This window comes from Gemmatimonadaceae bacterium, from assembly GCA_036273715.1.
Lineage (GTDB): Bacteria > Gemmatimonadota > Gemmatimonadetes > Gemmatimonadales > Gemmatimonadaceae > JADGGM01.
The window spans coordinates 1-57,671 of the sequence record DASUHB010000033.1; the positions used below are offsets into that span (position 1 = coordinate 1).

Here is a 57,671-nt window from a genome sequence, read left to right on the forward strand (position 1 = left end):
GAAATCACGCCGCACCAGCACTTCACCGAACCGCCACCGCGCTTCAGCGAGGCGAGTTTGGTCAAGGAGCTGGAGCGTCTGGGTATCGGCCGCCCGTCCACATACGCGTCCATCATTTCCGTGCTCGCCGACCGTCACTACGTGACGCTCGAGCAGCGGCGGTTCACGCCCACGCCGTTAGGCGAGACCGTCGCCAAGATCATGGTCCACCAGTTCCCCGACATCTTCAACGTCGCCTTCACGTCGAACATGGAAGGCGAGCTCGACAAGATCGAAGAAGGCGAGATGGGTTGGCGTCGTGTGCTGGAAGAGTTCTATGGCCCGTTCTCCCAGTCGCTCGACAAGGCGAACATCGAGGACCTCATTGCGCGGGCGCACGATCTGTCCGTCATTGAAAAGGAGCGCTGTCCCAAGGACGGCGGACGCCTCGTGCCGAAGGGCGGCATCTTCGGTCCGTACCTGGCGTGCGAAAACAGACCAGACTGCGACTACACCAAGCCTCTCGGCCGTGATCGCAAGCCGGCGGTCCTAACGGATGAGATCTGCCACGAATGCGGTGCGCGAATGGTCATTCGCCACGGCCGGTCCGGTGAGTTTTTGGGTTGTAGCAGATTCCCGAAGTGCCGCGGTACACGCGCCTTGCCAACGGGTGTGAAATGCCCCAAGGACGGCGGCGATATCATCCAACTGCGCTCCAAGCGCGGGGGTCGCGCGTTTTATGGCTGCGTGAACCACCCCAATTGCGATTTCGTCGCCTGGAACAAGCCGACGTTGGAGCAGTGCCCGGACTGCGGTTTCGTGGGCGCTGAAATGAAGTCGACGAAGGCGCGCGGCGAATTCCGGAAGTGCCTCAAGTGCGGCAACGAGTGGGATGTAGCACCCGTTGCGGAGCCGGCCGCCGCCGCGGGCTAGACTGCGGTACCTCGCCGCGCCTGATGGCCAGCGTTAGTTTCTGGCCATGATCACCGTCGTTGGCGGCGGCCTCGCCGGATCCGAAGCAGCCTGGCAGCTTGCAGAGCGCGGACACGAAGTCACGCTGGTCGAAATGCGCCCGGTGGTCCGTACACCGGCCCATAAAACCGATCGCCTCGCTGAGCTCGTGTGTTCGAATACCTTCAAGAGCACCGAAGAGACAAACGCGCACGGGCTCCTCAAGCGTGAGATGCGACTACTCGGCTCGCTCGTCTTATGGGCGGCCGACCAGGCGCGAGTCCCCGGCGGTTCCGCTCTCGCAGTGGATCGCGAGCTCTTCGCGGCTGCCGTCACAGAACGCATTGCGACCCATCCTCGCATTTCCGTGGAACGCCGGGAGGTCACCGACCTTCCGGTGCCAAGCATCGTTGCCACCGGCCCGCTTACTTCGGACGCACTCGCACAAGCGATGCGAGCGCGGCTCGGCGTTGAGGCGCTCGCGTTCTATGATGCAATTGCCCCGGTCGTCGATCGCGATTCGATAGATCTCGGTGTCGCGTTTCGGGCGTCGCGCTACGGCAAGGAAACGATGCCCGATGCCGGCGCAGATGGCGCCTACCTCAATTGTCCGCTCGACCGCCAGCAATACGCAGACTTTATCGACGCGCTCGTGGCAGCGGACTTGTATGCAGCGCACGATTTCGACTCCGTGCCGTACTTCGAAGGCTGCATGCCGGTCGAAGAAATGGCGCGCCGCGGGCGCGACACGCTCCGCTTTGGGCCGCTCAAACCCGTTGGCCTCAAAGATCCGAGAACAGCTCGCGAACCCTTTGCGGTCGTGCAGCTGCGCCGGGAAGATCGAGGCGCGCGAATGTGGAACATCGTCGGATTCCAAACGCGTCTCCGGATTCCGGACCAACAGCGCGTATTCCGACTCATTCCCGGACTCGAGAACGCAGAGTTCCTGCGATTCGGTTCGATTCACCGCAATTCGTATCTCAACACGCCGGCGGCGCTGTCATCGCATCTCGCGTTGCGAGACGAGCCGCGCGTGCTCTTCGCGGGTCAGATCACGGGCGTCGAAGGCTATACCGAAAGCACGGCCACCGGCCTCATCGCTGGTCTCAACATGGCCCGCTTGATGGAAGGCATGGAACCGGTGCTCCCCCCGCCCACCACGATGATCGGCGCTCTGTATCGGTATCTGCGCGAGGCGCGGCCGGAACACTTTCAGCCGATGAACGCCAACTTCGCACTGCTCGACGAACTGGACGAACACATCCGAGACAAGCGGCGCAAGCGCGAACTACTCGCGGAGCGTGCGATCGCAGCAATCGAGACCTGGCGCACCGAGACGAATGCGCACGCATTTGTCCCATGAGCGAAGCGCCGCCTGAGCTCGCGCTCCCGAACGAGATCGCCGACTTTCTCGAGCACCTCGAGAAAGAGCGAAACGATTCGCCTAACACCGTAACGGCGTACCGCCGCGATTTGCACGCGTTGGTTGCGTTCCTGGCGAGCTACTACGGAACGCAGGCCTGGACATGGGAAGGCGTCGACCGTCTCGCGATTCGCGCCTTCATGAGCCATTTGCTCCGGCGCGGCCTCTCGAAGCGTTCCGTGGCGCGGACGTTGTCGGCTGTTCGGAGCTTCTATCGTTTCCTGCACCGCAACGAGCAGGTCACGGCAAACCCTGCGCGAGGTGTCGGCTCGCCCAAGCTCGACAAACGACTCCCCGGATATCTCGATCGTGCGCAAATCGATCTGCTCTTTCAGCAAGCGGAGACGCGGGCATGGAGCGGGAGGTTCGCCGACGTCCGCAACCTCGCCATCCTCGAGGTGTTTTACTCGACCGGAATGCGGCTGTCCGAGCTGGCGGGCATCGACATGCGCGACCTGGATCTCGTTTCGCAGCAAGTCAAGGTGCGCGGCAAGGGGCGCAAGGAACGCATCATCCCGTTAGGCGATCACGCGGTGCTCGCATTGCGCAACTACGAGCTCAAGCGCGACGCGCTGCGGCGCGATCGCGGCAGCGCCGCGGATCGCTCGGCCTTGTTCCTCTCGAAGACCGGCAAGCGGATCGGGGTGCGAATGGTTCAGGCCGTCGTCGGCGCATTGCTGCGTCAGATCGACGAGGACGCCGAGCTGTCCGTTCATTCTCTTCGCCATACGTTCGCGACGCATCTGCTGGATGCCGGCGCCGACCTCCGTGCCGTCCAGGAACTGCTCGGACATGCGTCCATTTCCACCACACAGATTTACACACATACCAGCGTCGAGCGACTGAAAGCGGTATACATCAAAGCGCACCCGCGAGCATAAGCGCTCCGCATTTGCCTGTGTGTGGGACGGCTTCTTTCTTGCACCCGGACCATAGTATGAGCTGGATGGAAGTGCTTCCATTTCTGGGCGGATTGATCGCGGCCGTCGTCGGCGGTGCGTTGGTCGCCGATGCTGCGTTGCACGACGAGCCCTTCGCAGCCGAGCGCCGACGGACGCCACGCCCGGAGCGGAGCCGCGTTGGGCAAGGATGTCTCGGCGGAAGCCTCGTCTGCACAGCTCTGGTTCTGCTGAGCGGCGGCGGTACACCGTTTTCGATCGCCGCCACCTTCGTTGGCATTGCTCTCCTGATAGCAGGCGTCGTGCTCAATTGGCACTACTTGCTCGATCTGATCAACGGGCCCTCCGGTCGCGCGTCCCTGTCGCCTGTCAACAACGATCCACGCCAATCGGACGGAAGCGCCACTCCCGCTTACGGCTGGCCGGTCAGCAGCGACGATTAGCGCTAGAAGCGCCGCCTGAGTTGACGGCGGCCGCCGCCAGGCAGCAGTCGGCATGGCTTCGGACTATCTTTCCGGCCATGCCAGGTCTGCCAACCATACGTGCTACCACCATCCTCGGCGTCCGACGCGACGGGAAAGTCGCGCTTGGCGGCGACGGGCAGGTGACGGTCGGCGAGACCGTGATGAAGGCGAACGCGCAGAAGGTGCGAACGCTGCGTGGCGGCAAAGTGCTGGCTGGTTTCGCCGGAGCGGCCGCCGACGCATTCACACTCTTCGAGAAGTTCGAGGAAAAGCTCGATCGCTTTCCCGAAAATCTGCCTCGCGCGGCTGTCGAGCTAGCCAAAGAATGGCGAAGCGACCGCGTGTTGCGACGCCTCGAGGCATTGCTGGCCGTCGCCGATCGACAGCATGGCTTCATTATCTCGGGGACCGGCGAGCTCATTGAGCCGGAAGATGGTATTCTTGCGATCGGATCGGGCGGCTCGTATGCGCTCGCGTCGGCGCGCGCGCTGCTCGCACATTCGAATCTTGCGCCGGCGGCCATCGTGCGGCACAGCCTGGAAATCGCGGGCGACATCTGCATCTACACGAATAGAAACATCACTGTTCTGGAACTGTGATCCGGGCATCAGGTTCACCGGACACTACGCGACACATGCCTTCCAAGCACACGCAGCAAGCAATCGCACGACTGGCCGATCTCACACCGCGGCAAATCGTCGCCGAGCTCGACCGGTACATCGTTGGGCAGGGCGACGCGAAGAAGGCCGTGGCTATCGCGCTGCGCAACCGGTGGCGCCGACAGCAAGCGCCCGAAGGCATTCGCGACGAGATCTCGCCTAACAACATCATCCTCATCGGTCCGACCGGCGTCGGCAAAACGGAAATCGCCCGCCGTCTCGCTCGGCTGGCCGGCGCTCCGTTCAGCAAGGTGGAAGCATCGAAGTTCACCGAAGTCGGCTACGTGGGACGCGATGTGGAGTCGATGGTGCGCGACCTTGTCGAGAGCGCGATCGACATGGTGCGCACGGAGCGCGAGAACGAAGTCGAAGACCTCGCCTACGAGCGGGTCGACGAGCGGTTGCTGGATCTCCTGTTGCCGCGACCGAGCGAAGCGACCGCCGAAGGGCAGCGCGGCGCGGCGTCGGCCGCTGCGGGCGGCGCGGGAAGCGGTCCGTCATTGTTCGTCGTGTCGTCCGGTGGCGAGGTGGAGCGGGAGGGCGGGACTCCGGAAGCCACGAAGGAGCGCTACAGCCGCACGCGAGACAAGCTGCGCCAGCTGCTGCGTGACGGACAACTCGAGGACCGGGAAGTCGAAGTCGAGGTGACCCAGCAGGGTGCTCCGATGTTCGACATGCTGGTGCCGCAAGGCGCCGGCGAAGGCGTCGAGAACTTCACCGAGATGCTGCAGGACATGATGCCCAAGCGGCGGAAGAAGCGAACGGTGAAAGTCTCGGAGGCGCGGAGGATTCTCCTCGACCAGGAACTCGAGAAGTTGGTCGACATGGAGGATGTCACGTCGGACGCGTTGGAACGCGTCGAGAAGATGGGAATCATTTTCCTCGACGAGATCGACAAGATTGCGGGAGAGCGTTCGCAGATGGGCGGTCCCGACGTGTCTCGCGAGGGAGTACAGCGCGATCTCCTGCCGATCGTCGAGGGTTCGAACGTGCAGACCAAGTACGGCATGGTGAAGACGGACCATGTCCTCTTCATCGCGGCCGGCGCTTTCCACGTGTCGAAGCCGAGCGATCTCATTCCGGAACTGCAGGGCCGGTTCCCGATTCGCGTGGAGCTCAAGCCGCTCACCGAGCAAGACTTCGTCCGCATCATGACGGAGCCGGAGAATGCGCTGACGAAGCAGTACGCGGCGCTGGTCTCGGCGGAGGGTGCGCCGCTCACGTTTACCGATGATGCGATCGCCGAGCTTGCGCGGATCGCCACGGGCGTGAACGAGCGCATGGAGAACATCGGCGCGCGGCGCCTGCACACAGTGATGTCGTCGCTGCTCGAGGACGTCCTGTACGATTTGCCCGACCGCGGCACCAAGCCGATCACGATCGATGGCGCGACGGTGCGCGACCGTCTCAAGGCCATCGTCGACGATGAAGACCTGCGCCGGTACATTCTATGACGGCGCCTAACGATTCGTTCTGCCACGCCTGACCCGCATGCACCGCGACTTTCTGGCCATCCCGGATTTCTCGCCCCAAGAACTGCGCGACCTCTTTCAGTTGGCCGACGACATGCGCCGCGGCCGATATGTTGATCATCCGCTGGCAGGCAAGTCGCTGGCGATGATCTTCATGAAATCATCCACGCGGACGCGCGTGTCGTTCGAGGTCGGCACGTGGCAGCTCGGCGGCCATGCGCTGTTTCTCTCACCGCGCGACATTCAGCTGGGACGCGGCGAACCGATCGCGGATACCGCGCGCGTGCTCTCCCGCTACGTCGACGGGATCATGATTCGCACGTTCGCGCATGCGGAGGTCGAGGAGTTGGCAAAGTACGCCGACGTGCCGGTAATCAACGGCCTGACGGACTTGCTGCACCCATGCCAGGTGCTGGCCGATCTGCTTACAGTTAGGCAGCACCTGAGCGGCTGGGATGGCAAGCGCGTGGCGTGGATCGGCGACGGCAACAACATGGCGAACTCGTGGATCAACGCGGCGTATCGTCTCGGCTTCGAGCTCGTGCTCGCATGTCCCGAGGGCTACGACCCCGATCCCGTCCTGCTGGCGCGCGCACAGACGGCGGCCGATGTGCATGTCGTGCGCGACCCAACGGAAGCGGCCGCCGGGGCCGATGTCGTCAACACCGACGTATGGGCATCCATGGGTCAAGAGGAAGAGCAGGCGAGCCGTGCGCGCGCGTTTGCCGGCTTCACGGTGAACGCTGCGCTGATGGCGAAAGCCAAGCCGACGGCGATTTTCCTGCACTGCCTTCCCGCCCATCGCGGAGAGGAAGTTGCCGCCGAGGTGATCGACGGGCCACAGAGCCGCGTGTGGGATGAAGCCGAAAACCGGCTGCACGTGCAGAAGGCGGTAATGGCGACCCTCATGGGCAACGGGTCCGCCAAAGCCTAACGGGCCTCGCTCGGCGTCGCTCGTGCGCGTTCAGCCTGGTTGGGCGAACGGCCGCAACTTTCTAGCACAATTGCGAGTGTTTGCGTAGGACGAGTCATGCCACTCCGCTCGTAAATCGTTATACCACAATACCATACATGCAGGGCATGGGTCGAGCACTCGACCCGGTCCGCGCGTGGCGCGCCTCTGAGCGGCGCCTGCGCCGCCGGCAGCACCGGCCGACACTCTCGGCCCGGCGACCACAGCCGCTCATCTCTTGCGAGAGGTCATGCGCACGACCACGCGTCACCGTTCAGCTGCCAGCGCGATCGCGGCGTCGCGACATTCGCCGCGTTGGGCGTTCACCGTCATCGAGTTGATGATCGTGCTCGCGATCATCGGCATCATCGCGGCGTTCGCGTATCCCAAGGTGAACTTCACCCAGTTCCGCGTCGACGCTGCTGCGCGGACGGTACGTGTCTCGTTGCAGCATGCGGAGCGGTTAGCCGTCACGCGGCAGTACGATGTGGTCGTGAGCTTCGATACGGCCAACCGCCGCATCCGCATTCTCGAAGACAACAACAACAATGCGACGGTGGATGCGGGCGAGCACGTGATCTACGCGCAGCTCGAAGACTCTGTGCACTTCGCGGTGCCGCCGGCCGGTATTTCCGGCGGTGCGGCGTCATCGATCGATGGCAGCGGCATCAAGACCATCGGCAACATGCCGACGATCATTTTCCACCGCGACGGCGCGGCGAGCAGCGAAGCCGACATCTACCTCACCTCCAAGCGCGCCAGCAACGATGACTTCCGCTGCGTTCGAGTGATTCAATCGACCGGGCGGACGAGTTGGTGGCGCTATCTCAATGGCACGTGGGAGCAGGCGAGCCTATGACCTTCTCGATGCGCGCCCGTCAGGGCCTAACGCTGATCGAAACGCTGATCGCGCTCGCGATTCTCACCGGCGCGATGCTCGGCATGGGGACGTTCGTCTCGCGGCTGTCCCATTCATCGGGAACAGGCTACGAAATGTCCATGGCCGGCGATCTCGCCGTCGCCGGACTCGAGCAGGTCAAAGCATATCCGGTGTACGGATCGCTCGAGGCGAAGTTCGTCGCGACCGAAACGGGCATCGCCGGATACCCGGGCTTCACACGGCAGACTTTCATCACGCACACGTCTACCACCCGTGCGGACTACAAGACCGTGACCGTCGTCGTGACGGCATCGGCGTTGTCGACGCCGATGAAGAAAACGACGGTCATTGCGGCCTTCTGAGGACGACGAGCCATGACGACACCTTTACAACGTCGGCCGCAGCGAGGCGTCACGCTGATCGAAATGCTGATCGCGTTAGCGCTGTTCGTCGCGGTGTTCGGACTCGCCGTGCCGTTCTTCAAGATGCAAGCGCGGTCGCTCGGCGCGAGCGCCGGCCGAATGGATGCCCAGCAGAACGCGCGGTTCGCGCAGAGCACCGTTGATCGCGACCTGCGCCTCGCCGGCACCGGCGTATTGTCGAATCAGCCCATGATCGTGCAGGCGGATCGGTTCGCGCTCACGTTCAACGCGGACATCGTCGCGCGCGAGGCGAACGATCTCAACGCGGCGTACTATGATCCAGACGTCGACTCGATGTCGACCGCGAGCATGCTTACGACTCAGCAGATCACGCTGCCGCACAGCGCGGTGGCGTATCCGCAAATGAATTACTTGCAGAGTGGTGTGCCCGGCGCGGCGGAAACTATCTCGTATTGGGCCTCGCTCGACAGCACGGTGGCGGACAGCAACCAATACGTGCTCTTTCGCCGCGTGAATGATGGAGCGCCGAAGGTGGTTGCGAGCGGCATCGTGTGGAACAGCGGCGATCCGCCGATCTTCACCTATTACAAGCCGGACTCCACCGGAAATCTCATAGCAATTCCGACGGCGAACCTGCCCCTCTACCACAATGCGGCGGCGCACGGCTCGGCCTCCGATACGGGAAAGTTCGCGTGGGTCGACAGCATCCGCATGGTGACGATCCGCGTGGCCGGCACCTACGACGATCCGCAAAAGGGCTTCGTGACACGGGTCGTGCAGACATCGACCCAGCTGCTGAACGCTGGCATGCTGCACAGCACAGTGTGCGGCACCACGCCTATTCCGCCGGCGTCGTTCACCGCCGTCTATGACACGACGACGCCGGCAAAGGTGATTCTGACCTGGAACGAGTCGCTGGACCAGGACGCCGGCGAGAAGGACATCGAGCGCTACCTCATCTATCGTCGGGCAGTCGGCGATGCGAATTGGCAGAACGTCGTGACGAGCGTCGCGGCGTCGTCGGCGACGTACACCTACGACGACATCGATCCGCCGTCCGGAAGTTGGGAATATGGCGTCGTGGCGCAGGATTGTTCGCCGTCGAACTCGCCGATCGTTTCCGCCGGCGCCGTCACCGTTCCGTGAGCAACATGAGGAGAATCCGCATGCCGCGCGCATCCATCTTGTGGAGCGAGCGGACGAATCGGCGCGGGTCGGCGCTGATCCTCGTCCTGCTCCTAACCGTCACTCTGGCGGCGATCGCGTTGTCGGCGATCCTGCTCACCGGAAGCTCGACGATTCTCACGCACTCGTTCGATCGCGAGCGCGATTATCGCTACGCAGCCGAAGCAGGCCTGGCGATGGGCAAGTCCGCTCTGAGCAAGGACACGAGCATCCACCTGCCCGACAGTGGGTACGTGACGGTGATTTCTAACGGAACCATCACGGGCGCCGACGGGAACGTGATCCCGAACCTGCACGTCAACGTCTATGCGGGCTACTCGGGCAACGTGACAGGCGAGTTTGGACAGTATGCGAGCGTCGTGTCGGAGGCGTTCGACTCCAGCGGCGCGCGGTACGTTCGTCGTCTCGAGCTGGCCGCGGAGAACTTCGCGCGCTACGCGATGTTCACCAACACGTTCCCGGCGGGCTTGTGCTATTCGACCGGCGAATTCATTCGCGGCCGAGCGCACAGCAATCAGGGGTGGTACTCGTGCGGGACGCCGACGTACTACGACACAGTGTCGGCGGTGGGGAGCATATCGGGCGGATCGCCGATCTTCGAGAAGGGAAAGATCAGCGGTGCGTCGGTGATTCCAATTCCGCCGGTCTCGAAGCTGGCGATCCTCCAGTCTTACGCAGCAGGGGCGAATCTCGACGTGATCTCCCAGGGGACGAACCTCAGCAACGTTCGCACGCGCATCGAGTTCGTCGGAGTCGATTTGGACAACGACGGGACGATCGATGGCGCTAACGAAGGTTTCGTCCGAGTCTATCAGGCCAACGCCGCGTACGCCGGCCGCGTGCGCGTGAAGGACTCCGTCATCAACGGCCAGAATGTGCCGCCGGACTCGTTGTGTGGAGACTGGCACCTCGAGGATGGTGAACTGAGGTTCTTCCCGACCTTCGTCCACGGCGAGGCGTGGTTCAAGAGCCAGATCAGTTCTGGAGAGCTGTCTAGCTCTCCGATCGACACGGTTCACACTGCGTCAGCGGTGACCACGAGCGAGCGCGACAAGATCATGTCGCACACTGGATTTCGCTGCTATCCGGCTGGCGATCCCCATCTCGTGTCGAGCGAGCGGCGTCACGCGCTGCCCGTGCAGGGACCTGCGTCGTGGCAAAAAGGCGGCGATGATACGACGTTCACGGACAGCACGGTCTACGGCTACTGGCAGGCGTGGGGCGGCAACAATGCGCCGGTCGTTACGGCGTTCAACGCGATCACGGATACGCTCTACATCGGCTACAAGCATCAAGCGGACGATGCGCGGCTGTGGCCGTTGGACCGTTCACTCAACCCGAGCTCGAAGGGTGTGATTCACACGCACGGGCCGGTCGCACTCAACGGTGTGCTTCGAGGCTGGGTGACCCTGTACGCCCAGACCTATGGTTCTGCTCAGGGGACCGTGCTGTTGATCGACGACCTGGTGTATGCACAGGATCCGGCATCGGTTCTGTGCGCGAACCTGTTCGGCGTCATTGCGGACACGAGCATTATGATCGCGGACAACGGGATCAACTCGCCGCTACGGTCGGGCAAGAACGGCTCGACATATCGCTGGACAGACGGCAATGACAATGGGATGCTGACCGCGAACAACTTCGTGTTCCACGGTGTGACGATGAGCCGAACCGGGACTGTCGGTGTCGAGAACTACGATCAGCATCCTGAAGGGTCGGCGACATTCGGCAACTGCAACACGGCGCACACAGGTCGCGGATGCATCCAGCAGGCAGGGGGAGTGATCGAGAACTTCATCAGCGCGACGTACAGCGACAACTATGATGGCTTTGGTGAAAACCGAAGTGTCGACCAGTGCTTGAACACACAATCACCGCCGTACTTTCCGACAACTGGGCGGTATTTGAATAACCGCTTTTCAGAGATCGACCCGGCGCGTTTCGACGTGGCGACGCTATTCAGCAAGCTGCAGTCGGGCAATTGAGTCGCAGTCGTTGGTGCAAGCCAAGCGAGCCCGGGTCCGACTTACGGATGCGGGCTCGTTTGCTAATGTGCGCCGCACTGGCAGTTGGATCGAAACGCAGCCATTTTTGCAGGAGATTCCTCGTGGAGCTCCTCTCCAATGGCTCAGACCGCAGTTCAGCAGACGCTCAAGCGCACGCCGTTCTACGACGTCCACGTGTCGCTGGGTGCCAAGATGGTTCCGTTTGCCGGGTACGAGATGCCCGTACAGTATCCAACCGGGATCACTGCGGAGCACCGGGCAGTTCGTGAGCACTGCGGGTTGTTCGATGTGAGCCATATGGGCGAGTTCGAAGTGTCCGGCGCCGATGCCATCGCGTTCGCGACAAAGGTGACGTCGAATGACGTGGCGGCACTCGCGGTTGGTCAGGTGCAGTACTCGACGATTCTGAACGACCGGGGAACGATCGAGGACGATTGCCTGGTCTATCGGTTTGCCGATCGTCTGATGCTCGTGGTGAACGCGTCGAACAAGGACAAGGATCTGGAGCACATTCGGCGCTCGCTCGGGCAACTGCAATGCACGGTGTCGGATGTGAGCGATCAGACCGCACTCCTGGCGCTCCAGGGGCCTAACGCAGAGAAGCTGCTGCAGCCGCAGGTGTCGGTCGAGCTGGCGTCGATGGCGTATTACCACTTCGCGGTGGGCGAGGTTGCGGGCGCTCCGGCGGTCATCTCTCGGACCGGCTACACCGGCGAGGACGGATTCGAGCTTTACTTCTCGCCCAAGCACGCGGCACACGTGTGGAGCGCACTGGCGGCTCACGGCGTGACGCCGGCCGGTCTCGGATGCCGCGATACCCTGCGTCTCGAGATGGGAATGGCGCTCTACGGCAACGACATCGACGATACGACGACGCCGCTCGAAGCGGGGCTCGGCTGGGTGGTGAAGTTAGGCAAGGGCGATTTCGTCGGGCGGGACGCGCTGGTGGCGCAGAAGGAGTGCGGCGTGCCGCGCCGTCTCGTCGGGTTCACGACCGCCGAGCGGAGCTTCCCGCGGCACGGGTATCCGGTGTTCGTTGGTGGAGCGGCGTCGGGTACCGTGTGCAGCGGCACCATGAGTCCATCGTTGGGCATCCCGATCGGCACCTGCTACGTCCCGACCGCCTCGGCCAAGCCGGGCACTGCGCTCGAGATCGAGATCCGCGGGCAGCGCGTAGCGGCGGAGGTGGTCCGGACGCCGTTCTACACGCACGGCACTCATCACTAGCCGGCCGGACGCGTGGCGCAGCGGTGCGGCGCCACGTTCGCCGTTCGCTCGTTCGCCTAACGTAGGAGTGCCCTCGCATGCGGATCGCGATCCTCACGGTGTCGGACGCCGGATCGAAAGGCGAGCGCGCGGACCTGTCCGGCGACGCCATCGCCCGTTGGGCGAACGATCGCGGCGCCGCGGTCGCCGCGCGCGCAATCGTGCCGGACGACACGTCGCGCATCGTGTCGATCCTGGCGGACTGGTGCGATGGCGACGGAGCTGACCTGGTGGTGACGACGGGTGGGACGGGCCTCGCGCCGCGCGACGTCACTCCGGAGGCGACGCGCGCCGTCGTCGAGCGTGAGGCGCCGGGGATCGCGGAGCGGATCAGAGTCTTGTCGCTCGAGCGATTCCCGCGGGCGGCGCTGTCGCGAGGCATCGCGGGGACGCGCGCGCGGACGTTGATCGTGAATTTGCCCGGGTCGCCAGGTGGCGTGCGCGACGGCCTTGCGGCGCTCGACGCGATCATCGATCACGCGATAGACATTCTGCGTGGAAACGTGACGGAGCATCGGGCCGCGGGCGGAGAGCCGGCTGCATGAAGGTTTTGCTCACGCTGGCCGACGTCGAGCCCGCGGTGCGGCTGAACGCGCTGCTCGAAGGCGCGGGCTATCAGACTACGCTGGTGTCGCCGATGGACGATGTGCCGAGCGCGATTCGTCGTGAGAAGCCCGACGTGATCGTCCTCACGGGCGCGCTCACCGACGTGGCCAACATCCAGTTGGTCAAACGACAGCAGTGGGATGGCGCGGCGGTGGTCGGACTGGCTGATCTCGATGATCCGACGGTGCACGATCGGCTGCGCGCGATCGGATACGTCGAGGTGTACGCGAAGCCCATCGATTTGGACGAGGTCTTTGCCGGTATCCGGCGCATCCTCGATCGAAGGCGGCTGTCGCTCGACACCGGCCTCATTGGCGAGAGTGAGGCGATCCGCGAGGTGATGGTCAAGATCGAGCAGATGGCTCCGGTGTCGAGCACCGTCTTGATCGAGGGCGAGAGTGGAACGGGGAAGGAACTGGTCGCGCGCGCGGTGCACCGGCTCAGTCCTCGTCGGGGGAAGCCGTTCATCGCGGTGAACATTGGCGCGCTGCCCGAAACGCTGATGGACAGCGAGCTGTTCGGGCACGAGAAGGGGTCGTTCACCGGCGCGGCGGAGCGAAGGTTAGGCCGGTTCGAGCTGGCGAACGGAGGTACGCTGTTCCTCGACGAGGTGGGCGAGGCTCCGTTGTCGACGCAGGTCAAGCTGCTGCGAGTGCTCGAGCAACGGGAAGTGACGCGCGTCGGGGGCACGCAGCCGTTTCGGGTTGATGTCCGGGTGTTGGCGGCGACGAACAGGCCGCTGCGCGACCACGTTGAGACGGGCGAGTTCCGGGCCGACCTCTACTACCGGCTGAACGTGCTGAACATCTACTTGCCGCCGCTTCGAGACCGGCAAGAAGACATCCCGTTGCTCGTGCGCCAGTTCGTCCAGGAATTCTCTGCCCAACACGAGCGGCCGTTCCACGGCATTTCGGCCGAGGCGATGCAGCGGTTAGTCGAGTATTCGTGGCCTGGGAACATCCGGCAGCTGCGGAATCTGGTCGAGAGCATGGTGGTGTTGTCGCCGGGGCACGAGATCACGGCGAAGGACATTCCGCGGGAGATCCGAGACGGTGCGGCGCGGTTTCTTCCCGTTCCCGTTGGGCGGTTGGGCAACGCGCCGGGGCGGGCAGAGGAGGCCGCGATGGGCGGCCGTGAGCTCGAATTCATCATCCGGAGTCTGGTCGAGTTGAAGCTGCAGGTGGAGGAGTTGAAGAGACGGATGGGTGACGAGCGGGTGGCATCTTCTGCGCTGTCGACCGGCGTTTCCCGCGACGTGCTGGTTGGAGAAGTCGTGCCGAGCACGCCGCCGGTGGCGGCGATCGAACCGAAGGATCAGCCGGCCGCGCCTAACGTGATCAGCATCCGGCCGGGCATGAGCATGGCGGAGATCGAGCGTGCGGCGATCGAGTCTGCGCTTCGGGAGACGCGGGGCAACCGAAGAAAAGCCGCAGACATGTTGGGCATCGGCGAGCGGACGCTGTACAGAAAGTTAAAGGAGTATAACCTGCCCGAGTATCCGTAGCGCAACTGTCGCTTGCATTTAGGCACTGTTGTAGGAATATTGTCTGACCACATTCCGAAAGTGAAACGCGCCGTAACCTCCCCGCCCGGTCGGAGTGACGGCGGTCGTGTTAGTCTCCGTTCGTACCCGCCGTACCTCGTTCTCCCGCGTTCGCCAAGTCAGGTTCCTCGTGTCTGTGCCGCTCAACGCGCCGACGCCGTCGTCGCAGCCCGTGTCGCCGATCGCCGGCAGCGTCTTGCCGCTGCGGCGAGCGGAAGAGCTGTTGGTTACGCTGCCCGGCGTGTTGGCGGCGCGGATCGTGGCGAGCGAGAGCGGCGCCGTGAGCGAAGTGCATTTGCTGACGAGCGCCGAGGTGAATCCGAAGCAGACGGTGCGCAACGTGGAGAGTGCGTTGTTAGCACACCTCGGCATGCGGGTGGATCACCGGAAGATTTCGGTGGCGACGACGGTGGAACCTCAGAAGACAGCGGAAGCGAAGGCGCTCTCTGAGAGCGCGGCGGCGGAGGCCGCGGCGGCGGCTCGTCGGCGGTTCTATTTCGAGGACGTGGAAGTGCGGCGATCGCGGAGTCGGGGCGTGACGTGTCGAGTGACGCTGCGCAAGGCGGAGCAGTCTTACATCGGGGAATCAGAGGGATCGGAATCCGAACGCTCGCGGGCCGAGTTGGCCGCGCGAGCTGCTGTCGTCGCGATCAGCCAGGCTGAGGGCGACGCGCATGCGTTGACGCTCGATGGTGCGCGGTTGATCGATGCGTTCGAGCGCGAGTTCGTTTTCGTCGGAATCACGGTGCGTGTCGGGCGCGAGAGCATGCTGCTCACGGGCAGTTGCGAGATCCGGGAAAGTCCGGAGACGGCGAGTGTGCTCGCGGTGCTCGACGCAACGAATCGGTGGATCGGACGGTAGCGGTGGTGGCGAGGGGCCGTGGGACCCGGCTGAGGCAGGGTCGCTGCGGCGTGCATCGTCGGTAGAAGGGACGGCTGTCCGGTGGTGCGTCATTCCTGCGGTACGACTCTCAACCGTTCTCACAACACGATCGATACTAACGACTAACAACCCCCGATCCTCGGCTGAGCGAAGCTGAGCGGGCAGGGCCACGTAGTTGAGCGGAGCCGACCTTCAGCACAACTGGCAGGTGCCAGGTGTGACTTCACGAAAGGGAGGTGACGCGAAATGTCGTTCTTGACCCAGCTCGTAACGTCGATGTACGCGGTCGTTGCGTCTGACACCGCACACTGGTGGTAAGACCCGGGGACGGGGGTTCCTCTTTTTCGCAAGCGGTGCGAATGAACCGGGTGCGACTGTACGTGTCGGGTGTGGCGTTGGGCGCCGTGGCTGCTGCCATCTGCGTCTATTGGGTCGCGCCGGTGGTCGATGCCGGTTCGATTCGGGCCGCGCTGTGGATGTCCGGGTTGTCGGTGTTCGCGCTGCTGTTGGTGTACCAGTTGCCGGCCGGCGCCGGCGGGTCGATCGGGTTCATCCCGTTCACGGCCACGGCGCTACTCTCACCCAATTGGATCGCGGTGGTCGCGGTCGCGGTGACGAACATCATCACCGAGATCATCAGCATTCGCGACGGAGTCAAGAAGGTTTTCAACGTGGTGCAGATGTCGCTGGCGACCTCGCTGGCGGTACTGTCGTACTTGTTGTTAGGCGGGAAGCCGTTGTTGCAGTACAGCGGGATGAGCGCGCCGCAGGCGCTGGCGACGGTCGGCGTGCCGTTCTCGGTGATGGTCATCGTGTTCGTGGCCGTGAACACCGTGGCGGTGAGTGGCGCGATCGCGACCAACGACAGCAAGAACCTGTTGAAGGTCTGGCGCCAGAATCACCTGGGCAGCCTGGCGTACGACGTGCTCGCGAGTCCGGTGGCGTTCCTGCTCGCGTGGTGCTACGCGCGCTTCGGCGCCTTCGGCGCGTTGGTACTCGCGCTGCCGCTGTTGGGCGTGCGACAGTTGTACAAGACGAACCGGCAGCTCGAGCGGGTCAACCAGGAGCTGCTCGAGTTGATGGTCAAGGCGATCGAAGCGCGCGATCCGTACACCTCCGGTCACTCGCGGCGCGTGTCGCACTATGCGAAGCTCATCGCTCGTGCGTTAGGCCTGTCGTCGCGCGAAATCGAACGGATCGCGACCGCGGCGCTGCTGCACGACGTCGGCAAGATCCACGAGATTTACGCGCCGATTCTGCGCAAGCCGGACAAGCTCACGGCGGACGAGTGGGCGGTGATGCAGACGCACCCGATCAAGAGCGCGGAGCTGGTGTCGACCGTGTCGCAGCTCCGCGATCTGGTGCTGCCGGTGCGGCACCACCACGAGAACTGGGACGGCAGCGGGTATCCGGACGGCCTGGCCGGCGAGCAGATTCCGTTAGGCTCTCGCGTCGTGCTGATCGCGGACACGATCGACGCCATGACGACGGACCGCCCCTACCGTAAGGCGTTAGGCGAGGTGCAGGTGCGGTCGGAGCTGGCCAAGTATCGCGGCCGCCAGTTCGACCCGAAAATCTGCGACGAGCTGCTCGCCAGTCCGATGTTCGGCCTGCTGTTTGCCTCGCCCGCGCAACGCGACGCCGCGCCCGCTTCGCGGCCCAAGGACATCTCGATCGCGCAGCTCGCCTGACGGCGCCGCCGCGGCGGCGTCACTCCACATGCAGGTCCCTGCGCAGGCGTTCCAGGTCGGGTTCGAGCGACGTCGATGGCCGCCGGTACTCTCTCACGTATGCGGTGAGCAGGCGCGATGCCTCCCGCCGCCGCCCGGCCAGCAGGAGGAGATCCATGAGTGCGGCGGTGGCGAAGTCCTGGCCGTTGGCCTTGCGCGTGCGGCGGTGCAGGTGCGCGAAGTGGCGGAGGTCGTGCTCCGACGGAGCGGCATCCCCGCGCAGGAGGGCGAGGCGCCAACGGAACGAGACGTGGCGAATGTCCGAGCGCGGCGACCGCGCCTGGCCGACCGCGTTTTCGCTTTCCACGATCAGGCGCTCGGCATCGCCTAACCGACGCTCGCGCAGCGCGATTTCGGCCCCGTTGCTCAGGATGGTGGAGCGGCCCACGCTGTCGGCGCTCCGCTCCATCAGCCAGAGGGCTTTGTCGAACCACGCACGGGCGGTGACGGTATCGCCTTCCGCCAGATAGGTGAGCGTGATCTGATTGGCGGCAGGCGCCGCGAAGGCGGCGAGCCCGAGGCGCTGCGCGATCTCGAGGGCCGACGCGGCAGCCTGTCGCGCCTCGACGATCGGCGCGCCGCACAGGCGAAGTGCGGCTGACGCGTGCGACAAATATCTGGCCTTCGAGCCGCCGTCCTGAGCGCCTAACTGCGAGTCCGTAAGGCGGTAGGCGGCCTCGAGTCCGGATTCCGGTTTGCCGAAGGCGGTGTGAAACACCATGTGCAGGCACGAGACGGCGTCTTCCTCGACGCCCGGTTGCACGGCGGCCGATGCGACGACGCGCATCACCGTCGCGGCGGCGCGATCGTCGCAGAGATTATCGGCGATCATCAATGCCCACGCGGCGGCGGCCAGGCGGTGCGCGTCGGACGCGGAAGCGGCCGACGCGCAGCGCGTGGCCTCGGCGAGCAGCTCGCGCCGGTCGGCGCCGAGCCGCCACTTGGCGAGGGAGAGCTCGAGCTCGGTGTCGTCGTGGTTGTCGGGTGAGCTGCGGGAGCCGCGTTGCAGCGACTCGACTTCCGCGACGACGTGCACGAACGGCTCCCAATCCGCGCCGAGGAAGAGCGCATGGGCGCGCGCGGCAAGGTGGTGCAGTTTGTCGGGCGGCGAGGACGTCATCTGCGCGGCGCGCTCGTAGAGCCGGGCGGCCTCGATGGGCATGCCGAGTCCCGTTAGGCGGCTGGCCGCGCCAGTGAGAAGTTCGATCGCGCGCGTGTGTTCGCCGGCGTACTGCCAGTGCTCGGCGCATTCGCCGGCGAGCGCCTCGGGACGATCGGCGCGCTGTTCGCCCTCGAGCAGCTCGGCGGCGCGGCGGTGGAGCAGCTGGCGCGCCGGAGTGGACAGACGGTCGAGCGCCGCGTCCGCCGTGAGGCGGTGGCGCAGAACGATCCGGTCGCCGTCGAGGCCGATCATCCCGGCGGCGCTGAGTGCGTCGAGTCCGTCGAGCAGGCCTAACCGGTTGACGCCGAGCACTTCCTCGACGCGCCGGGTGGACGAACTCGGGCCGAGCACGGCGACGGCTTGCAAGATGCGCAGCGGGACGTCGTTCAACTGGTCGAGGCGCTCTGCGGCAATGCGCTCGAGCGCCGCGGGGGCGCGAAACGGCTCGTATTCGCCTTCCGCCCGGGTCGCAAGCTCGATGAGGATGTACGGATTGCCGCCGCCGCGCGCGACACACCATTCGGTGAACGACTCGTTCCCGGCGCGATGCGAGCCCGTGATGATGCGTTGGACGAGCGCGCGACTTGCCGGATCATCGAGCGGTTTGAGGCGCATCACGCGGGGGCGCACGTCCTCGGCACAGTCGAACTGGCGGGCGACGTCAGGCTGCCTGGCTGTGAGGACGATGAGTGCGCGGCGCTTGAGCGCCCACCGGGACAATCCGCGGATGCATGTCCACGAGGCGGGGTCCAGCCACTGCGCGTCCTCGATGATGAGGACGATGGGCTGTTCACTCGAGACTGCGTCGACGAGATCGATGAGCGCGTTGCGGACGCGGGTGGAGAGCTCGGCGGCATCGAGGCCCGCCGAGTGATCGGCGCGCCCGTCCGTGACGAGCACGGCGTCGAGGGTGCGCTTCGACGCTTCTCCGACGGCGATCGCACCGCGCATGGCGCGCACGCCGCGGGCGAGCTCGATGATGCCGCCGAGGGCGCGTTCACTGTCGTGCGGCTGGCATTCCACCCGCGCGACCTTGATCCCGTCGAGTTGGGCAGCGCGGGCAACTTCGGTGGCGAAACGGCTCTTGCCGATGCCCCTTTCGCCGCAGACGAGACAGGTTTCGCCGCGGGCGGCGAAGAGACCGTGCAGGACGCGCTTGACGTCGTGCATTTCCTGATCGCGGCCGAGTTGGGACGACGGGTGTTGGTCGGGAGCGGCGCGGTATGCTTCGGCGATGCGTCGTCGGAGCAGCGTGGCCGGTACGCGGATGTCGCCTGCGGTGGGTCCGAGCTCTTGCAGGTATGCGTCGAGTATTTCGAGTGCGCGCACCTTGCTGCCGTGGAACGCGGCGGCTTCGGCAAGGGCCAGCGTCGCTTCTTCATTGAGCGGATCGAGCAGGAGGCAGCGGGTGGCGAGTCGTTCCACGGCGGCCCAGTCGGCCCGCTCCCGTTGGGCGGCGATGGCGGCGACGAGGACGCGTCGGAGACCGGATGTGACGACGTCGCGTTCCCGCTCGAGCCATTCGCTGAAGGTCGAAGAAAATCGCGGTGTGTACCCCGGAAGAAAAGGACCTTGCACGAGCTCCGCGACGCGGTTGGGGTCTGCGCTGCGTCCCGCGGCGAGGACTTCGCCGAAGTCGGACTGAGCGGAGCGCGCGGGCAGCGTGATGTGGCCGCGATCCGAACGGAGGGAAGCGCCGAGCGCGTTGAGCCGGTAAAGAGTCTGTCTGAGCCGGTGACTGGCGCGCTGCGCCGATGTCCGCGGCCAGAGCAGCTCGATGATGCGATGGCGCTCGATGGGCCGGCCTGCCTCGGACACGAACAACAGCGCGGAGGCGAAGAGGGTTTCGCTGGCCTGTGTAAGGCGCGTGACGCCGACCGTGATGACGGCGTGTCCGAGTCCGACCAAGTGGATCATGTGACGCGTTTCCGTGGCGTGTTTTTTCGCCCGACCAAAGTACTAACGCCGAGCTCGTCACGCGAGCGTCATTCGTACTACACTGTCATACGATTCAGTTAGGCGGGAGCCGCGAGTCCGTCAGCCGGTGCTGCCGATGCCGCCGCGTCGATCGGTGGACTGTGTGACGGCGCCGGTGGTCCAGGCGAGCGATGCGTAGCGATGCAGGATGATCTGCGCGATACGCTCACCGTGTTCGATGCCGACGCGCTGCGTGGAAACATTGCGCACCATTACGAGCCATTCATCGGGATAGTCGGCATCGATGGTGCCGGGTGCGTTGGGCAGAATGAGGCCGCGGCGAAACGCGATCGAGCTCCGCAGGCGAACCTGCGCCTCGTATCCGGCCGGCAGTCGCGCACGGAAGCCCAATGGAATGAGTGCGACGTCGCCGGCCTCGAGCATGAACACGCCCTCGGCGGTTGCCGGCTCGAGGCTCTCGGCGCCCGCGCGCCATGTACGAACGGCGCGGTTGCGCAGGTGGGCGCGCACATCGTAGCCGGCGGCGCCCGTCGTGGCGCGCGTCGGCGGCGTGACGTCATCGAAGAGGGGCTCGAAGATGATTGGGGGCGCGGTGATCGTCGTATCCATGTAGGCTCGTTGATTGGCGTGCTTGGCCGTGGCCGGCACGGGCTATAGGTTTTGCTCGTGACCGTCACGCCGCCTGCCGGCGCCGGGTCGCGTCCCGCTGGGGCGCCTGCGTCGCCGGCCGCCACATCCGATTCGGGCATCTCGCCCTTGGCACCCGGCGCGCCGTCGCCGAACAGCGTGACGGCGAAACTTCCGTCACACATCGAGGGCTGGCAACTACCCGCGGGTTGGTCGTGGGGCGCCGAGGGGGTGCAGGCCGAGTTCCGTCACTACCAGGAAGTCGTGGACGCGCTCGGTCGCTCGCTGTCGCTTGTGACGGTGCCGGATCCCGCGCAGGCGACATGGCTGGGCGCGGAGGCGCGCGCGCTGGCACATCGGGCGCACGCATCAATACCAACTGCGTACGACTGGTGGCCGGGCGGTTTGCAGAGTCGTCGAGGACCCGCGTACGTGCGGCGATGGATTTCGGGTGAGAGCGTGGCCGGACGGATTCGGCGGGTGGGGCCGGACGATCTCGCGACATCGCTGCAGCTCTTGCGCTCGACGGGTCAGGCGTTGGCGTATCTGCACACGACGGCTACCGCGCACGGCGCGGTGTGCGGCGAATCGATCTGGTTCACGCCGACGGGTCAGCTCTGGCTGCTGGCGTGGGAGTGGGCGCTGCCGCGCAACATGATACCGGCGGAGCTGACACCGTTTCCCGGCCGACTGCCGCGGGCTCCGGAATGGCCCGATGGCGAGTGGCTGCCGACGCCGGAGAGCGATCAGTGGCAGTTGGCGGCGACGGCATTTGCCTCGCTGACCGGCGAGTATCCGCCGCCGGAGGTGCCGCCGCTTCCGTTAGTCCGGCCGGACTGTCCGCAGGCCGTGGCGCGCGTGCTCGACCGGGCGCTGGAGCGCGATCCCGAGCGGCGGTATCACTCGGTGGCGGCGATGCTGCGCGAGCTGGATCGAGCGGTGGGCGGCGGCGCGAGATCGTCGGTGTACATCAGCGGCTCGATGCCGGCGATTCGTCCGTTAGGCGACGCGGAAGAGGAGCGGCTGCGGTGGGCGACGGGCGAGGACTACGAGGTGATCGCGCGGCTCGGTTCCGGTACGTTCGGGTCGGTGTGGCGCGTGCGAGATCTGACGCTGGAGCGCGAGGTCGCGCTCAAGATGCTCCATCCGCAGGTCGCGAACGACGAGATCGCCGTGCGGCGGTTTCGCCGCGAAGCGCAGCTGGCGGCGCAGCTCGCGCATCCGGCGATCGTGCCGATCTACGACTGGGACAGCAACGGCGGCGTGTCGTGGTACACGATGGAGTTGGCCGAGAACGGGTCGCTGGCCGATCTGGTGAAGCGATCGGGGCCGCGGTCGGTGGAGCAGATTGCGTCGCACATCGATCAGGTGCTGGACGGGCTGGCGGCGGCGCACGCGATCGGCATCGTGCACCGGGATCTCAAGCCGGAGAACATCCTGATCGATCGGCACCGGCGGTGGCGGATCGCCGATTTTGGTGTGGCGAAGATTTCCGGCGAAGAGCTGTTGAGCGGGACGACGGGCACGCCGGAGTTCGCGGCGCCGGAGCAGTTGTTAGGCGAGTCGCAGGGAGCGGCCGTCGATTGCTTCGGCTTGACGGCGATCGTGACGTATCTCTTATCCGGCGAGCCGCCGTTCGGCACGGGAGATGGGCGGGCGATTCTGGGGCGGGAACTATCGGGCGACGTCGATCTGCGCGGGTATCCGGAGCCGGTGGCCGAGTGGTTGCGGCGCGGACTGGCGCCGGTGGCGGAGCAGCGATTTGGCGACGCGGCCGAGATGCGTGACGCGTGGCGGAACGCGGTGGACCGGACGTTGGCGCCGGAGTCGCGGCCGCCGTGGTGGCGGCGGTGGTGGAGCGGTGACGACGAAGGGCGGGACGGCGACGACGCCTAACGCAATGGGGGCGCGCAGCCGGGCTTCGATCGAGCGCCTAACGTTCCGCGAGGCGGATGAGGCGCTCGGGCGTCATGCCTTCGGCTTCGCCCTGGAAGTTGAGCACGATGCGGTGGCGGAGCACGACGAGCGCGACGGACCGGACGTCGTCCAGGTCGGGCACAGCGCGGCCGTCCATGGCGGCCCGAGCTTTCGCGCCTAACACTAGATATTGCGAGGCTCGCGGGCCGGCGCCCCAGCTGACGTATTTTCTGACGTCGGGCGAGGCTTCTTTTGCATCCGGTCGTGTGGAGCGCGCGAGGCCGACGGCGTAGCGGACGACCGTGGGCGGCGCCGGGAGGCGGCGCACCAGGTGTTGGAGTGCGATGAGGCGCGTCGCGTCCAGCACCGGCGTGACCGAGGCTTCGGTATCGCTTGTGGTGGTGGCGACGACGTGCTCTTCTTCGTCGGCCGTCGGATAGCCGACGCGCAGCTCGAACATGAATCGATCGAGCTGCGCTTCCGGCAGCGGGTACGTGCCTTCCTGCTCGATCGGGTTCTGCGTGGCGAGCACGAAGAACGGCTCGGGGAGCGGGTGCGTCCGCCCGGCGGCGGTGACGGCGTGCTCCTGCATGGCCTGCAGCAGCGCGGCCTGCGTTTTCGGAGGCGCGCGATTGATCTCGTCGGCGAGCACCGCGTTGGCGAACACCGGTCCCTTCACATACTTGAACACGCGTCTGCCCGTCGCGTGATCTTCTTCGAGCAATTCGGTGCCGGTGATGTCGCTCGGCATCAAGTCGGGGGTGAACTGGATGCGAGAGAAGGAGAGGTCGAGCGCGTCGGCGAGCGTCCTAACGAGCAGGGTCTTGGCGAGACCGGGAACGCCGACGAGTAGTGCGTGACCGCCGCTCAGCAGGGCGGCGACGAGATTCTCGACGACTTCCTTCTGGCCGATGATGCGCCGGCCGATCTGATCGATGAGCGCTTGGCGCGCGGTGGCCAACTCGGTGAGGAGTTGGACGTCGCGCGTGTCATCGTGTGTGGAAGATCGAGCCGGTGTCGCCAAACGCGTCCTCTGATTCTCGCCGCAGGTTTGCGAAAGGTAGCGGCGGGGGCGCGGGGCGTTAAGGGTGGTGCGTGGGCTCGATTAGCGCAGTGTGAAGTCGGTGCGCTGCTGAATGGGGTGATTATTGCTTTCCAAGCGAGCGACGGCGGTGAAGTCGCCGGTACGTCCGTGCGGATTCCATGACTCCTCGTATGTGACGGACTCGTTCGCGCCCAAGAGCGTATTGCGGACTGCTTGGGTGAACATGCGGCCGTCGCTCCAGCGCCAGACTTCATGGCCAGTGGAGTCGAGGATGACGACGTCGTGGGTTTTGCCGGATGGGAAATCGATTTCGACCGCGTGATCGGCGACGTTCGTGACGCGCAGGCTGACTTTGACGTTATGGTCGACGCTGACGTGCGCGGCGGAGGTCAGCGCAGCGGTAGTGACTTTTTTGGGTACGGTATCCGATTGCGAGTGCTCGTTCGTCGTGCTGGCGGCGGACTCGTTGTGTTTGGCGTGGGGGCTCCAGGCCACGAACACGGCGCCTGCGCAGAGTAGCCAGATGACGAAACGGGAGGTCATGAGATTGAGACCGGCCGGGGAACGGGGGCGGTCGCACGGGCAAAGGGAGAAGCAGAATCTGAGGGCGAAGTTATCAACACCGGGACGAGCCGTCAAGGGTGTAGTAACGCGTAAGTTATGTGGAGACCGAAACTTGGCGATTAGACGGTTATTATGTCCGGTGGGTTGGAGCGGGTTCTTCTTTAGCTTGCGAAAAATTTCACAAGCTCCTACATTTCCGCGCGCATGAGAGAACCGGAGCGGCGATCTGGAGCGCCCGGTTCCGGGCGCGGTGAACGTGGAATGCCAGCGGGCGGTCCATCTCCGGCCGCATTTGCGGGCTCGGGCATTCAGCTCGTGGTGTCGATTCTGGTGTTCGTGTATCTCGGCCGGTGGTTGGACGGGAAGCTTGGTACGACGCCGTGGCTGTTGGTGTTAGGAGCATTCGTGGGCGCGTTCGCCGGATTCTACTCCATGTATCGCTCGCTCACGGCGCACTCGTCGCAGCAGCGGGGCGGGCGTAGTTCCGAGCACGACGCGCATGGCGATGGAGGCGAGCGATGAAGCGGGTGATGCGTTTCGTCGCCGCTGCCGCAGTCCTGATCGTCGTTGGCGCGTTCTTGCTCGGCCTGTTGTTCCGATTGCCGGGCGATGCGCACGCGATCGAGGTGAGCGCGGTCATCGCGTTTGCGGTGCAGTCGTTTGCGTTTGCGGTCGTGTTGCTCGTTGCGGGCGCGGGCACGAACGTGTTTCCCGCTTGGGGTATGGGAATGTTGCTGCGGCTCGCGGCGCTGGCCGTGATGGGATTCTGGTTGGTGCGGGCGTTGGGGCTGCGCGCCGAGCCGGCGCTTCTCAGTTTGGCGACGTTCTTCTTCGTGACGACGTTGGTCGAACCACTGCTTCTGAAACGATGACTTTTCGTTCGCTCGTCCTCGCGCTCGCGTGCATGGCGGCGCCCGCGGCGATGTACGCCCAGGGCGCGGCGCCCAACGCCGCTCCGGCGCATCAGATCCACGTGGGACCTCGCGGCGACCGCCTCATGGGCGCGCAGGGATCGGCGGACATCATCATGCCGCACATCACGGACTCGCACACGATCGAGCTGCCGTTCGGGCATGCGTGGGAGATTCCGCGGTGGAAGCCGGTGCGCGTCGGATCGGTCGAAATCGATTTTTCGATCACCAAGCACGTCGTCATGCTGTTCGTCGCGGCGATCCTGTGCATGGTCGTATTGATCCCGGCGGCGATTGCGCACGAGCGGCACACCACGGAGCGCGGATCGCCGAAGGGCTTTGCGACGGGCATCGAAGCCGTGGTGCTCTACATCCGCAACGACGTGGTGCTGGCGAACGTGGGACCGCACGGCAACGCATTCGTGCCATTCGGGCTCACGCTCTTCTTCTTCATTCTGTTCGCGAATCTGCTGGGCCTGGTGCCTTACGGATCGACAGCCACGGGCAACATCTCGGTGACCGGAATGCTGGCGATCATCACGTTCGTGGTGGTCGAAGCAACGGGGATCAAGACGCAGGGGTGGCGATATCTGCGCACGATTTTCTATGTGCCGCCCAAAGAAATTCCGTTCGTGATGAAGCTGTTCATGGTGCCGATCATGACGGTCGTCGAGATCATCGGCAAATTCACGAAGCCGTTCGCGCTGGCCGTTCGATTGTTCGCGAACATGACGGCGGGTCACGTGGTGTTGTTGGCGCTGATCAGCCTCATCTTCACGTTCGCGAGCTACTGGGTGGGCATTCCGTCGGTGCTGATGGGTGTGGGCAGCAGCCTGCTCGAGATATTCGTGGCGTTCCTGCAGGCGTACATTTTCACGATTTTGTCCTGCGTGTTCATCGGGCTCATTCGGTCCGAGGCGCATTAGCAGGCATTGGTGTTTTGACGCCTGCGGCGGTGCTCCAGCCGCAGGTTGGTACCCGGTCGAGCGACCTGGGGAAGCTCGTTGAGGCCCGGGCCTCGGCGACGAGCGGCGGCGGCGCGGTGAGGCCGACGCGGAGCGAGGGTCAGTCAACGGAACGGAGAACATCGATGATCCACATGTTCGCACTCTTGCAGGCCGCCGGGTCGTTCTCACGCGAGTACGCGGGTGCGTGGGCAATGTTAGGCGCCGGCGTCGGTGCCGGTTTGGCGACGATCGGTGCCGGTATCGGCATCGGGCGCATCGGCGGACAGGTTGCCGATGGCATCGCACGGCAGCCCGAAGCATCGGGCTCGATTCAGACGGCGGGGTTGATTCTCGCCGCGCTCATCGAGGGCGTGGCCCTGTTCGCGGTCGTCGTCGCGTTCGTCATTCAGAACAAGTTCGCGTTCTAGCGTTCAAACGGCATCGGGAGCCCGGGCTTCCGATGCGGTTTCACTCTTCGGGGATCGTACTCATGCGCACGTCGCTGGCCGCCTGCGTCCTCATGTTAGGCAACGCGCTGCCGCTTGCAGCCCAGCAGCAGCACGCGGAGCCGCCGAAGCTGCTGACCGCGAACGGCGGTTTGATGTTCTGGACGCTGATCATCTTCATCGTCGTGCTGATCGTGCTGACGAAGTTCGCGTTCAAGCCGATCACGCGGGCCGTCGAGGCGCGTGAGCAAGCGCTGGAAGATGCGATCGAGAACGCGAAGCGGGATCGTGAGGAAGCGGCGAAGCTGCTCGAGGAGCACAAGCGGCTCGTTGCTCAGGCGCACGCCGATGCCCAACGCTTCATCGCCGAGGGTCGTGTCGCAGGTGAGAAGGTGCGCACGGAGATCGTGGAGCAGGCGCATCGCGAGCAGCAGCAGGTGATGGAGCGCGCGCGCCAGGAGATCGAGACCGAGCGTCAGCAGGCGATGGTGGAGCTGCGGCGCGATACGGTGAATCTCGCGGTGCGGAGCGCGAGCAAGGTGATCGAGAAGAACCTGGATGATGAGACCAACCGTCGAGTGGTCGAGTCGTTCCTGGCGTCGCTGGAACCGGCCAGCCGCTAATGCAAGAGCCGACGATCTCGCGCAATTATGCGGAGACGCTGGTCGAGCTCGCGCGTCGTGCGTCGGACCTGGATGGCTGGGGGGGTCTGATCGACGAGGTCGCCGGCGCCATTCAGGCGGACATCAGGTTGTCGCGATTCCTCGAATCGCCGCGCGTGAGCGCCGAGCGAAAGAACGAGATCGTGGCGGCGGCGTTTGCGGACCGGCTGCCGAGGCCGTTCGTGCGCTTTCTGCAGGCTGTGATCAGGCACCGCCGGCAGCATCTCATTCCGGACATTGCGATCGAGTATCATGCGATTGTGGATGAAATCCAGAATCGCGTGCACGCGTCTGTGACGGTGGCGCGAGAGCCGGATGCCACGCTGGGGCATGACGTGGCCGCGCGGCTGTCGCGCGTGCTGGGCAAGACGGTGGTACCGCATTTCGTCGTTCGTCCGGAGATTCTTGGCGGCACGATCGTGCGTGTTGGCGACACCATCATGGATGGATCGGTGCGCCGGCGTTTGAGCATGTTGCGTTCGCGCATGCTCGGCACGATTCGGTAAGCGACGCGGCGCAGAGCGTCGCGCCGCGTTGCGCGGGCCGCTTGCGCGGCACATGCAGTGCTCTAGAATCCTGACACTTCATCACTCGCGAGCAACGCATGTCCGGACCGGCGGCGGTGACCACGGTGCCCAAGCCGTGGGGACACGAGATCATCTGGGCGCGCACCGACCAATACGTCGGGAAGATTCTGCACATCAAGGCTGGCCACGCGCTGTCCGTCCAGTATCACAATCACAAGGACGAGACGGTGTACCTCTTGTCCGGCAAGCTCATCTATTGGGTGAAGCTCGGCGACGGGGAGCTCGAGGACATGCGACTCGAGCCCGGGCAGGCATTCCGCATTACGCCGGGCACGGTCCACTACATGGAAGCGGTGACGGACTGCGACGTGCTCGAGGCATCGACGCCGCATCTGGACGACGTCGTGCGACTCAAGGACCGCTACGGGCGGGAGGGGACGAGCGCGCCATGAAGGTGATCATTCCGCTCGCGGGCAAGGGGACGCGGCTCAGGCCGCACACGCACGTCACGCCGAAGCCGATGCTCCGCGTGGCGGGGAAGCCGGTGATGGGGTACATCCTGGACGATCTGCAACGGTTAGGCGGCGTCGAGCAGATCATCTACATCACCGGGCATCTCAAGGAAAAGGTGGAGGCCTTCGCGAAGCAGGAATACGATTTTCCGTCGGTGTTCATCGAGCAGGAGGTGCAGAACGGAACGGCGAGTGCGATCGCGTTGGCGCGGCCGTACGTCGACCAGCCGGTGCTGATCATCTTCGTGGACACGATCTTCGATGCGGACTTGTCGGTGCTCAAGACGACGGATGCGGACGGGATCATCTGGGTGAAGGAAGTCGAGGACTACCAGCGCTTCGGGGTGGTGGTGACTAACGAAGCGGGAGACATGACCCGCATCGTGGAGAAGCCGCGCGAGCCGATTTCGCGGCGGGCGAACATCGGGCTGTACTATGTGCGCGACTGGAAGCGCTTGTACGAGGGGATCGACTACGTGATGCGGCAGCCGCCGGTGAACGGCGAGTATTACCTGACGGATGCGTTCCAGTACATGATCGATCACGGGTCGCGCATCAAGGTGATCGACGTCGAGGGCTGGTACGACGCGGGCAAGCTCGACACGCTGCTGGAAACGAACCGCGCGATGCTCGAGCGGGGACGGGCGCGACGGCCGGCGCCGGCGCCCGGCGTGCGCATTTTCGATCCCGTCTACATCGAAGACGGGGTGGTGATCGAGCGCTCGACCATCGGGCCGAACGTCTCGATCGGAGGGGGAACGCGCATCAGCGGTTCGACGATTCGGGACAGCGTGATCGGCGTCAAGAGCTGCATCGAGGCGTCGTTGCTGCACGACTCGATGCTCGGCGACGAGGTCGTGGTGAAGGGCGCGCGCGGCTCGCTGACGTTAGGCAGCCACAGCGAGATCCGGCTGGAACGCGACTGACGGCGGTGCTCCGTTCGCGTCAGGCGGCTGGAGGCGCGGTGTGGGAGGCGGTGGCGAGACCGGCGGCGCCGATCACGATAGCGAGCGCGCGCGCGAGTCCGGTGTGCCCGTCGGTGTTGTCGAACCACTCGGCGGGCGTATGGGCATCTCCGCCGCGACCACCGGCGCCGATGGCGATCGCAGGAATGCCGCGGCTGATCGGCACATTGGCGTCGGTCGACGCGGTGGCCAACTCGGGCTCGCGGCCGATGAGGCGCGTGGTGTCGACGGCGAGCGCGACCAACGGGTGAGTGGCGTCTGTGTCGCCGCCGGGCCGATTCCCGATGCGCGCGATCGATTCCGTGAGCGGCGGTGTGCCGCGCGCACGGCGACCATTTTCTTCTTCGGATGCGGCGCGAGCCGCGGCGTGGATTTCGTGCTCGTAGCGATCGAGGACTGCCGCCGACGTCGAGCGGAGGTCGACCTCGAGCCAGCCTTCCTCGGGGATGGCGTTCACGGCAATTCCGCCACCGATGCGTCCGACCGAGAGGGTGGTGCGCGGCGACGCGGGCCGGGGGAGTCGTGCGAGCTTGGCGGCGGCGAGCGCGGCGGCGTGGACAGCGTTAGGCACGCCGAACGCCGTCCAGCTGTGGCCACCCGGACCGCGGAAGGTGATCCGGAAGCGGCGCGATCCCAGGGCGCGGTGGACGATGCGCTCATCGCCTGCGCCGTCGAGCGCGATCGCGGCGCGCGCATCGCCGGCGCGGTCGAAGAGGTGCTTGGCGCCGCGGAGGTCGCCGGCGCCTTCTTCGCCGACGGTGGCAACGAAGTCCACCGGTGCGTGCGTGCGCATGCGTGTTCCGTCAATGACCTCGGCCAAGGCGAGCATGGCGGCGAGTCCGCGGCCGTTGTCGCCGATCCCGGGGCCAACGAGACGGGCGCCGGAGCGCCTTACGCGAACGGGGGTGCCGGGCGGAAAGACCGTGTCAAGGTGGGCGCAGATGACGACGGGCGCGACATCGGCTGCGCCGTCGCGACGGCCGATCACATTGTCGGCCGCGTCGACGCGAACGTCGCGCAGTCCGATCGCGCGGAATCGCTCGGCGATGCACGCGCCGCGACGGCGTTCGTTGCCGGTGGGCGCTTCGATTTCGGAGATCGCGACCTGCGAGGCGACGATCTCGGTGTCGCGCGCGCGGAGCGCGCCGCGCGCGTGCGCGAGCGGCGCTGACATCCAGAGATCGTAAACCGAGGACTGGCGCGGCATGCCTTCAATTGATCTCGGGATCGGGTCTGCGCAAGGGTATATTGCAACCTAGCGCAGACGGCCTGTTCGGACGGAGGCTTTCACCGGTGACCATGGACGAACGCGAGCTGATCCACGACTGGAATTCGATCGACACCGCCTTCGATTGGCGCGCGTGTCGGGTGGAGCTCGACGACGAGACGCTGCGCGACGGGCTGCAATGTCCGTCGGTGACCGATCCGTCGATCGATGACAAGCGTGCGCTCCTGCGCCTGATGGTCGAACTGGGCATCGACGCGGTGGACATCGGGCTGCCGGGCGCCGGTCCGCGGGCGCGCGCGGACACGTTGGCGTTGGCGCGCGAGATCGTGGATGCGCGACTTCCGTTGTCCCCGAACTGCGCGGCGCGCACGGTGCTGAGTGATGTGGAGCCAGTCGTCGAGATCGCGCATGCGACGGGACTCGCGATCGAGACCGCGACGTTCATCGGGTCGTCGCCGATCCGGCAGTATGCGGAAGACTGGACGCTGGATCGCATGCTGCGGGCGAGTGAAGAGGCGGTGACGTTCGCGGTGCGCGAGGGCATGCCGGTGATGTTCGTGACCGAGGACACGACGCGCGCGGCGCCGGACACGCTCAAGGCGCTGTACGGGAACGCGATTCGCTGGGGCGCCCGGCGTCTGTGTCTGGCGGACACCGTTGGGCACGCAACGCCGGACGGTGTGCGCGCGTTGGTGCGTTTTGTTCGCGACGAGATCATCGCGCCGAGCGGTGAAGCGGTGAAGCTGGACTGGCACGGGCATCGCGACCGCGGGCTCGGGTTGGCCAACTGCTTCGCGGCGATCGAGGCGGGGGTGGATCGCGTGCACGGGACCGCGTTAGGCATTGGGGAGCGCGTGGGCAACACGGAGATGGATCTGTTGTTGATCAATCTGCGGCTGCTCGGCGCGCACCCGCACGAGCTGAGCCGGCTGCCGGAGTACTCGCGACTGGCGTCGCGCGCGTGCGGCGTGCCGATCCCGCCGAGCTACCCTGTGTTAGGCGACGATGCATTCCGCACCGGGACGGGCGTGCATGCGGCGGCGATCATCAAGGCGCGCCGCAAGGGACATGCGTGGCTGGCGGACCGCATCTATTCCGGCGTGCCGGCGGGCGACTTCGGCCTTGCGCAACGGATCGAGATCTCGCACGTGTCGGGGCTGTCGAACGTGAAATACTGGCTCGAGGAGCACGGCCATGACGCGTCGGACGCCGGGCTGTGCCAGCACGTGTTCGAGGCCGCCAAGCGTGTGAGCCGCGTGTTGAGCGACGTCGAGATCGAGACGCTGGTGTCTGCGTATCGGAGCCAGCCGGCGCGGGCGTGACGCCGCCGCTCGCGCAGGTCTTCGAGGGGTATCTCGACCTTCGATTCCGGATCGATCCAGTCGAAGCGACGCGTGCGGGCCGGCGCGAGCTGGACGGGATGTACGGCGCGTTCGACGCCGCAGCGGTGCGGGCGCACAGCGCGGCGCTACGCAGCTATACCGGCGCGCTCGAGGAAGCGACGGCCGACACGCTCGATGATGAGATCGACCAAACGGCGGCGCTGCACGACGCGCGGCAACTCCTGTCGTGGTTCGAGCGCGAGCGCCCGTTCGCGCACGACCCGACGTTTCACGTGCGCCACGCCCTGGATGGGATCGATCGCCTAACGGATAACGAAGGCGACCCGCGCGAGCGGAGCGCCGCGCTCCTCTCGCGGCTGCGCGCCCTCCCGGCATTCCTCGGGGCGGCGGTCGACGCGCTCGTCCAACCCACTCGGCCAGCGTTAGGCATCGCGGCGGCCATGCTGCCCGGCGGATTGGCGATGGTGCGTGACGAGGTGCGCGAAGCGCTTGGTCCGTTGGGCGCCGATCCCGAGGGTGCGGCGGTGCAGGAGGCGGCCGTCGAGTCGCTGGAACGATTCGGCGACGCGTTGGCACTCATGGATGAGCGCGCGCGGGACACGGCGGGCGTCGGACGCGAGGCCTTCGAGCGACGCCTGCATACGGCGCACATGATCCAGGACGGCGCGGACCAACTGCTGCGTTGGGCAGAGCACGCGTACGAAGAGTCGCAGCGCGGCGTGGAGGCGGCCGCGGCGGCGATCGCACCCGGCACGCCGTGGCGGGAGGTGGTGGAGCGCGTGAGTGAAGATTCCGGAGCGGCGGCAGTGCTCACGAGCGCGTACGCGGACGCCATGGATACGGCTCGTCGGTTCGCGTCGGCGCACGGCTTGGTCACTGTGGTCACGGCGCCGGTGCGCGTGCGGGCAACGCCCGCGTATCTCGCGCCGCTCGTGCCGTTCGCATTGTACGATGGGCCGGGTGCGTTCGCGGAATCGCAAGCGGGCACGTTGTTCCTCACGGCGCCTAACGTGGCGGGGTCATCGGTCTATCGGCGGTCGGACATCGCGAGCACGGTGGTGCACGAGGTGATTCCCGGGCACCATCAGCAGACGGTCACGGCGAACGCATTGGAGCGCACGGTCCGTCGCGTGTTGTGGAGCGACGAGGCGCGCGAGGGCTGGGCTTACTACTGCGAGGCGATGATGGCGGAGGCGGGGTTCTTCGCGTCGCCGGCAGCGCGGCTTCTGCACGCGCGGGATGTTCTATGGCGGACCCTTCGCGCGATCATCGATGTGGCCGTGCACACCAAGACGCTGCACCTGAGCGCCGCCGAGCGCCGGTTGCGTGACGAGCTCGGCGTGGATGAGGCGACGGCTCGCAGCGAGGTGATGCGAGTGGTCGCGCATCCGACACTCATGTCGTGCTTCGTCGTTGGGCGGCGCGAGATCGAGCGGCTGCGCGACGATGCACGCGACGCGTGGAGCCGCGATGGCAGCGGATTCTCGTTGTCGCGATTTCACGGCGAGCTGTTGCGGTACGGCGGATATCCGACGGCGTTGGCCCGGTGGGGAATGGGCCTCGCGTAGATGGTGCACGCGCGGTCGGGCGTATTGAGCGCCCGGTACTTCAGCACGAGGAGATTGGAAATGCGTGGAACGTGGCAGGGCCTTTCGTTAGGCAGTAGCATCGTGGCGGGCGCGTTGGCGGCGGCGGCGTGCTCGGGCAGCGAGAAACAGCCCGCGGCGGGGGCGGAATCGACGGCGGCTGCGCCGGCTCCGGCCGCGGCGAGCGCTCGGGCGTCGCTGGTGTATGTGTCGGACGAGCGCGGCAACAAGGTCACGGTGATCAACACGGCCACCGACAGCGTGGTGAAAACGATCGACGCGGGGCAGCGGCCGCGCGGCGTTCGCCTAACGCCTGACGGCAAGACGCTGGTCGTCGCGGTGAGCGGCTCGCCGATCGGTGGACCGGGTGTCGACGAGTCGAAGTTGCCGCCGCCCGACAGGTCCAAGGACGGCATCGCGCTGGTCGATCTGGCGACGGACAGCATGCGACGCCTGCAGGGCGGTCACGATCCTGAGAACTTCGACATTACGCCCGACGGCAAGTTCATCTATGTGTCCAACGAGGATGCGGGCAAGGCCACGGTGCTCGACCTCGCGGACGGCAAGGAGGTCGCCAAGGTGAAAGTGGGCAGCGAGCCCGAGGGCGTGAAGGTGACGCCCGACGGCAAGGAGGCATGGGTGACCAGCGAGGGGCAGGGGACGGTGACGGTGATCGATGTGGGGTCGAACAAAGCGATTGCAACGATCAAGGTCGGGAAGCGGCCGCGGTCGGTGGTTTTTGCACCTGATGGGTCGAAAGGGTACGTGCCGGCCGAAGTCGGCGGCAACGTGTCGGTTGTCGACGTGAAGAGCCACAAGGTGGTCAAGACGCTCGATCTCACGAAGACGACGCCTGGGGCGAAGCCCATGGGCTCGGCGATTTCACCGGACGGCAAGTTCGTGTACATCACGACCGGTCGCGGGGCCACGTTGGAGGTTATCGCGACGGCGAACGATTCGGTGGTGGCGACGATTCGAGATCCGAAGCGGCCATGGGGCGTCGCGGTGACATCGGATGGATCAAAGATCTACACGGCGAACGGTCCGTCCAACGACATTGCGATCATCGACGCAGCGACGAACAAGGTGATCAAGACTGTGCCGGCAGGCGATTCGCCGTGGGGTGTGGCGATCTCAAGGTAGCTATACGAAGGCGGTTTGCGATGCGGGAAGGGTGCGGACGCGCGAGGGGGTAGCGCGCCACGACTCCCCTTGACGATCGAAAGGAGCGGCTGGATATTCGGGAGGCGCATCTTTCGACCGCCGAGGGTACGTGTCCGAGGAGCCACAATGAGGCCTGTCGCAAAGGTCACGCGGATATTTCGCGGCCTCGTCGAGTCGATTTCCGGGATCGTTCATCGCAATGCCTGGAACGCTCGGATGAACGACGAGATGCAGTTCCACATCGATCAGCTCATCAGGCACAATCTGCAGCGCGGACTTTCGAGCGACGATGCGCGTCGCACTGCACTCATCGCGTTCGGGGGCAGGCAACGCCACGCCGAGTCGGCGCGCGATGAGTTCCGGAGCCGTGCGGTGGATGAGCTCGCACGCGACGTGCGCTACGCGGTGCGTTCGCTCGGGCGCGCACCGGCCTTCACGGCGGCGGTCGTCCTTTGCCTCGCCATCGGCATCGGTGCGACGAGCGCGATTGTCACTGTCGTGGAGCGCGTGGTGCTGCGTCCGTTGCCGTATGGGCCGGGCGGACACCTGGTGATGCTCTGGTCGCGCCCAACGAGCGTGCCGGATGAGCGCGACGTGGTCTCGTATCTCGATTACCTAGACTGGGTGCACGGGACCCCCGCGATCGAGCGCGCGGCGGCGTTCAACGTTTGGTCTCCTGCTCTGACGGGGACCGGTGACCCGGAAGTGCTGCATGGCTCCTCGGTAAACGCGGATTTTTTCCGCGTGCTCGGCGTTGCACCGATTCTCGGCCGGACGTTCCGCGCCGATGAGGACGTTCACGACGGAGCTCGGGTCGTCGTGATTGGCCACGGGCTCTGGCAACAGCGCTTCGGTGGCGACCGGCACATCGTCGGTCGCAAGATTACGCTCAGTGGCTATCCCTATGATGTGATCGGCGTGATGCCGGCCGCGTTTCGTTCTCCGGAGCCATTTGTACGGGAAGACGCAGAGGTTTGGAGACCGCTATCGCTGGCCGGTTCGCCCTTCTCACGAGACACGCACTACTTGCGCGTCATCGCGCGGCTGCGACCGGGCGTGTCGGTGGGTATCGCGCAGCGCGACCTGGATGTGGTGGCAGCGCGGCTCGCGCGCGCATACCCGATTACCGACAGCGCGAAGACTGTTGCCGTCACGCCTATGGAGGAGCAGGTGGTAGGCGCCGTAGGTCCTGTGTTGTTCGCAACGCTTGCAGGCGCCGCGTGCCTGTTACTGATCGTCTGCGGGAACGTGGCAACGCTCGTCGTCGCGCGTCACGAGAACCGCGCGGGCGAGATTGCTGTGCGCATCGCCATGGGTGCCGGTCGAGCGCGGCTCGCCCGTATGCTTTTCATGGAGAGCGCGCTGTTATCCGTGGTTGGCGGCACGATGGGGCTTCTGCTGGCCAGCGGAGCGTTGGCCATTCTCAGGCACGCTGCGCCGGCAGATCTTCCACGTGTGAACGAGATCGTACTGGACGTGCCGGTGGTCATGGTCACGATTGTTATCACGTTCATGTGTAGCGTCCTGTTTGGCGTGTTTCCGTCGCGCCGCGCCACTCGCGTCGACTTGAGCAGCGCATTGCACGCTGTCGGGCGCCGTGCCACGGCACGCGGCAGGATGCGGAGTACGATCATTGTCGCGCAATTTGCGCTCTCGCTGCTGCTGCTTTCCGCGGCGGGCCTGCTTGTGCGCACGCTAATGCGCCTCAACACGACTCCACTGGGTTTCTCGGCGGACCATCTCCTAACGATGCAAGTAGCGCTGCCTGGCACACGCTATGGGAGCGATACCACTGTCCGTGCGTTCTACCGCACGGTGACCGGTCGGCTGGACGCGATTCCCGGCGTCGTGCGCACGGGAATCACCAGCTCGCTGCCGCTGAGCGGGCTCAACGATATCGAGGCACTCGTGCCCGTCACGGCAGGCGCAGTGGGAGACGCGCGCGCGTGGTCCAGCGTTCACTATCGCGGTGTGACGCCGGACTATCGAAGCGCCATGGGCATCCGGCTCATCGCTGGCCGCGACTTCACGGAAGCCGACACGGAGGGCGCGCCGCCGGTCGTGATCCTCAATCGCGCGGCCGCCGAGAAGTTCTATCCTCGACGGAGCCCGTTAGGCGCCGAGTTCGTGACCGATACCGGCATCGGCGGCCGCGCTCACGTGGTGGGCGTGGTGGAGGACATCCGCTTTGCCGGTCCGATCCAGCCGACCGCGCCGGAAATGTTCGTACCCGAGGCACAGTTTGCGTGGGGTGAATTCAGCATCGTCGTGCGAACGGCAGCGGCGCCAGGGAACGTGACTTCGGCAGTGCGAGACGTGGTACGCACGATCGACCCGGATTTGCCGTTGCGCGCAGTGCAGCCGATGACAGCGCTCGTCGCCGGCTTTGCGGCGCGTCAGCGTTTTTATGCGATTCTGCTTTCTTCGTTTGCGGCGATGGCGCTCATCCTTTCGGCGATCGGAGTGTACGGACTTGTCTCGTACCTCGTCGCTGCTCGTCGCCGCGAGATCGGCTTGCGGATCGCGCTTGGAGCGCAGCCGGGTACTGCGCTTCGCCGGTTCGTCCTGGGGATCGCGAAGCTGACGGCGCTGGGCTTGGTAATCGGCGTTCTCGGGTCTATGCTGGCGCTACGGGCCATTGCGTCACTGCTTTACGGCGTGCAACCGTTCGATGCGGCGACGATGGCCGTTGCCATCGCTGTGCTTATGGCGACGGCGCTCGGTGCCGCTTTCGTGCCGGCATTCCGTGCCACGCGCATTTCTCCCGCGATTGCGATGCGAGACGAGTGAGATGGCGCGGGGCACGCCGCTTCAGCAGCAGCGGCTGCCGGGCTTCTCGTAGCGGTCGCGCATGCGCTCGCGGACGAATTCGTTGCGCGTGAGTGGCCGTTGGGCCGGGTGGCGCCGGCGCATGTGTGCCAGATAGCGCTCGTAGTCTGGAGCGCCGACGATCGCGCGCACGACCCGCGACGCGGCGGCGATGCGCGCGCCTAACGATCGCGCGGTCATCGGGCGCCCGTGGTGACCGACGCCGGCGGATGGCCAATGGTCCGCTCGAACAGTGCGAACACGCGGGTGTATTCGTCGGTCCACGACGACGGCCGCACGAAGCCATGGTTCTCGACCGGATACGGCGCCAGCTGCCAGTTGGTCTTGCCGAGCTCGATGAGGCGCTCCGTTAGGCGAACGATGTCCTCGAACTCGACGTTCGTGTCGACCATGCCGTGGCACATGAGCAGCGGCCCCTGGAGTCCGTGCGCGAAATAGATCGGCGATGACTGGTGGTACGCGACCGTGTCTTTGTCCGGCAGATTCAGGATCCGCATCGTGTACCAGTGGTTGTAGTGCGACCAGTCGGTGACCGCGCGGAGCGCGGCGCCGGCGCCGAAGTGCTTGGGTTCGGTGAACATGGCCATGAGGGTCATGAAGCCGCCGTAGCTGCCGCCGTAAATGCCGACGCGCTCAGGCGGAATGCCGAACTTGGCGCCGAGGTAGCGCGAGGCGTCGACCTCGTCCTGCAGATCGCGTCCGCCCATGTGGCGATAGATCGCGACGCGCCAATCGCGGCCGTAGCCGGCGGAGCCACGGTAGTCCTCGTCGAGCACGACGTAGCCTTTGGTGGCGAGGAACTGGTTGAACATGTACTCTCGATAATAGCTGGACCAATAGTCGACGACGTTGTGCAGATAGCCGGCGCCGTGGACGAAGATGACGGCGGCTCCGTTAGGCTGCGCGCCCACATCCTGGGGGCGATAGATGCGCGCCGGGACCATGACGCCATCGGACGCCGGAATCTGGATGATCTGCGGGTCGATCCAGTGATACGCGAGCCACGCTTTCGTGGGCGACACCGTGAGCTGCGCCAGCGAGGCGCCTGCGCGGAACGGGCCGACGAAGAGCTCCGGCGGCCGGTTGGACGTGGAGGAGACGTCGGCCAGGAGCAGGCCGTTAGGCGATACGGTGACGTCGTGGCCGCCCTTGGCGCCGGTGATCCGCTCGCGCGCGCCGCCGGTGACGGCCATGCGGAAGAACTGGCGCTCGTACGGTGACGGTTCGCTCGTGTGCATCCAGAAATACTTCTTGTCGGGCGACAGCACGGCGTCGAGCACTTCCCACTTGCCGTTGGTGAGCTGGGTGCGGCCGCTCCCATTGGCGTTGACGCCGTAGAGATGCGCCCAGCCGTCGGCCTCCGACACGAACCAGACGCGTTTTCCGTTGTCGTACCAGCCGCCGCAGCCGAAGCACGGACCCTCGATCCAGGCCGTGTCGCGGAGGACGTCGACCGTGTCCATGCGGCCGTCCTCGGCGACCGTTTCGATGTAGCGCTCCTTGTAGTCCGAGCGCACCGTGAACAGGAGCGCGCGCGAGCCGTCGTCGTTCCAGCCGAGCATGCGGATGAGGCCGGGGTTGGCGATCGAGTCGCCGGGAATGGCGTGCAGCCAGCGCGCGTTGCCGGTGGGCAGGCTGACGAGGGCGACGCGGCCGCTGTCCTGCGCGTCGCCAACCTTGTCGCGGCCCTTGATGTCCTCGACGTATCCGCTCTTGGTGACCCACTTGGGGACCTCGGTGGGCCGGGAGCGCTCGGACGCGATCCTGGTGATGAGCAGCACGCTCTCTCCGTTAGGCGAGATCGCGAGCTGGCTCACGTGCTCATCTTTCAACAGATAGAGCGGCTTGCCGCGGATGCCTTCGGCGCGCGCCTTCTCGGCGTTGGCGATGCTGTCGGCGCGATACTCGTCGCGAATCACCTGGAAGAGGCGCTTCTGGTCGGCCTCGAGCGCTTTGCGCTGCGGCGAGCTCGCCGAATCTTCTCGTGGCGCCGGTCCCGGGCGGACATCGGTGAGCTGCTGGACGAGTCCAGTGTGCAGGTCGGCGGAAAACACGTTGTCGTCGCGGGTGAAGAACACGCGGCCGTCGCCGACATCGAACTGGGGGTCCGCTTCGCGGGCTTCGGTGTTGGTGAGGCGGCGCGACGTTTCTGTCTTGACGTCGACGACGTAGATGTCGCCCTGGTAGGCGACGGCGCGGAGGCGTCCGTCGTGGGAGAGGCTGCCCGGCTCGACGATGGGGCCGGCGCTGTCCATCTGCGCGTCCGTTAGGCGTTCGGGTTTGGCATCGGGCACGGCGCGGACGCGATAGGGCGCGGGGCGTTCCCGCCAGTCGCTGCCGGGCGGGAGCCAGTAGAAGTAGATCCACTTGCTGTCGGGCGACCAACGGATGCGCTCGGGCATGCGTCCAACGACTTCCTCGCCGCGCATGATGTTCGGGATGTCGAGCGCGAAGGTGGACGTATCCTGCGCGGCGAGGGGCATCGCGCCTGCAATCGCCGCGGCGGCGAACAGGGCGAGCGGGAGCAGCGGGCGGCGCGTGGCGGGAGCGGGTTGCATCATGAGGCGAGGGCCGTCGGTTCGAAGGGGACTTCGGTGCTGGCAGCGGGTCGATCACCGCGCAGGACGAGGATCCATTCGCGCGCGGACTCGATGAGAATCACGATGACAGCGATCATGAAGAATGCGGCGACCGCGGCATCGAGGCGGTCGTTGAAGATGAGGCGACCGGTGTCGGCGGCGCGCGGTGCTTGCGCGAGCGAGCGCGCGTGCGCGAGAAATCCCAGGCGCGGCGCGGGTGAGAAGATTTTCTGCCAGCCCGCGGTGAGTGTGACCACGGCGAGCCAGACGAGCGGCGTGATCGTGACCCACGCATAGCGCGCCTTGCCGCTCTTGATGATGACGGTGGTGCCGACGCAGAGCGCGACGGCGGCGAGCAGCTGGTTGGAGATCCCGAACAGCGGCCACAACGAGTTGATGCCGCCTAACGGATCGATGACGCCCTGCCAGAGGAAGTGTCCCCACATGGCGACGAAGATCGCGCTGGACAGGACGACGGCCGGATACCACGACACGCGGCCGAACGGTTCCCAGACGTAGCGGCCGAGGTCCTGGAGCATGAAGCGTCCGACGCGGGTGCCGGCGTCGAGCGTGGTGAGGATGAAGAGCGCCTCGAACATGATGGCGAAATGGTACCAGAGCGCCATCGCCTCGGAGCCGCCCAACACGCCGGTGAAGAGCTGCGCCATGCCGACGGCGAGGCTGGGCGCGCCGCCGGTGCGCGAGAGCAGCGTCTTCTCGCCGACTTGCGTTGCCAGGTGCTGCATCGCCGAGGGGTCGAGCGTGAAGCCCCAGCTCGAAATGGCATGCGCGGCCGTCGCCGCCGTGGGGCCCAGCAACCCCGTTGGCGCATTGATCGCGAAGTAGACGCCGGGTGTGAGCACGCACGCGGCGATGAGCGCCATGACGCCGACGAGCGCTTCCATCAGCATGCCACCATACCCGATGGCGCGCGCGTCGGTCTCGCGCTCGAGCAGTTTGGGCGTAGTGCCGGAGGCGATCAGCGCGTGGAATCCGGAGATCGCGCCGCACGCGATGGTGATGAATGCAAACGGAAAGACCTTGCCAGCGAAGATCGGGCCGGTGCCGTCGACGAAGCGGGTGAGCGACGGCATCCGGAGCGGCGGCAGCACGATGATGATGCCTAACGCAAGCGCGATCACGACGCCGATCTTGACGAAGGCCGAGAGGTAGTCGCGCGGCGCGAGCAGCAGCCACACCGGGACGACCGACGCCGCGAAGCTGTATGCCATGACCAGGATGGCGAGCGTCTTGGCATCGAGGGTGAAGATGGGAGCGAGAATGGGGCTCGCGGCCACCCACTGTCCGGCATAGAGCGCGACGCCGAGGAGCACGAGGCCGAGCAGCGTCGCCTCGAGCACGCGTCCCGGGCGGATCCAGCGCAGGTACACGCCTAACAGAAGCGCGATCGGGATCGTGAGCCCGATCGTCACGGTGCCCCACGGGCTCGCCTTGAGCGCGTTCACCACGACGAGGCCGAGCACGGAGATCAAGATGATCATGATGCCGAGGACGGCCACGAGCGCCGTGAATCCGGCAGTGGGGCCAATCTCATCCTTGGCCATCTGGCCCAACGTGCGGCCGTCCCGGCGCACGGATGCGGCGAGAATCACAAAATCCTGCACGGCGCCGCCGAACACCACGCCGATGATGATCCAGAGCGCGCCGGGAAGGAATCCGAATTGTGCCGCCAGCGTGGGCCCAACGAGCGGCCCCGGACCGGCAATGGCCGCGAAGTGATGACCGAAGACGATCCAGCGATTAGTGGGAACGAAGTCGCGACCATCCTCGAGACGAACGGCCGGCGTGGCGCGGCGTGCGTCGAGGGCGAATACGCGCGCGGCGATGAACTTTGAGTAAAACCGATAACCGACGGCGAACGTGCAGACCGCGGCAGTGACAAGCCACGCCGCGTTGACCGTTTCTCCGTGCGAAAGCGCGAGCCACGCCAACGCGCCGGCACCGACGCAGGCGATCACGACCCATGCTACGCCTGAGAGGACCTTCTGCATGTGCGGGATTCTGCGCGTCGCACCAGCCGCCGACAAGAGTTGAATGCGACGGCCGGAGACCCGGCGGTGCACGGATCGTCTCCCTCTAGGTAAGTTTCTCCCATCTCAGCCCAGGACTCGTGTGAAGCCCTTTCTGGTCGTCGTCGGCGTTCTCGCGATATGCGCGAGCGCGGCGCAGGTGTCAGCGCAAACAATCGCACCGACTGCCGGACGTCCGCTGTCGCCCTATGCGACGCGCCGGGTGCTGGTCATCCCGACACACTATCTGCGGACGGATGACTCGCTCGGTTGGGCGGGACAGATCACCGATCGGAAGGCGTTCCTGGACGATGTCGATGGTGAGATCGCGTTTGCGTTGCGAAATCGCGATCGGATCGGGCGGATGTGGGTGTTCCCGCATCAATTGGCTGAGGTCGCGCGGCGCAATGCGCCGTACGCGCCGGACGTGTACGACCTGGCGGCGGAATGGCTTCGTCCGCCGATGAAGTCTGTTCCGGACATGGTTCCGGAGCCGCTGGCCTCCCAACTTCGCACACTGGTGGCGTTCGAGGATGATTGCCGGTACGTGTTGTTCCCGATCGAAGTGCGATTCGTGGGTGCGGGTCCCGGCGAGGAGCGCGCGGTGGTGCGAATGGTCATCTTCGACGCACGACAAGCGCGCATCATGTGGATGGGCGATGTTTCGAGCGAACCTGCGGCGAAGTTTTCGCGCGGCTTGGCGGCGAGCTTTGCTGAGCACCTGGCCGACCTGGTATCAGCCCCGTGAGCTGGAGCGCATGGGGACTCCGATAGCGCGTGTTTCTGCGTCGGACCTCGCGGCCGCGACTGGCGCGGGGGCGTCGTGACGACGGTTCTCCACGTGTCCGATGTGCACTTCGGGAAGCCGGCCGTCCCCGAGCAGGTCGATGCCATTGAACAACTGATTCAGACAAGGCGCTTCGACGTGGTCGCCGTGTCCGGTGACATGTCGCAGCGAGCGCGACCCGGCGAGTTTCAACGCGCGCGGGCATTCTTGCGTGATGCGGCTCGTGTGAGCGCGACGATCGTCGTCCCCGGGAACCATGACGTGAAGTGGTGGCGGGCGCCCCTGGGTATCGGTATGCGCACGGCGGTGTTCTCGAATTACCGGCGGTATGTGTCGGCCGACCTCGAGCCGGTGCTGCGCGTACCCGGCGTGACGTTCGTGGGACTCAACACGGCGCACGGCGTCCAGACGCACACGCTGACGTGGAATCCGCGCGACATCGGCGTGGTCGGCAATCTCGAACCCGGCCAGGTCGAGCACGCGCGCCGCGCATTCGAGGCATCGCCGGCCGGTGACCGTCGCGCGATCGTGATGCATCACAATCCGCTCAAAGGCCAGCTGTCCCGCCGTTACGGCCTGGCGCATCGAAAGACTGCGTTAGGCGCGTTCGAGTCGTTGGGCGTGGATCTGGTGATGTGCGGACACGATCATCAGGAAGCTATCCATTTCGTCGAACATCCGGGCGGCGGCACCGTGGTTTCGACGGCCGGCACCGTCTCGGACCGATCGCGCGGGGGCCGGCCGTCGTCGATCAATCTCATCGCCATCGACCCGGGTCGCATCGTCGTGCACACGCTGATCTGGAACGAACGCGACAGCGCATTCGGCGACGGGCCGACATACACGTTCGAGCGGTGATCACGCGACTGCTGCACGACGCGGCAACACAGCTGGAGCTGGGGTTCGATGCGCCGCCGGCCGATGGCGATTCGCTGCTGCGGCGATTGCGCTCGCTCGGCCTGCATTCGCGGATCGAGCGGTGCGAGTTGACGAAGAATCGCACGGTAATGGTGAGCGTCCGCGGCGGTCTGCTTCGGGTGCAGGAAGGGTATCTGTCGGCGCCCGCGCACGTGTGGCGCGCGATCGTGGTGTTTGTTGGCGGCAGGACGCGCCGGGCGAGGCGCGAGGCGGAGCGCGTGATTCTGGAACACGCGCCGCGGGATGACGGATCGGTTCGAATACGGCGATTGGCGCGTCCGCGCCGCGAAGACGCGGTCATTCTCGCGGAGCTCGCGAAGGCGCACGAGGACTATAATTGGCGCTACTTTGGCGGATCGCTGCACGACGTGGCGATTGCGGTCTCGCGGCGGATGCGCAGTCGCCTGGGACAGTACACGGTTGCGGCCGACGGTGCTGCGCCGGAGATCACCATCAGCCGATCGCACATTCGGCGGGAGCCCTGGGGCGAAGTCTTGCACACGCTTCTGCACGAGATGGTGCATCAATGGCAGGCAGAATGCGGTCTCCCGCTCGACCACGGGCGCGCGTTCAGGGACAAGGCCCGTGAAGTGGGGATCGAGCCGCGGGCGAGGCGAGCAATGCCGCTGGGTGCGAACGGGTTGCGCGCGGTGATCTGATACCGAAGTCCAAGTGGACCGAGTAGTTTTCGCGCCATGACCGACTTTTATGCCATAGACAGCGCGCTGTCCGAGGAAGAGCGCGCGGTGCGGGACAGCGTGCACCGCTTTGTGGACGAGCGCGTGTTGCCGATCATCGGCGACTGCTATGTGGAGGGCCGTTTTCCTCGCGACCTGGTGCCGGAGCTGGCATCGCTCGGCGTGTTCGGAGCGAATCTGCCGGAAGAATACGGCTGTGCGGGGCTCAACAACGTGTCGTACGGATTGATCATGCAGGAGCTGGAGCGCGGCGACTCGGGGGTGCGGTCGTTCGCGTCGGTGCAAGGCGCGCTGGTGATGTATCCGATTTTCGCGTTTGGAAGCGACGAGCAGAAGCGGACGTACCTGCCGAAGATGGCGAGCGGCGAGATCATCGGCTGCTTTGGCCTAACGGAGCCGGACTACGGGTCGAACCCGGCCGGCATGATCACGATGGCGCGGCAGCAGTCGGATGGCAGCTGGGTGTTGAACGGCGCCAAGATGTGGATCACGAACGGGTCGACGGCGCACGTGGCGGTGGTGTGGGCGAAGACGAACGGCGACAAGGACGAGCGGTCGATCCGCGGGTTCGTCGTGCCGACCAACACTCCCGGATTCACGGCGCGCGATCAGAAGGGGAAGTTGTCGCTGCGGGCATCGGATACGAGCGAGCTGGTGATGCAGGATGTGCACGTGGCGGGCGATGCGATTCTGCCGAAGAGCGCGGGGCTCAAGAGTCCCCTCATGTGTCTCACGCAGGCGCGCTACGGCATTGCGTGGGGCAGCGTGGGCGCGGCGATGGCATGCTACGACGAGGCGGCATCGTACGCGTGCAACCGGGTGATGTTCGGCAAGCCGATCGGCGCGTTCCAGCTCCAGCAGGCGCGGCTGGCCGAGATGTTGACGGAGATCGTGAAGGGGCAGTTGCTGACGCTGCACTTGGGGCGGCTCAAGGATGCGGGCACGATGACGCCGCAGCAGGTATCGTTGGCGAAGCGCAACAACGTGAGCATGGCGACGGACGTCGCGCGCGAGGCGCGCCGATTGTTGGGCGCGAACGGCATTCTGGCCGAGTACGCGTCGATGCGCCACATGGCTAATCTGGAGAGCGTGTACACGTACGAAGGGACGCACGACGTGCACACGCTGGTGTTAGGCCAAGCGATCACCGGCCTGAGCGCGTTCCAGTGATCTGCTGCGCGGCGCCCACGCAAGCGGGCGGCGCCGCCGCGATTGTGTCGGACTCAAACTCAAGGGAGCACGCGCGGTGAAGATAGCCGTGTGCATCAAGCGCGCCGCCGACATGGAGACGCGGTTCAAGATTGCGGCGGACGGGAAGTCGATCGACGAAACCGGTGTGAAGTTCGACATCGCGGATTTCGATGGCTTCGCGGTCGAGGCAGCGTTGCAACTCAAGGAAAAGGACGGCACGGGCGAGGTGACGGTGATCTCGCTCGGCAAGGACACGGTGCAGGAGACGCTGCGCAAGGCGTTGAGCATGGGCGCGGACAAGGCCGTGCATTTGAAGACGGATGCCGTGCCCGCCGACGCGTTGGTGATCGCGCGCGTGCTGGCGGCGGAGCTCGGGGGCGGCGGCTACGACCTCATGTTGTTCGGGCGGATGGCGATTGACGCCGCGAATCAGAGCGTGGGTCCGATGGCCGCGGAATTATTGGGAGTCCCATGTGTTTCGGCGGCGTCGCAGCTCGGCATTGCGGGCGGCCGGGGGACCGCGCGGCGCGAGCTCGAGGGCGCGGCGGAAGTGCTGGAGTTTCCGCTTCCGGCGGTAGTGACGATCGACGAAGGCATCGCGCGGCCGCGGCTGCCGTCGCTCAAGGGCATCATGGCGGCGAAGAAAAAGCCGCTCGAGGTGAAACCGGTGCAGGTCGGTGAATCGCGGGTCACGGTCATGAAGATGGAGCTGCCGCCGGAACGGACGGGCGGTCGGATCATCGGCGAAGGCCCCGATGCGGTGCCGGAGTTGGTGCGGCTGCTGCAGACCGAAGCGAAGGTGCTCTAATGGCGAACACGTTCGCGTTCGTGGAGTCGCTGAGCGGGGCGCTGCGCCGCGTTGGGCTCGAGGCAGTGACCGCTGCGCGCCGGCTGGCCGATGCGACCGGCGGCGGGGAAGTGCACGCGTTAGTCATGGGCGCGCCCGGGATTTTGGCGACCGCCGAGGTGATCGGCGCGCACGGGGCGGACGTGGTGGAGGTGGTGGAGCACGCCGGCCTGGCGCTGTACTCGCCGGAAGTAGTGGCGGCGACGGCTGCGGCGCGCATCGGCGACGGGTCGTATCGCGCGGCGTTTTTCAGCGCGTCGGCGCAAGGCAAGGATCTGGCGCCGCGCGTCGCGGCGAAGCTGGGTGCGAGCCTGGGCGCCGACGTCACGGCCTTCGAAGCGTCGGGCGACGCGATTGTCGTTAGGCACCCGGTGAACACGGGCAAGGTGATCGCGACGCTCTCGATCACCGGCACGCCGGTGCTGCTGTCGCTGAGGCCGGGAGCGGTGACGGCGGAGCGGGCGCCGCGGACGGCGCGCGTCGCGACGATCGCGCCGGCCATCGATCCGGCCGCGGCACGCGTGGTGCCCAAGGAATTGTTGGCGGGCAATACGGCGAAGCTGGATTTAGGCGAAGCGCCTGTAATCGTGAGCGGCGGCCGCGGGCTGCGCGCGCCGGAAAACTTCAAGCTGGTGGAAGATCTCGCGGCGGCGTTCGGAAACGCCGCGGTGGGTGCGACCCGCGCGGTGACCGATGACGGTTGGCGGCCGCACACGGATCAGATCGGGCAGACCGGCCGCCTGGTGAGTCCGGATCTGTACATTGCGTGCGGAATTTCGGGTGCGATTCAGCACCTTGCCGGCATGCGGACGTCCAAGACCATCGTCGCGATCAACAAGGATCGGGAAGCGCCGATCTTCAAGATCGCGGACTACGGCGTGGTGGGTGACGTGCTCCAGATTCTGCCGGTACTCACGGAAGCCGTTCGCAAGGCAAAACAATCGCACTGATCGATGGGGCCGGGACCATGCCGGCTCCACTGTTTTCATTCGAGCTCGCCATGACGTCATCCGCTCGTTCGCTGCCCATTGTGCCCGGCCAGTACCAGCCTGCGCTGCCGACGGATCGGTTCATCATCGCCGAAGCGCCCGATGCCGAGCACGTGCCGATGGACGTGGTGTTCGTGGGAGGCGGCCCGGCGGGGCTGGCGGGGGCGATCGAGCTGGCGCGTCTGGCGCGCGCCGATGCGGAGGTGGGGGGTTCGTTAGGCGAGATCCAGATCGCGGTGCTGGAGAAGGCGGGCGCGCTGGGCGAGCACTGCCTGTCGGGCGCGGTGGTGAACCCGGTGGCGTTCCGCGCACTGTTCCCGGACATGGCGGACGGCGACTTCCCGTTCCGCGCCAAGGTGTCGGGCGAGCGCGTCTACTTTCTGACGGGGTCTCGCGCGATCCGTCTGCCGACGCCGCCGACGATGCGCAACCACGGCAACTACGTGGGCTCGATCTGCGAGATGGTCCGTTGGTTGGGCGAGCGGGCCGAAGCGGCGGGCGTGAACATCTTCACCGGATTTCCGGTGGCGTCGCTGCTGGTAGAGCACGAGCGCGTGATCGGCGTACGGACCACTCCGTCCGGTCTGGAGCGGGATGGGACGCGCGGGCCGGCGTACACGCCGCCGACCGATCTCACGGCGCGGGTGACGGTGCTGGCGGAAGGGACGCGCGGGCCGTTGACGCAAGCGTACTGCCGCTGGCGCGGCATCGGCTCGGCCAACCCGCCGCTGTTTGCGTTAGGCGTGAAGGAGCTGTGGGAGGCCGCGCGCCCGCTCGATGCGGTGGTCCACACGCTGGGATGGCCGCTGCCCACCGACGCGTTCGGCGGCACGTTCATGTACCCGTTAGGCGGCAACCAGATCGCGGTGGGCGTGGTGGTCGGCCTCGACTATCGCCAGGCGTCCCTCGATGCGCACGAGCTGCTCCAGCGCCTCAAGCTGCACCCGCTGTTTCGCTCGTATCTGCAGGGCGGCGAGATGGTCGAGTGGGGCGCCAAGACGATTCCGGAAGGCGGATACTGGGCGCTTCCGGAGCGGCGCTACGGCGACGGCCTGCTCGTGACTGGCGACGCCGCGGGGTTCGTCGAAGTCGCATCGCTCAAAGGGATCCACTACGCCATGCAGTCCGGCATTTTCGCGGCACGGGCGATCTTCGACGCGCTCAAGAAGCAAGACACGTCTGCGGCGGCGCTCGCGCCGTACGACCAGATGGTAAAGGACAGCTACATCACGCGCGACCTGTACGAGCGGCGCAACATGCGCCTGGCGTTCCAGCACGGCGGTCTGTACGGCGGCGGCATCAAAGCGGGGCTCATGACCGCGACGCGCGGCGCGTTTCCCGGCGGCCGCATCGCGTCGGAGCGGGATGCAGACGTCGCGCGCACATCGGACGGAGTGGCGCACGTGCAACCGGATGGCAAGCTCACGTTCTCGAAGCTCGATGCGGTCTTCCGGTCGGGGAACGCGACGCGCGACGACATTCCGTCGCATCTGATCGTTGGGCAGAACGTCCCGCCGGCAGTGGCGGATTTTTACGCGCATTTGTGTCCGGCAGGAGTCTACGAGCGCGACGGCGACCGGTTGGTCGTGAGTCCGGCCAACTGCGTGGACTGCAAGGCGACCGATGACGTCGGGCCGCGCTGGACGCCGCGCGAAGGCGGCAGCGGAGCAAAGTACCGCAGCATGTGATGCGGCGCCGCGCCGGCGGCGCCGCGCCTAACGAGGTACCGCGCGGCGCAGCTCGAGCAGCCGCACGCGAAAGGTGAGTCCATCGTCGCGCACCTCGCGAACAGGTGCGGCGGCAAGCTCGAACCCCAACGACTCGCACGCGCTCACGAACGCATCGGCGGCCATGCGGCCCGGGTCGGCGACGGTGGCGACGCCGTGCGCCGCCAGCGCGCGGTCGAGCACCTGCGCGACGAGCTGCCCGTAGTCGCGCTCATAGAGCACATCGGCGGCGATGATGCGGTCGAAGCGGCCGAGATCGTCGGGCAGGCGCCGCCAATCGACGAGGCGGGTGCGCGGCGCGCGTCCGACGTTGCGCAGGGCATTGACGCGCGCAAAGCAGAGCGCGTCGTCGTAATAGTCGATGGCGGTCACGTCGTAGCCAGCACGGAGCGCCGCGATGCTGCTCAGTCCGAGGCCGCAGCCTAACTCGAGGCACGAGCGGCCCGCGCCCGATTCGCTCGCGACCGCGTCGGACAGCGCGCGCGAGGCGGGCCAGAGGTCGGCCCAGTACGGCAACCGCTCGTCGCGCGAGAAGTCCTCTTCGTCGATGAGCGCCTCGATCGAGCGCGGCTTGAGGAGCGTGACGCGCTGTCCGGCGACGTCGACGTCCTGGGTGACGCAGACATGGCGCCGCTCGATGTCCTCGGCCAGTGTCACGGTCAGAGGGCGAAGGTCGCGCTCATGTGCGCATCTTCGCCGAGCAGCAGCGCGTTCACCGTTTCACCGGCCTCGACGCGCGGCCGGTCTTCGGGGATGACGAGGAGCGCATTGGCGCGCGCCATGGACGTGAGCACGCCGGACCCCTGCGGTCCCGTCAGCCGGGCGGTCATCGCGCCGCCGGCGCCGACCGAGACGATGCCGCGCATGAAGTGCGTGAGCGGGGCGGCGATCGCGACCGGTTCTTCGAGCGTCACCGGGATTGGGCGCCGGTAGAGCCGCGTATGGCCGAGCATTTTGCGGAGCATCGGCCGCACGAACAGGTCGAAGGTGACCATGGTCGAGACCGGGTTGCCGGGCAGCCCGACCCACGGCCGCGTGCCGAGCCAGCCGAAGCCGAGCGGCGCACCCGGGCGCATGCGCACCTTCCACACCGTCATCCCGACGCCTAACTCAGTAAGGACACTGCGCACGTAATCGAACTCGCCGGCGGAAATCCCGGCCGACGTGATCAACAGGTCGGCGCCCGAGCTGCGCGCGATGCGGTCGCGGAGCTCGCCCGGATCGTCGCGGACGAGTCCCAGGTTGATCGGCTCGCCGCCTGCGGCGCGGATCATCGCGTGCAGCGTATAGCTGTTGGACGTGAGGATTTTGCGGCCGGCCACGGCGTCCGGAAGTCCATCGAGATCCACGATCTCGTCGCCGGAGCCGAAGAACGCCACGCGGGGACGGCGATAGACATCGACGACCGCGGCGCCTATCGAGGCAAGGACGCCGACTTGCGCCGGACCGATGGGTTGTCCGCGATCGAACACGGTGCTGCCTGCCTCGATGTCTTCGGCCCGGCGGCGCACATTGCGTCCCGCGTCCCGCGCGTCGTGAATGGCGACCTGGGCAGTGCCGCGATCGGTGTCTTCCACGCGCACCACGCCGTCGGCGCCTTCGGGCATCTGTGCGCCGGTCATGATGCGCGTCGCCGTGCCACGTTCGACGCGCCGCGATGGGAACGCACCGGCGGCCACGGTTTCGAGAACGCGCAGCGTCACCGGCGCGCCGGGTCGGGCGTCGCGCACGTCGTCCGAGCGCACCGCGTAGCCATCCATCGCCGAATTGTCCCACGCCGGAAGCGTGAGCGGCGACCGCACGGGCTCGGCGAGGACCCTGCCTAACGAATCGAGGAGCGCGACGCGCTCGGCGCCGAGCGTGCGGATGTCGGCGATGATACGCGCCGCGGCGTCGGCGACGGAGAGCATGCTACGGGGTGCCGCCGCCGAGGCGCATGGACGCCAGGTCGACCGCGATGGCGTCCTGCACCCGCTCGATCTCGCGCACCGATGTCGTCCAGTTGTTGCACAGCGCGCTGAAGATCAGCATGTGGCCGTCGGCGGTGGTCACATAGCCACTGAGCGATCGCGCGTTCGCCACGAATCCCGTTTTCGCGTGCACGTTGCCCTGCGCGGGCGTCCCGCGCATGCGGTTTCCGATCGTTCCGTCGACGCCCGCGATCGGCAGCGCGTCGTAAAATGCGCTGAATGCGGTGTCCTTGCGGATCGATGCCAACACGCGCACGAGGGTTTCGGGCGTGAGGTAGTCGTAGCGCGAGAGGCCGCTGCCGTCGCGTTGGACGAAGCCATCCGGCTGCACGCCCCAGGCGAGCAGCTGGCGACGCACGACGGCGATGCCGCTGTCGGCCGTGCCCGAGCCCGCGCGCTCGAGGCCAATCGTGCGCAACAGGATTTCGGCGATCTGGTTCTGCGACGGCTTGGCCATCGCGCGCAGCACGTCGCGCAGCGGCGGCGACAGGTAGGTGAACAAGGTGTCGGCCATCGGCGGCGCGGCGCGAGCCCGATGCGCGCCGCAACCGCCGAATCCCTTCCGCTCCTTCACATTGCGGAGCACGACGCCGCGTTCGATGAGCGCTCCGCGCAGCGCCTCGAGGTACGCGGTATTCTGATCGGGATAGACGACGTCCATCGTGTCGACGACATCGGGCGCGATCCACCCGGTGAGCACGACAGTTCCGGTGAGGGTGTCGAGCGACGTGTGCAGTTCGCCATCCAGTCGCGAGAACCGATGACGGCCGCCGCTGCCGGAGGCGAGGGATTCGGGCGGGAATGCCGTGAGTGCGGCGACGCGCACGGTGGGATAGCGCGGCGTGGGCAGCACGGCGACGCTCACTTTGCTGCCGGGTTTGCGTCCGCCGCGGATCACCATGCGGGCGGCGCCTTCGTTGAAGAACAATTCGTCGACGCCCGCGCTGTAGGACGCATCGAGGTCGTCCCAGGACCAACCGTAGCCCAACGTTGGGCCTGGAAACGCATCGAAGCCGCTCAGCACCTGGCCCGCGACGCGATCGATGCCGCGTGCGCGCAGGGAGTCGGCGATGTCGCGCATGGCGGAGAGGGCGTCGCCGCGCATGGCGTCGCTTTCGCTCGGATCGCCGCGGCCGTCCACCACCAGATCGCCGTGCAGCGTACCGTCGCAGACCGGGCCGTCGGCCACGAAGGTGGTGCGGAACTGGAAGTTGGGGCCTAACTGAGCCAGCGCCACGGATCCGGTGATCACTTTCATGTTCGACGCCGGCATGAACAACTTGCCGGCATTGTGCGAGTAGAGCGTGTCGCCCCCGTCCGGATCGACGATGAGGATGCCCCAGTTGGCATTGCGGAACACCGAGTCCGCGATCATCGAATCGATACCGGTGCGCAACACTTCGAGCGGCGATGGCGGCGCGGCACTCGTGGCCATCTGCGACGCAGGAAGCGCGGCCGGCTGCGGCGCCGGACTCGGATGGGTTCCGCCCGAGGCGCAGCCCAACGCGACGAGGCCCGCGACCACCGCGGGCGTGCGACACACCTTCATTTCGACTCACTCCCGCGCCGCATCACGCGGCGCTCGACGAGATCAGCCACCGCCTCCAACCACTCCGATGTGGCGAAGGAGATTTCCGGCACGCCCGGAGCGATCCCCGGCGTGTCGGTCACGATGGCGAGGTACGTGGATGCCTGCGGCGACGCAAGGTCGTAGAGCGGCGCGTGCTCGTGCACGGCCGCGGCGGTGCGGAACACTTCGATCTTGGGCAGCGCGGACTGCTTGAATCCCTCGCACAAGACGATGTCGGCGTCGGCCATGTAGCGGCGCGCGATGTCCTCCGGGTCTAACGGGTCGGTCCACCGCTCGATGAGCGCGAACTTGTCGGGTGCGGACATCGCGACCTTTTCAGCGAGTCCCTCGTGATAGTGGCGGTAGGTGTCGGTGGTTTCGGGATCGATCTCGAACGTGTGCGTGCCGTGCTTGATGGTCATCACGCGATACCCGCGTCGGTGCAGTTCCGCGGCGAGGCGCACCGTGAGGGTCGTCTTACCGTGGTGCTTCCGGCCGATGATCGCCACCATGGGCGGCGTCGATGCGTGCGGCATATCGCTCTGCGAGCGCGAGCTCGTCCGGTGAATTGACGTTCATGAACAGCACCGCGGGGTCGCCGAAGGCGCGGACGTCCGCGTCGTGCAGTGTCGCGACGCGCACCTCGTCGAAGAACCCGACGACGCGGCGGTCGCCGGCATCGAGGCGGCGCTCGATGGCGGCCACGCACGCTGGATCATAATATGCGCACAGCGGCTCGACACCACGTGGCGATGCGCTTTCGGGGACTGCGACGTCGGCGTCGCGGCCGAGCGCGCGCAGGGCGGTCAGCAGAGGAGCGGACACGAAGGGCATGTCCCAGGCAACGACGAGCACGGGTGTACGGGCATGTGTGAGCGCGGCGTGGATGCCGCCCAGACTTCCGTTGCCGGGCCGCACATCCGTGGCGACGCGCAGGCCAGGTATCCAGGAAGCGGCCGCCGGATCGTTCGCGACGAGCAGCAGGTCATCGGCGGCAATGGCGAGCGCATCGGCGACGCGATCGATCACGCGGCGGCCGCCCACGCGCTCGAGGCCTTTGGGTGCGCCGGCGTACCGGCGCGCCGCTCCACCGGCGAGGATGACGCCGGTGCACGGGCCGGCGCTGGTCACGGAGGCGACGGCGGCGCCGGCACCGGCTGCCTAACGCACGCCGAACGTCGCCGACAGCGTTTCATCTTCGGCGACATCCACGCGCACGAGCTCGACGCCGGCGGGCAGGCGCGGCTGGACGCGCTCGAAGATGAACCGGGCGATGTTCTCGCCGGTGGGCACGAGCCCTCCATCGGCGAATTCGGCGACGTCCAGGTTGATGTTGCGGTGATCGAAGCGGGCAAAGATCTCATCGTCCAGGATGCGGTCGAGGAGACCGAGGTCGATGATCATTCCGGTCGTGTCATCGATGGCGCCGCGGACGGTCACCGTGCACGCGTAATCGTGCCCATGATAGTTGAGGTTGGCGCAGGCGCCGAACACGCTGCGGTTGCGCTCCTCGTTCCAGTCCGGCCGCCGATAGCGGTGGGCGGCGGCGAAATCGACGCGACGGCTGAGTTGGGCGACGGCGCCTGCCATGCGAAGGCGGGGCTCAGCGCCCGACGAGATACGAGATGCCTAACGCGAGCACGCCGTTGTGCAGCCACTGGTTCTGCGGCGACGAGGCCGGAAGCACCGATTTGCCGCCCGGCGGCGCCGCAAAATAGGAATTCGGATACTGGGCCTGATACATGTCGTCCGAGAGCTCGGCGCGCAGCGACCAATGGCCGCCGGGCACGTAGCGCAGGCCGGCGCCGAACGTGATCGCGAATGCCGTTCCGATCTGGAAGCCGCCAATGTCCTTGGCCGTACCGGCGTCGGACACCACACCGCCGCCAAACCCGAAGGTGGGAACGAGGTGGTGCCAGCTCTTGGCGCCTGTCATGTTGAACGTCAGACCGATGTCGGCCAGGTACAGCGGCAGCGAGAAGGTGCCGAGGTTTCGCGTCGGTCCGAGCACGCCGGGCGACACCACATCCCGCTGGGTGAACACGCGCGCGACGTGCGCGTCCATCTCCACCGGTCCGCCTAACTTGAGGCCGTAGCGTACGCCGAGCAGCGGCCCCCCCTGCGGCCCGACGCCGGCGCGTCCAGTGGCGCCGGTGAACCACCCGCTGTAGATCGTGAATTCCTGCTTGTTGGAGAAATCCTGATACGGGCTGGCGGTTGGCGGATAGCCGACCTGCGCCGGTGCGACCGTCGCCACTGCCGCGACGGCGGCCAACGAAAGAACAGCGCAGGTGCGCTTCACGGATGGACTCCTGCACGAGGGGTATGCGCGTGAGCTTGCCTCAGGTCCCGCCCGGTCATCTCGACGGGCTGCTCGAGGCCGAGCATGGTGAGCAGCGTCGGGCCGACGTCGCCTAACGCACCGCCGCCGCGCAGGGGCGGCTCGCCGTCCGGGTCGACGATGACCAACGGAACGGGATTCGTCGTGTGCGCCGTGTGCGGGCCGCCGGTGTCGGGGTCGATCATCATTTCACAGTTGCCGTGGTCCGCGGTCACGATCACCCGCGCCCCGACCTCATCGGCCACGGTCAACACGCGGCCAAGGCACGCATCGACGGTTTCCACGGCGGTAATCGCCGCCGGAATCACGCCCGTGTGGCCGACCATGTCGCCGTTGGCGTAGTTGCACAGAATGAAGTCGTGCTCGCGCGAGCGGATCGCGCGGCACAGCACGTCGGTCACCGGATTCGCGCTCATCTCAGGCGCGAGATCGTACGTCGCGACCTTCTGACTCGGCACGAGCTCTCGGATCTCGCCTCGATACGGCGACTCGAAGCCGCCGTTGAAGAAATACGTCACGTGCGCGTACTTCTCCGTTTCCGCCGTCCGGAACTGCGTGCGTCCGTGCTCGGCCAGCACCTCGGCGACGATCTGCGAGAGCACGAGCGGCGGAAACGCGACGGGAATCGTGAAGGTCTCGTCGTACATCGTCATCGATGCGGCGCGTACCTTGGGACGCTTCGCGATCTCGAACCCCTCGAACTCGTCGCTCGTTACGGCGCGGACGAGTTGGCGCATCCGGTCCGCACGATAATTGAAGAAAATGACGCCGTCGCCGTCGCGCATCGGCGCCACCGGCGTACCGTCCTGCGCGATCACGACCGGTTTGACGAACTCGTCGCTCTCGCCCCGGTAATACGCGGCTTGGATGGCGGCAACGGGGTCCTGGGCCTGGGGCCCGTGCCCAAGCGCCATCGCATCGTACCAGAGCTTGGTGCGATCCCAGCGTTTGTCCCGGTCCATCCCGTAGTACCGTCCGCCCAACGATGCGATGACCGCTTTACCCGACGCGCGCGTGAGCGTCTCCTGCATATAGCGAAGCGCGGAGCGGGGCATGGTGTCGCGACCGTCGAGTAGCGCGTGGATCGCCACGCGCGGCACCTCGAGCCTGGACGCGAGGTTGATGAGTGCGAAGAGATGCCTGTCGACGGCGTGCACGCCGCCGTTGCCGATCAGCCCAACGAGATGCAGGGTGGCGGATCGCTTCTTAGTCTCGCGACAGAGGTCCACGAAGACCTCGTTGCGAAAAAAATCGCCGCTCTCGACAGCGGCATCGATCCGAACGATGTCTTGCGGGACGACACGTCCCGCACCCAAGTTGAGATGCCCAACCTCGCTGTTGCCCATCTGACCGCGCGGGAGTCCCACGGCCAAACCCGAGGCTTCGAGCAGCGTCCGCGGATGCCCTTTCCAGAGTGCGTCCCAGGTGGGAGTGCGGGCCATGGCGATAGCATTCCCTTCGCGTTCGGCACGATAGCCCCAGCCGTCGAGCACGATCAGCACTACCGGCCGCTTTTTCGCCCCCTGAGTTGCCATCTTTGCCGTGTTAAATCCTAAGGGTAGACTGCGACGCGCCGTGCGCCGCCCAAAATGTATGCGCACTCACACTCCCCATCCAGCGATTTGGTCGAGTTGGATCGCCGGCGTGCTGCTCACCCCGGTGTGTCTTACTGCGCAATCAACCGTGACTTCCCACACCGCGCTGCGCGATGCGCCGAAAGGAAGTGCCGTCGCGGAGGTGAGAAGCGGCGCGACGGTGGCGCCGACCGCATCGCAGCGCGGATGGTCCAAGGTCACGCTCGAGGGATATCTACACCGCAGCGTAGTTGACGGGCGTCGCGGGAGCTACTCGATCTCGGTCAAAGCCGACGGTGGCGCTCTCTTGCGGGCGACGCCTTCGAAGTCGGGACGCGTGTTGGCGCTCGTCGCTGACCGAACCGGTCTCACGAAAGTGGGCACACGCGGCGACTGGATTCGAGTGCGTCGGACGGGATGGTTGGCCACGAGCTCGCTGCATGCGAACGCGCCTCAGGTGGCAGCGCGAAAGGCAGCGCCATCGAAGAAGGTGTCGACGCCGCGAAAATCTGCGGCGACAACGACAGTGGCGCGTGGTGCCGCGCCAGCCAGCACGTCTGGCGGTGACAGCACCGCCGTCGCCGAGGGGGACGTTGCTCCGGACAGCGCAACGCAGGCGGTCATGGCGTTGGCGCTCGAGCGACGCGCAACGCTGTACATGGCGCCGGACGCGGGGAGCCTCGGCACCATCGACTCGAGCGCGCGAGTAACCGCTGTGGCGCGCGATCGGGGGTGGGTCCGCGTGCAGGTAGAAGGATGGGTTCGGGCTCAGGACCTCGGTCCATCCGACAGCACG

53 protein-coding genes (1 of these 53 running past the window's edge) are annotated in these 57,671 nt (G+C 66.1%); 37 read left to right on the forward strand and 16 right to left on the reverse strand.

The window, feature by feature from the left end; translation table 11 throughout:
• The 16 genes from VFW04_06600 to VFW04_06675 all read left to right on the forward strand — a co-directional run.
• Positions 1-912 (forward strand): DNA topoisomerase (locus VFW04_06600; protein ID HEX5178979.1); only part of this gene is annotated, 912 nt, incomplete at its 5' end.
• Between the two features lie 46 nt (positions 913-958).
• Positions 959-2,293 carry a methylenetetrahydrofolate--tRNA-(uracil(54)-C(5))-methyltransferase (FADH(2)-oxidizing) TrmFO gene (gene trmFO, locus VFW04_06605; GenBank protein HEX5178980.1) on the forward strand — a complete coding sequence of 445 codons (1,335 nt, stop codon included), beginning with the start codon at positions 959-961 and terminating at the stop codon, positions 2,291-2,293.
• Complete coding sequence (locus VFW04_06610; GenBank protein ID HEX5178981.1) at positions 2,290-3,234, forward strand: tyrosine recombinase XerC; 945 nt, start codon at positions 2,290-2,292, stop codon at positions 3,232-3,234. Before trmFO ends, VFW04_06610 begins: the two co-directional genes overlap by 4 nt.
• A gap of 56 nt (positions 3,235-3,290) precedes the next feature.
• A complete protein-coding gene (locus VFW04_06615; protein HEX5178982.1) occupies positions 3,291-3,695 on the forward strand; it encodes a hypothetical protein in 405 nt (134 codons plus the stop codon).
• Positions 3,696-3,772: 77 nt separating this feature from the next.
• Positions 3,773-4,315: an ATP-dependent protease subunit HslV gene (gene hslV / locus VFW04_06620; protein HEX5178983.1), complete on the forward strand. Its 543-nt coding sequence runs from the start codon at positions 3,773-3,775 to the stop codon at positions 4,313-4,315.
• Between the two features lie 35 nt (positions 4,316-4,350).
• Positions 4,351-5,829, forward strand: a complete 1,479-nt coding sequence (gene hslU, locus VFW04_06625) for an ATP-dependent protease ATPase subunit HslU (protein HEX5178984.1) — start codon at positions 4,351-4,353, stop codon at positions 5,827-5,829.
• Positions 5,830-5,866: 37 nt separating this feature from the next.
• The gene (gene argF, locus VFW04_06630; protein ID HEX5178985.1) at positions 5,867-6,781 is read left to right on the forward strand and encodes an ornithine carbamoyltransferase; all 915 of its coding nucleotides are present in this window, start codon (positions 5,867-5,869) and stop codon (positions 6,779-6,781) included.
• Between the two features lie 268 nt (positions 6,782-7,049).
• Entirely contained in the window at positions 7,050-7,658 is a 609-nt protein-coding gene (locus VFW04_06635) for a GspH/FimT family protein (GenBank protein ID HEX5178986.1), read from the forward strand.
• A complete protein-coding gene (locus tag VFW04_06640; protein ID HEX5178987.1) occupies positions 7,655-8,041 on the forward strand; it encodes a prepilin-type N-terminal cleavage/methylation domain-containing protein in 387 nt (128 codons plus the stop codon). The genes VFW04_06635 and VFW04_06640 overlap by 4 nt, the downstream gene beginning before the upstream one ends.
• A gap of 12 nt (positions 8,042-8,053) precedes the next feature.
• On the forward strand, positions 8,054-9,208 hold the full coding sequence (locus VFW04_06645; GenBank protein ID HEX5178988.1) for a prepilin-type N-terminal cleavage/methylation domain-containing protein: 1,155 nt from the start codon (positions 8,054-8,056) through the stop codon (positions 9,206-9,208).
• 20 nt (positions 9,209-9,228) lie between these two features.
• A complete protein-coding gene (locus VFW04_06650; protein ID HEX5178989.1) occupies positions 9,229-11,232 on the forward strand; it encodes a hypothetical protein in 2,004 nt (667 codons plus the stop codon).
• Between the two features lie 138 nt (positions 11,233-11,370).
• Positions 11,371-12,480 carry a glycine cleavage system aminomethyltransferase GcvT gene (gene gcvT, locus VFW04_06655; GenBank protein ID HEX5178990.1) on the forward strand — a complete coding sequence of 370 codons (1,110 nt, stop codon included), beginning with the start codon at positions 11,371-11,373 and terminating at the stop codon, positions 12,478-12,480.
• 77 nt (positions 12,481-12,557) lie between these two features.
• A complete protein-coding gene (locus VFW04_06660; protein ID HEX5178991.1) occupies positions 12,558-13,064 on the forward strand; it encodes a MogA/MoaB family molybdenum cofactor biosynthesis protein in 507 nt (168 codons plus the stop codon).
• Positions 13,061-14,629 carry a sigma-54 dependent transcriptional regulator gene (locus tag VFW04_06665; GenBank protein HEX5178992.1) on the forward strand — a complete coding sequence of 523 codons (1,569 nt, stop codon included), beginning with the start codon at positions 13,061-13,063 and terminating at the stop codon, positions 14,627-14,629. Before VFW04_06660 ends, VFW04_06665 begins: the two co-directional genes overlap by 4 nt.
• 169 nt (positions 14,630-14,798) lie before the next feature.
• Positions 14,799-15,530 (forward strand): hypothetical protein, encoded by a 732-nt coding sequence (locus VFW04_06670; protein ID HEX5178993.1) that lies wholly within the window; start codon positions 14,799-14,801, stop codon positions 15,528-15,530.
• A gap of 380 nt (positions 15,531-15,910) precedes the next feature.
• Positions 15,911-17,242, forward strand: a complete 1,332-nt coding sequence (locus VFW04_06675) for an HD-GYP domain-containing protein (GenBank protein HEX5178994.1) — start codon at positions 15,911-15,913, stop codon at positions 17,240-17,242.
• A 19-nt stretch (positions 17,243-17,261) separates the two neighbouring features.
• On the opposite strand, the gene VFW04_06680 is transcribed toward VFW04_06675, so the two are convergent.
• The gene (locus tag VFW04_06680; protein HEX5178995.1) at positions 17,262-20,360 is read right to left on the reverse strand and encodes an AAA family ATPase; all 3,099 of its coding nucleotides are present in this window, start codon (positions 20,358-20,360) and stop codon (positions 17,262-17,264) included.
• Between the two features lie 120 nt (positions 20,361-20,480).
• Complete coding sequence (locus tag VFW04_06685; protein HEX5178996.1) at positions 20,481-20,990, reverse strand: hypothetical protein; 510 nt, start codon at positions 20,988-20,990, stop codon at positions 20,481-20,483.
• 57 nt (positions 20,991-21,047) lie between these two features.
• Here VFW04_06685 and VFW04_06690 point away from each other — a divergent pair, with 57 nt between their 5' ends.
• Positions 21,048-22,904, forward strand: coding sequence for a serine/threonine-protein kinase (locus VFW04_06690; GenBank protein HEX5178997.1), 1,857 nt, complete (start codon positions 21,048-21,050; stop codon positions 22,902-22,904).
• A gap of 37 nt (positions 22,905-22,941) precedes the next feature.
• On the opposite strand, the gene VFW04_06695 is transcribed toward VFW04_06690, so the two are convergent.
• Together VFW04_06695 and VFW04_06700 are read right to left on the reverse strand one after the other, a co-directional pair.
• Complete coding sequence (locus tag VFW04_06695; protein HEX5178998.1) at positions 22,942-23,949, reverse strand: AAA family ATPase; 1,008 nt, start codon at positions 23,947-23,949, stop codon at positions 22,942-22,944.
• 81 nt (positions 23,950-24,030) lie between these two features.
• Positions 24,031-24,513, reverse strand: coding sequence for a BsuPI-related putative proteinase inhibitor (locus VFW04_06700; protein ID HEX5178999.1), 483 nt, complete (start codon positions 24,511-24,513; stop codon positions 24,031-24,033).
• A 282-nt stretch (positions 24,514-24,795) separates the two neighbouring features.
• On the opposite strand from VFW04_06700, the gene VFW04_06705 reads away from it, so the two are divergent.
• The 8 genes from VFW04_06705 (at position 24,796) to VFW04_06740 (ending at position 29,465) form a co-directional block, all read left to right on the forward strand.
• Positions 24,796-25,056, forward strand: a complete 261-nt coding sequence (locus VFW04_06705) for an AtpZ/AtpI family protein (GenBank protein HEX5179000.1) — start codon at positions 24,796-24,798, stop codon at positions 25,054-25,056.
• Positions 25,053-25,406: a hypothetical protein gene (locus tag VFW04_06710; GenBank protein HEX5179001.1), complete on the forward strand. Its 354-nt coding sequence runs from the start codon at positions 25,053-25,055 to the stop codon at positions 25,404-25,406. Before VFW04_06705 ends, VFW04_06710 begins: the two co-directional genes overlap by 4 nt.
• A complete protein-coding gene (atpB, locus tag VFW04_06715) occupies positions 25,403-26,371 on the forward strand; it encodes a F0F1 ATP synthase subunit A (protein ID HEX5179002.1) in 969 nt (322 codons plus the stop codon). Before VFW04_06710 ends, atpB begins: the two co-directional genes overlap by 4 nt.
• 173 nt (positions 26,372-26,544) lie before the next feature.
• Positions 26,545-26,820, forward strand: coding sequence for an ATP synthase F0 subunit C (gene atpE / locus VFW04_06720; protein HEX5179003.1), 276 nt, complete (start codon positions 26,545-26,547; stop codon positions 26,818-26,820).
• A 32-nt stretch (positions 26,821-26,852) separates the two neighbouring features.
• On the forward strand, positions 26,853-27,461 hold the full coding sequence (atpF, locus tag VFW04_06725) for a F0F1 ATP synthase subunit B (GenBank protein ID HEX5179004.1): 609 nt from the start codon (positions 26,853-26,855) through the stop codon (positions 27,459-27,461).
• The gene (gene atpH / locus VFW04_06730) at positions 27,461-28,006 is read left to right on the forward strand and encodes an ATP synthase F1 subunit delta (GenBank protein ID HEX5179005.1); all 546 of its coding nucleotides are present in this window, start codon (positions 27,461-27,463) and stop codon (positions 28,004-28,006) included. The genes atpF and atpH overlap by 1 nt, the downstream gene beginning before the upstream one ends.
• A 98-nt stretch (positions 28,007-28,104) precedes the next feature.
• Entirely contained in the window at positions 28,105-28,479 is a 375-nt protein-coding gene (locus VFW04_06735) for a cupin domain-containing protein (GenBank protein ID HEX5179006.1), read from the forward strand.
• A complete protein-coding gene (locus tag VFW04_06740; GenBank protein HEX5179007.1) occupies positions 28,476-29,465 on the forward strand; it encodes a sugar phosphate nucleotidyltransferase in 990 nt (329 codons plus the stop codon). The genes VFW04_06735 and VFW04_06740 overlap by 4 nt, the downstream gene beginning before the upstream one ends.
• 19 nt (positions 29,466-29,484) lie before the next feature.
• Here VFW04_06740 and VFW04_06745 read toward each other — a convergent pair whose 3' ends face one another.
• Positions 29,485-30,678 carry a M20/M25/M40 family metallo-hydrolase gene (locus VFW04_06745; protein HEX5179008.1) on the reverse strand — a complete coding sequence of 398 codons (1,194 nt, stop codon included), beginning with the start codon at positions 30,676-30,678 and terminating at the stop codon, positions 29,485-29,487.
• A gap of 125 nt (positions 30,679-30,803) precedes the next feature.
• Here VFW04_06745 and VFW04_06750 point away from each other — a divergent pair, with 125 nt between their 5' ends.
• From VFW04_06750 to VFW04_06765, 4 genes are all read left to right on the forward strand, one after another.
• Positions 30,804-32,054 (forward strand): LeuA family protein, encoded by a 1,251-nt coding sequence (locus tag VFW04_06750; GenBank protein HEX5179009.1) that lies wholly within the window; start codon positions 30,804-30,806, stop codon positions 32,052-32,054.
• Complete coding sequence (locus VFW04_06755) at positions 32,051-33,643, forward strand: DUF885 domain-containing protein (GenBank protein HEX5179010.1); 1,593 nt, start codon at positions 32,051-32,053, stop codon at positions 33,641-33,643. Before VFW04_06750 ends, VFW04_06755 begins: the two co-directional genes overlap by 4 nt.
• A 60-nt stretch (positions 33,644-33,703) precedes the next feature.
• The gene (locus VFW04_06760; protein HEX5179011.1) at positions 33,704-34,804 is read left to right on the forward strand and encodes a beta-propeller fold lactonase family protein; all 1,101 of its coding nucleotides are present in this window, start codon (positions 33,704-33,706) and stop codon (positions 34,802-34,804) included.
• A gap of 147 nt (positions 34,805-34,951) precedes the next feature.
• Positions 34,952-37,615, forward strand: a complete 2,664-nt coding sequence (locus tag VFW04_06765) for an ABC transporter permease (GenBank protein HEX5179012.1) — start codon at positions 34,952-34,954, stop codon at positions 37,613-37,615.
• A gap of 21 nt (positions 37,616-37,636) precedes the next feature.
• On the opposite strand, the gene VFW04_06770 is transcribed toward VFW04_06765, so the two are convergent.
• From VFW04_06770 to VFW04_06780, 3 genes are read right to left on the reverse strand one after another with little or no spacing between them, the layout of a single operon-like run.
• Positions 37,637-37,834, reverse strand: a complete 198-nt coding sequence (locus VFW04_06770; GenBank protein HEX5179013.1) for a YbdD/YjiX family protein — start codon at positions 37,832-37,834, stop codon at positions 37,637-37,639.
• The gene (locus VFW04_06775) at positions 37,831-40,215 is read right to left on the reverse strand and encodes a prolyl oligopeptidase family serine peptidase (GenBank protein ID HEX5179014.1); all 2,385 of its coding nucleotides are present in this window, start codon (positions 40,213-40,215) and stop codon (positions 37,831-37,833) included. Before VFW04_06775 ends, VFW04_06770 begins: the two co-directional genes overlap by 4 nt.
• Entirely contained in the window at positions 40,212-42,317 is a 2,106-nt protein-coding gene (locus VFW04_06780) for a carbon starvation CstA family protein (GenBank protein ID HEX5179015.1), read from the reverse strand. The genes VFW04_06775 and VFW04_06780 overlap by 4 nt, the downstream gene beginning before the upstream one ends.
• 49 nt (positions 42,318-42,366) lie before the next feature.
• On the opposite strand from VFW04_06780, the gene VFW04_06785 reads away from it, so the two are divergent.
• The 7 genes from VFW04_06785 to VFW04_06815 all read left to right on the forward strand — a co-directional run bounded on the left by VFW04_06785 (position 42,367) and on the right by VFW04_06815 (position 49,381).
• The gene (locus VFW04_06785; protein ID HEX5179016.1) at positions 42,367-43,011 is read left to right on the forward strand and encodes a hypothetical protein; all 645 of its coding nucleotides are present in this window, start codon (positions 42,367-42,369) and stop codon (positions 43,009-43,011) included.
• Positions 43,012-43,086: 75 nt separating this feature from the next.
• On the forward strand, positions 43,087-43,908 hold the full coding sequence (locus VFW04_06790; protein ID HEX5179017.1) for a metallophosphoesterase: 822 nt from the start codon (positions 43,087-43,089) through the stop codon (positions 43,906-43,908).
• Complete coding sequence (locus VFW04_06795) at positions 43,905-44,627, forward strand: SprT-like domain-containing protein (GenBank protein HEX5179018.1); 723 nt, start codon at positions 43,905-43,907, stop codon at positions 44,625-44,627. Before VFW04_06790 ends, VFW04_06795 begins: the two co-directional genes overlap by 4 nt.
• Before the next feature lie 36 nt (positions 44,628-44,663).
• Positions 44,664-45,836 carry an acyl-CoA dehydrogenase family protein gene (locus VFW04_06800; protein HEX5179019.1) on the forward strand — a complete coding sequence of 391 codons (1,173 nt, stop codon included), beginning with the start codon at positions 44,664-44,666 and terminating at the stop codon, positions 45,834-45,836.
• A 76-nt stretch (positions 45,837-45,912) separates the two neighbouring features.
• Positions 45,913-46,665 carry an electron transfer flavoprotein subunit beta/FixA family protein gene (locus VFW04_06805; GenBank protein ID HEX5179020.1) on the forward strand — a complete coding sequence of 251 codons (753 nt, stop codon included), beginning with the start codon at positions 45,913-45,915 and terminating at the stop codon, positions 46,663-46,665.
• Positions 46,665-47,654: an electron transfer flavoprotein subunit alpha/FixB family protein gene (locus tag VFW04_06810; protein HEX5179021.1), complete on the forward strand. Its 990-nt coding sequence runs from the start codon at positions 46,665-46,667 to the stop codon at positions 47,652-47,654. Before VFW04_06805 ends, VFW04_06810 begins: the two co-directional genes overlap by 1 nt.
• Before the next feature lie 50 nt (positions 47,655-47,704).
• The gene (locus tag VFW04_06815; protein HEX5179022.1) at positions 47,705-49,381 is read left to right on the forward strand and encodes an electron-transfer flavoprotein:ubiquinone oxidoreductase; all 1,677 of its coding nucleotides are present in this window, start codon (positions 47,705-47,707) and stop codon (positions 49,379-49,381) included.
• Positions 49,382-49,408: 27 nt separating this feature from the next.
• Here VFW04_06815 and VFW04_06820 read toward each other — a convergent pair whose 3' ends face one another.
• Genes VFW04_06820 through gpmI form a run of 8 tightly spaced genes read right to left on the reverse strand, consistent with a single transcriptional unit; the run spans position 49,409 to position 56,836 of the window.
• Positions 49,409-50,077, reverse strand: a complete 669-nt coding sequence (locus VFW04_06820; protein HEX5179023.1) for a methyltransferase domain-containing protein — start codon at positions 50,075-50,077, stop codon at positions 49,409-49,411.
• A 2-nt stretch (positions 50,078-50,079) separates the two neighbouring features.
• Positions 50,080-51,330, reverse strand: a complete 1,251-nt coding sequence (gene glp / locus VFW04_06825) for a gephyrin-like molybdotransferase Glp (protein ID HEX5179024.1) — start codon at positions 51,328-51,330, stop codon at positions 50,080-50,082.
• A gap of 1 nt (position 51,331) precedes the next feature.
• Positions 51,332-52,939: a D-alanyl-D-alanine carboxypeptidase/D-alanyl-D-alanine-endopeptidase gene (dacB, locus tag VFW04_06830; protein HEX5179025.1), complete on the reverse strand. Its 1,608-nt coding sequence runs from the start codon at positions 52,937-52,939 to the stop codon at positions 51,332-51,334.
• On the reverse strand, positions 52,936-53,472 hold the full coding sequence (gene mobB, locus VFW04_06835; GenBank protein ID HEX5179026.1) for a molybdopterin-guanine dinucleotide biosynthesis protein B: 537 nt from the start codon (positions 53,470-53,472) through the stop codon (positions 52,936-52,938). Before mobB ends, dacB begins: the two co-directional genes overlap by 4 nt.
• Positions 53,438-54,091 (reverse strand): molybdenum cofactor guanylyltransferase, encoded by a 654-nt coding sequence (locus VFW04_06840; GenBank protein HEX5179027.1) that lies wholly within the window; start codon positions 54,089-54,091, stop codon positions 53,438-53,440. Before VFW04_06840 ends, mobB begins: the two co-directional genes overlap by 35 nt.
• A 30-nt stretch (positions 54,092-54,121) precedes the next feature.
• On the reverse strand, positions 54,122-54,550 hold the full coding sequence (locus VFW04_06845; protein ID HEX5179028.1) for a 6-carboxytetrahydropterin synthase: 429 nt from the start codon (positions 54,548-54,550) through the stop codon (positions 54,122-54,124).
• Between the two features lie 13 nt (positions 54,551-54,563).
• Positions 54,564-55,262, reverse strand: a complete 699-nt coding sequence (locus VFW04_06850; GenBank protein ID HEX5179029.1) for an outer membrane beta-barrel protein — start codon at positions 55,260-55,262, stop codon at positions 54,564-54,566.
• A complete protein-coding gene (gpmI, locus tag VFW04_06855) occupies positions 55,259-56,836 on the reverse strand; it encodes a 2,3-bisphosphoglycerate-independent phosphoglycerate mutase (GenBank protein ID HEX5179030.1) in 1,578 nt (525 codons plus the stop codon). Before gpmI ends, VFW04_06850 begins: the two co-directional genes overlap by 4 nt.
• 148 nt (positions 56,837-56,984) lie before the next feature.
• Here gpmI and VFW04_06860 point away from each other — a divergent pair, with 148 nt between their 5' ends.
• Positions 56,985-57,671, forward strand: the 5' portion of a protein-coding gene (locus VFW04_06860; GenBank protein ID HEX5179031.1) for a hypothetical protein. 327 nt of this gene lie beyond the right edge of the window; 687 of the gene's 1,014 nt are visible here — the first part of the coding sequence; the start codon lies at positions 56,985-56,987; its stop codon lies off the right edge, out of view.

Coding starts and splice junctions, on each gene's coding strand:
- trmFO (HEX5178980.1), top strand. CDS start 959: ATGATCACCGTCGTTGGCGGCGGCCTCGCCGGATCCGAAGCAGCCTGG.
- VFW04_06610 (HEX5178981.1), top strand. CDS start 2,290: ATGAGCGAAGCGCCGCCTGAGCTCGCGCTCCCGAACGAGATCGCCGAC.
- VFW04_06615 (HEX5178982.1), top strand. CDS start 3,291: ATGAGCTGGATGGAAGTGCTTCCATTTCTGGGCGGATTGATCGCGGCC.
- hslV (HEX5178983.1), top strand. CDS start 3,773: ATGCCAGGTCTGCCAACCATACGTGCTACCACCATCCTCGGCGTCCGA.
- hslU (HEX5178984.1), top strand. CDS start 4,351: ATGCCTTCCAAGCACACGCAGCAAGCAATCGCACGACTGGCCGATCTC.
- argF (HEX5178985.1), top strand. CDS start 5,867: ATGCACCGCGACTTTCTGGCCATCCCGGATTTCTCGCCCCAAGAACTG.
- VFW04_06635 (HEX5178986.1), top strand. CDS start 7,050: ATGCGCACGACCACGCGTCACCGTTCAGCTGCCAGCGCGATCGCGGCG.
- VFW04_06640 (HEX5178987.1), top strand. CDS start 7,655: ATGACCTTCTCGATGCGCGCCCGTCAGGGCCTAACGCTGATCGAAACG.
- VFW04_06645 (HEX5178988.1), top strand. CDS start 8,054: ATGACGACACCTTTACAACGTCGGCCGCAGCGAGGCGTCACGCTGATC.
- VFW04_06650 (HEX5178989.1), top strand. CDS start 9,229: ATGCCGCGCGCATCCATCTTGTGGAGCGAGCGGACGAATCGGCGCGGG.
- gcvT (HEX5178990.1), top strand. CDS start 11,371: ATGGCTCAGACCGCAGTTCAGCAGACGCTCAAGCGCACGCCGTTCTAC.
- VFW04_06660 (HEX5178991.1), top strand. CDS start 12,558: ATGCGGATCGCGATCCTCACGGTGTCGGACGCCGGATCGAAAGGCGAG.
- VFW04_06665 (HEX5178992.1), top strand. CDS start 13,061: ATGAAGGTTTTGCTCACGCTGGCCGACGTCGAGCCCGCGGTGCGGCTG.
- VFW04_06675 (HEX5178994.1), top strand. CDS start 15,911: ATGAACCGGGTGCGACTGTACGTGTCGGGTGTGGCGTTGGGCGCCGTG.
- VFW04_06680 (HEX5178995.1), bottom strand. CDS start 20,360: ATGATCCACTTGGTCGGACTCGGACACGCCGTCATCACGGTCGGCGTC.
- VFW04_06685 (HEX5178996.1), bottom strand. CDS start 20,990: ATGGATACGACGATCACCGCGCCCCCAATCATCTTCGAGCCCCTCTTC.
- VFW04_06700 (HEX5178999.1), bottom strand. CDS start 24,513: ATGACCTCCCGTTTCGTCATCTGGCTACTCTGCGCAGGCGCCGTGTTC.
- VFW04_06705 (HEX5179000.1), top strand. CDS start 24,796: ATGCCAGCGGGCGGTCCATCTCCGGCCGCATTTGCGGGCTCGGGCATT.
- VFW04_06710 (HEX5179001.1), top strand. CDS start 25,053: ATGAAGCGGGTGATGCGTTTCGTCGCCGCTGCCGCAGTCCTGATCGTC.
- atpB (HEX5179002.1), top strand. CDS start 25,403: ATGACTTTTCGTTCGCTCGTCCTCGCGCTCGCGTGCATGGCGGCGCCC.
- atpE (HEX5179003.1), top strand. CDS start 26,545: ATGTTCGCACTCTTGCAGGCCGCCGGGTCGTTCTCACGCGAGTACGCG.
- atpF (HEX5179004.1), top strand. CDS start 26,853: ATGCGGTTTCACTCTTCGGGGATCGTACTCATGCGCACGTCGCTGGCC.
- atpH (HEX5179005.1), top strand. CDS start 27,461: ATGCAAGAGCCGACGATCTCGCGCAATTATGCGGAGACGCTGGTCGAG.
- VFW04_06735 (HEX5179006.1), top strand. CDS start 28,105: ATGTCCGGACCGGCGGCGGTGACCACGGTGCCCAAGCCGTGGGGACAC.
- VFW04_06740 (HEX5179007.1), top strand. CDS start 28,476: ATGAAGGTGATCATTCCGCTCGCGGGCAAGGGGACGCGGCTCAGGCCG.
- VFW04_06745 (HEX5179008.1), bottom strand. CDS start 30,678: ATGTCAGCGCCGCTCGCGCACGCGCGCGGCGCGCTCCGCGCGCGCGAC.
- VFW04_06750 (HEX5179009.1), top strand. CDS start 30,804: ATGGACGAACGCGAGCTGATCCACGACTGGAATTCGATCGACACCGCC.
- VFW04_06760 (HEX5179011.1), top strand. CDS start 33,704: ATGCGTGGAACGTGGCAGGGCCTTTCGTTAGGCAGTAGCATCGTGGCG.
- VFW04_06765 (HEX5179012.1), top strand. CDS start 34,952: ATGAGGCCTGTCGCAAAGGTCACGCGGATATTTCGCGGCCTCGTCGAG.
- VFW04_06770 (HEX5179013.1), bottom strand. CDS start 37,834: ATGACCGCGCGATCGTTAGGCGCGCGCATCGCCGCCGCGTCGCGGGTC.
- VFW04_06775 (HEX5179014.1), bottom strand. CDS start 40,215: ATGATGCAACCCGCTCCCGCCACGCGCCGCCCGCTGCTCCCGCTCGCC.
- VFW04_06800 (HEX5179019.1), top strand. CDS start 44,664: ATGACCGACTTTTATGCCATAGACAGCGCGCTGTCCGAGGAAGAGCGC.
- VFW04_06810 (HEX5179021.1), top strand. CDS start 46,665: ATGGCGAACACGTTCGCGTTCGTGGAGTCGCTGAGCGGGGCGCTGCGC.
- VFW04_06815 (HEX5179022.1), top strand. CDS start 47,705: ATGACGTCATCCGCTCGTTCGCTGCCCATTGTGCCCGGCCAGTACCAG.
- glp (HEX5179024.1), bottom strand. CDS start 51,330: ATGCTCTCCGTCGCCGACGCCGCGGCGCGTATCATCGCCGACATCCGC.
- dacB (HEX5179025.1), bottom strand. CDS start 52,939: ATGAAGGTGTGTCGCACGCCCGCGGTGGTCGCGGGCCTCGTCGCGTTG.
- mobB (HEX5179026.1), bottom strand. CDS start 53,472: ATGGTGGCGATCATCGGCCGGAAGCACCACGGTAAGACGACCCTCACG.
- VFW04_06845 (HEX5179028.1), bottom strand. CDS start 54,550: ATGGCAGGCGCCGTCGCCCAACTCAGCCGTCGCGTCGATTTCGCCGCC.
- gpmI (HEX5179030.1), bottom strand. CDS start 56,836: ATGGCAACTCAGGGGGCGAAAAAGCGGCCGGTAGTGCTGATCGTGCTC.